This is a genomic window from Marinobacterium lacunae, assembly GCF_000705555.1.
Lineage (GTDB): Bacteria > Pseudomonadota > Gammaproteobacteria > Pseudomonadales > Balneatricaceae > Marinobacterium_D > Marinobacterium_D lacunae.
Map to the genome: position 1 here is coordinate 53,897 of NZ_JMQN01000015.1, position 57,671 is coordinate 111,567.

Below are 57,671 nucleotides of genomic sequence, written 5' to 3' on the forward strand. Positions count from 1 at the left end.
ACTGCGTTACTGGCTCGCCGCCGGCGGTATCCACCCCGGCTACTATGCTCCGGAAAAGGGCGATACCAGCGGTCAGCTGCAGGCCGATGCGCTTCTCTCGGTGACCCCGCCGCCGCAGATGCCGGCGACCATGGAAGCTGGCACCATCTACGGTTACTGCGTGGGTGAGCCGTGGAACCAGCAGGCCGTATTCAAGGGCATCGGTGTACCGGTGATCACCGACTACGAGATCTGGAAGGACAACCCCGAGAAGGTGTTCGGTGTCTCCAAAGAGTGGGCCGAGAAGTACCCCAACACTCACATTCGCGTGGTCAAGGCGATGATCCGCGCCGCGAAGTGGTTGGATGAGAACAACAACGCCAACCGTAAGGAAGCCGTGGATATCCTCTCCCGCCCGGCCTATGTCGGTGCCGATGCCGATGTCATCGCCAACTCCATGACCGGTACCTTCGAATATGAAAAGGGCGACAAGCGTGATGTGCCCGATTTCAATGTGTTCTTCCGTCACAACGCGACCTACCCCTACTACTCCGATGCGATCTGGTATCTGACCCAGATGCGTCGCTGGGGCCAGATTGCCGAGCAGAAGCCGGATAGCTGGTACATGGATGTGGCCAAGAAGGTTTACCGCCCGGATATCTACGCAACGGCTGCCAAGGAGCTGATCGCCGACGGGCTGATGGATGCAGCGGACTTCCCGGATTTCGCCACCGAAGATGGCTTCAAGGCTCCGCAGACCCAGTTCATCGACGGTATTACCTACGATGGCAAGAAGCCCAACGAGTATCTGGAAAAGTTCAATATCGGCCTGAAAGGCGCCGACAAGATCTGATCCTCCCCTGGCCTCTCGACTGAGGGGCCATCCATCTGGAGGAAGGAGAATTAACGATGAGTAGCATTCGCATGACCCTGGCCGGCGTATCCAGCATTGCCGGCGTCAAAAGCAACGATACCCTGAGTAGCTGGTTCAAGCGCACCGCCCGTGCCCTGGGTTTGCCGCTGCTCGGACTCCTGGTGTTCCTGATGATCTGGCAGGCGGGCGCCAAACAGATACATACCTCGCTGGGCGAGTTTCCGGGGCCTAGCCAGGTGTATCAGCAGACGCTGTCGCTGATTGCCGATCACGCCGCTGAGCGTAACCGCGAGGCGGAGTTCTACGAGCGGCAGGAGACGCGCAATGCTGAGCGTATCGCCAAGGATCCGAGCTATGAGGCTAAGATCCGCGAGTACACCGGTAAGCCGACGTTCTTTGACCAGATCGGCACCAGCTTGGTTACCGTGCTGGCCGGATTCGTCATTGCCGGACTGATCGCGATTCCGCTGGGGATCTGTATCGGTCTCAATGGGGCTTTGTACTCGGCGTTGAACCCGGTGATCCAGCTGTTCAAGCCGGTGTCGCCGCTGGCTTGGCTGCCGCTGGTGACTATGGTGGTCAGCGCCGTGTATGTCACGCCCGATCCCATGTTTGCCAAGTCGTTCCTGACCTCGCTGTTCACCGTATCGCTGTGCTGCCTGTGGCCGACGCTGATCAACACGGCGGTAGGCGTTTCAGCTGTTAGCCCCGACCTGCAGAACGTGAGCAAGGTACTGCGCCTGAGTTGGGGCACCCATGTAGTCAAGATCGTGCTGCCCTCGTCCGTGCCGATGATCTTTACCGGCCTCAGACTGTCGCTGGGTATCGCCTGGATGGTACTGATCGCCGCCGAGATGCTGGCGCAGAACCCGGGACTGGGCAAGTTCGTCTGGGACGAGTTCCAGAACGGAAGCTCCGACTCGCTCGGGCGCATCATGGTTGCGGTGCTGGTGATCGGTCTGATCGGCTTTTTGCTGGATCGCGTCATGCTGTTGCTGCAGCGCGCGTTCTCCTGGGACAAAAACGCCATAACCCGTTAACAAGGAGAGACTCTCATGTCTAAACATCTTGAACTGACCGGTGTCTCCATCGAATTTCCAACACCGAAAGGGCCCTTCAAGGCGCTGGATAATGTCAATCTGAAGATCGAAAAGGGCGAGTTCGTCTCTCTGATCGGCCACTCAGGCTGCGGCAAGTCCACCGTACTCAACATCGTCGCAGGCCTTCACAAGGCCACCACAGGTGGTGTGGTGCTGGAGGGTAAAGAGGTGGATGAGCCCGGCCCCGAGCGTGCAGTGGTGTTCCAGAATCACTCCCTGCTGCCCTGGCTCAGTGCATACGAGAACGTCGAACTGGCGGTGAAGCAGGTGTTCAAGGGGCAGAAGAGCAGGGCTGAGATGAAAAGCTGGATTGAGCACAACCTCGAGCTGGTGCACATGACTCATGCCATGCACAAACGTCCGGATGAGATATCCGGCGGCATGAAACAGCGCGTCGGCATCGCCCGCGCGTTGGCGATGGAACCCAAAGTGTTGTTGATGGATGAACCCTTTGGTGCGCTGGATGCGCTGACCCGCGCCCATCTGCAGGATTCATTGATGGATATCCAGAAGGACCTGAACAACACGGTGATCATGATCACCCACGATGTGGATGAGGCGGTACTGCTCTCCGACCGTATTGTGATGATGACCAACGGCCCGGCTGCTACGGTGGGTGAGATTCTGAAGGTCGAACTGCCCCGGCCGCGAGACCGTATCGCACTGGCGGATGACCCGCAGTACAACCACTACCGTCACGAGGTGCTGAGCTTCCTCTACGAGAAGCAGCGCAAGGTGGAAGATATCGGCCAGCACCGCAACGTCAAAAAGGTGCAGGCGGCCGGTAACGAATCCCCAAAGAAACGAGCCCACGGGTGAGCCAATGACAAAGCAGGCTGATCTGGTCATCGTGGGCAATGGTATGGCCGCTAACCGGCTACTGCAGGACCTGGCGCGCCAGCCGGTAAAACCGACCTCCATACTGGTGATCGGCGAAGAGCCGCGGCGGGCGTACAACCGTGTCCTGCTCTCGCCCTTGCTGTCAGGCGAAATGCAGCCGGTGGATGTGGAGCTGCAGGATGCGCGGTGGTATCGCGAGCAGGGTATAGAGCTGATCTGTGCTGATCCGGTCGAACAGGTCGATCTTGAGCACCAGGTGTTGAAGACTCGGGCTGGAGTGCAGGTGCACTATCGACAGTTGGTGTTTGCCACAGGCTCACGCTCGAATATGCCGCCACTGCCGGGCATTGATCTCAAAGGGGTTATGGGGTTTCGGACCTGGGAGGATGTCGAGCGGATGCAGACTCGCGCCGCCGAGGGTGGGCGTGCGGTGGTTGTCGGTGGAGGCCTGTTGGGTCTGGAAGCCGCCGAAGGGCTGCGAAAGCTTGGGATGCATACCACCGTTCTCCAGCGCGGTGATCGGTTGCTCAATCTGCAACTGGATAACACTGCCTCGGTGCTGTTGCAGCAAGAGCTGGAGGGTCGTGGACTGCATATCCTGACCGGTGCCCGGATCGAATCGATCGAGGGGTGTGAAGGGCGGGTAACCGCTGTCATGTTGCAGAACGGTAAGCGCCTGCCGGCGGATCTGGTCGTGGTTGCGATCGGTGTGACGCCAGAGGTGAGGCTGGCGCGCGAGGCCGGACTTAATTGCAACCGGGCGATCGAGGTTGATACGCATATGCACACCTCGCATTCGGGGGTGTATGCGCTTGGCGAGTGTTGTGAGTTCGAGCGTAATACTTACGGTCTTGTTGCACCGATCTGGCGTCAGGCCGAAGTCCTCGCGGGTGTACTCTGTGGTCAGGATCGCACCTATGCAGAGGAGCCGGTGGCCACACAGCTCAAAGTCAGTGGCATCGCATTGTTCTCCTGCGGTGAGATCGATGCGCAGGATACTCAGCCGCTAGAGTATCTGGACCTCCAGCACGGTGAGTACCGCAAGTTGTGGCTCAGGAATGGCGCGTTGGTAGGAGCGGTGCTGTATGGCGATACCCGTTTCGGACCTTGGTATTTCGAGCAGTTACGTGCGAAAACCGATCTGGGTGCATTGAGAGGAGAGCTTCTGTTCGGCCCGACGCCTACACAGCAGGTTGCCTGAGCACGAATTTCCGGCAGCAAGATGGGATGGTCTCGGGAGAGAGACTAAAAAAGCAAGGGGACGCGGAATCGCCGTAAGAGCGGGCCGAACAAGATCCTCACGTCGGAAAAGCCGGAGTGTGAACTCCGGCTTTTTTTCGCCTCGGCGTTCTGGGTATTGCTTTAATGGGTGAGTTTTATTCAACATTCATGCGAGAAAGGATCGTTTGAAGGCGCTCCGGCAACCCACTATTCTGTGCCTGTACAACGAACTCAGGACAGAAGGTGAACATTATGAATGAAGAAAATCTTACTCTGGTCGAAATCGCCCGTCGCAATGGCTGTGAAGATCCCGTGACTCTGGCCAAGATCGAACGTGCTGAATACGTCTCTGAACTTATCCATGGTCTGTTCAGCTGGATTGCACGCACGGCTTCTCATGTAGCACACGACGCTAGCGCCCTGTTCGCCCGCCACGCGCACTGAACAGGGGCTGCCCCGGACGACGTATTAATCCCCTGGGCTGGGGATAACTATAAGAAAGCCCGTCTTCCTCCTCGATCATCCGCTGTAATATCCAGACCGATCCCCCGATACCGTATCGCTGAATCGGCTGCTCCGTTTTCGGTTTTCTCCGTTATTACTGTTCGGCCTCCAGCAACGGCTCGTAACGCTTATCGGTCAGTGTCCTCATGAAGGCGACCAGTGCATCCACTCGACGGTTATCCAAAGCCGGTGTCGAGGTGAGCTCTTTCTCCGACAGGTTTCGGTCCACTTCCGGTTTTCCCCAGGGATTTCCCGTTTCCGGGTTGATCGCCCGTGCCGGATTGCGGCTGTTGTAGTGATCGTAGAACAGTACCACCGTGCGCAGATCCTTGAAGACGCCGTTGTGCATGTAGGGCCCCGTTACAGCCACATTGCGCAGCGTCGGCACCTTGAACTTGCCCTCATGTTCAGCACCTTCAACACGGCTGTTGGCGGCCAGGCCCAGATCGATACCGCGCTTCAACTCAGGGTTGGCCGGTACGCCGATGTTGCGGTAGCTGTAATCGGTAAATGTTTCGCGCTTGTCGATCGGTGAGCGCTTTAACTGGTGGCACTGATTGCAGTTGGTGAACTGCTGGGAGAAGAATAGGGTACGACCGAGCTCCTCCTGCGGCGTCATGGTGTATTCGCCGCGCAGGTAGCGGTCGTATTTGGAGTCGAAGGGCGAGAACAGTGCCGTTTGCTCGAAGGCTGCAATACTCTCCGCCATCGCGCGGTAGCCGCGTTCCGGGTCCTGCAACACCTTATCATCAAACAAGCTGCTGAAACTGCTGCGGTAGAACGGATTCTCGGCAAGACGCGAGATCACAAGCGCCTTGCTGGTCATACCCATCTCGGCCGGGTTGAGCGGTGGCCCCATCGCCTGATCGGCCAGCGTCGAGGCGCGACCATCGTGGAACTGCCCGCCCTTATAGCTGCCATCTTCGGCACGGTGAAATTCAGGCGCCAGTGCGGCGTAACTGGCCGTCGGGGCATTGCGTCCGCCATGTGAGTGACCGTCGTCGCCCAAGGAATCAGCCGTTCCCTTGGGATCGGTGAAGGCGTGGGCCGGGTCGTGGCAGCTGGAGCAGGATTGGGTGCGGTTCAGCGACAGCGCCGGGTCGAAAAACAGGCGCTGGCCGAGCTCGGCAAGAGTGTCGGCTGGCCGCGCGTCAGACGTTTGAGTGCTGGTTTGGCAACCGCTGATCAGAATGGCAGCCAAACCCGACAGTACGAAGTAGGGGAGGTGACGATTGCGCTTCATAAATGCCCTCTGACGTCAGGTTGCTGGCGATGCGTGCTCATGCCTCACCGTGAATAACCATGGAATTGCTAATGATACATATTATCAGTTGCATTTGAAGATGGGTGTGGCTGTTACTTGGCCTGGATCAATGAACGCTGTGCGACGGGGTAAAAATAAAGACGCCTCTGGCCAGAGCTCAGAGGCGGTGCAAGAGGGAATGCAATCTGTTGATCAGGCGGCTTCTTCGGAGTCGGCTACCGACTCCCTGATCAGATAGTCGAAGGCACCTAGAGACGCCGTTGCGCCTGCACCCATGGCAATAATGATCTGCTTGAACGGCACCGTGGTTACATCGCCTGCGGCGAATACGCCGGGCAGCGATGTTTCACCGCGGGCTCCGATCTCGATCTCGCCGAATCGGGTCAGCTCCAGATCGCCCTTGAGCCATTCGCTGTTTGGCACCAGCCCTATCTGGACAAAGATGCCGGCCAGTGTCAGTTCATGCGATTCGCCCGTGGCGCGGTCGGTATAGGTCAGACCGGTCACGCGCTGGCCGTCGCCTTTTACTTCGGTGGTTGCGGCCTGCTTGATGATGCGGATGTTCGGCATCGACTGCGCCTTACGTACCAGTACGTCATCGGCCCGCAGGGTATCGCCGAACTCAAGCACCGTGACATCCTTCACAATACCGGCCAGATCGATCGCCGCTTCAATACCGGAGTTGCCGCCCCCGATTACCGCGACGCTCTTGCCCTTGAACAGAGGGCCATCGCAATGCGGGCAGTATGCCACGCCTTTGCCGCGATACGCCTTTTCACCGGGTACATTCATCTCCCTCCAGCGAGCGCCGGTGGCGATGACTACGGCGCGGCTTTTCAATGTGGCACCGCTCGCCAGGTCGATCTCGACCAAACGGTCACGGCGCAGCTTGCTCGCCTTCTGTTCGGTGATGATATCCACATCGTAGTCGCGCACATGCTCTTCAAGGCCTGCGACCAGCTTCGGACCTTCCGTCGCTTTCACCGAAATGAAGTTTTCAATGCCGACGGTATCCATCACCTGACCGCCGAAGCGTTCTGCAACGATACCGGTGCGGATCCCTTTGCGGGCCGCGTAAATCGCCGCTGCAGCACCGGCCGGGCCACCACCGACAACCAGCAGGTCATAGGGCGCCTTGTCGTCCAGTTCGGCTGCTTTGCGCTCGGCTGCACCGGAGTCGACCTTGTTGAGAATCTCTGCCAGTGTCATGCGGCCCTGACCGAACGGCTCACCGTTCAGATACACGCTGGGTACGGCCATCACGTTGCGCTCACTGACCTCGGACTGGAACAGGGCACCGTCGATCATGGTGTGGCTTATATTCGGATTCAGCGTCGCCATCAGGTTCAGTGCCTGCACCACATCCGGACAGTTCTGACATGACAGCGAGATGTAGGTTTCGAAGCGCAGCGGCTTGTCGAGCGCCTTGATCTGTTCGATCTGCTCCTGCGCCACTTTTGGCGGGTAACCACCATTTTGTAACAGCGCCAGCACCAGCGAGGTGAACTCGTGTCCCATCGGGATTCCGGCGAAATGGACACGCGGTTCAACACTGGCAGGGCTCACAGCCATGCTTGGTGTGCGTGCGGCAGCATCGCTGTCGATCAGTGAAATTTTGTCGGACAGGGCGGTGATCTCCTGCGCGAGTGTGCGCAGTTCACGTCCCTTTTCCGTGTCGTCTGCAGACAGGGTTATCTCAATCGGAGTAACCAGCGCCTGCAGATAGGTGTTCAGTTGCTGTTTCAGGTTTGTATCCAACATGAGCCTGTCCTGCTTCCATAGCTGAGTTCTGTAAGGGCCGCACCCCGGTGCGTGGGGGCGGCCATCTGTGCTTACGCGTGTCGACTTAGATCTTGCCAACCAGATCCAGAGACGGCGCCAGAGTCGCTTCGCCCTCTTTCCACTTCGCCGGGCAGACTTCGCCCGGATGGCTGGCAACGTACTGGGCTGCTTTCAGTTTGCGCACCAGGCTGTCCGCTTCGCGGCCGATACCTTCGGCAGTGACTTCCGCAGCCTGAATGATGCCCTCCGGATCGACGATGAAGGTTGCACGGTCGGCAAGGCCCTGACCTTCACGCAGCACGTCGAAGTTGGTGGTGATGGTCCAGTTCGGATCGCCGATCATGGTGTACTTGATCTTGGCGATGGTCTCGGACGCGTCGTGCCAGGCCTTGTGTACGAAGTGGGTATCGGTGGATACGGAGTACACCTCGACGCCCAGCTTCTGCAGCTCTTCGTAATGATCCGCCAGATCGCCGAGTTCGGTCGGGCAGACAAAGGTGAAGTCGGCAGGGTAGAAGAAGAACACAGACCACTTGCCTTTCAGGTCAGCGTCGGACATTTCGATGAACTCGCCGTTTTTGAAGGCGTTTGCTTTGAAGGGTTTGATCGGGGTGTTGATTGCTTGAGCCATTGTCTTTCTCCTGTGAGCGTGTGTGTTTCGACAGGATCTAGAGTAGGCAGCTGAGTGTTATATTAAAAATTGATTGTATCTAGTGCTCTAATAGCTATTGGCAATGATCCATGCATGAAGACTTAAAGATGCGATGGAGGCGGGAGCGAAAACAGAAACGGCAACCGATAGGGTTGCCGTTTGATGCCGATCGTTAAGTGGACGATCAGTCGAATATGCCGAAGGTGATCCGGTCAAACCAGGAGCGTTCCGTCTCTTCAGCCTGCTCTTTCTCTTCCTGGGCTTTGCGGGCGCCGGGTGTTGAGGTGGGGCGTGCCGGAACCGCGGGGGCTTCGGCTTCGCCGAACAGACCGAACGTGGCCGTGTTCAGCAGGGTGGAGCGCGGCTCCTTGAAGGTGCCGATCTGGTAATCGGGGAAGTTGAGCTCAAGTACCTTGTAGGCGTTCTCGGCCAGTTCAGTCATGCCAAGCTCGGTATAGGCCTCTCCCATGATCGCCAGTGCGTCGGGCACGGCCGGCGTTTCCTGAAAATTCTCCACCACGTAGCGACCACGGTTTGCCGCGGCCACCCAGGCCTGGCGCTTCATGTAGTAGGAGGCAACATGGATTTCATGGGTCGCCAGGCGGTTTTTCAGGTACTGCATGCGCTTCTGTGCATCCGGCGCATATTCGCTTTCGGGGTAGCGGTTGACCAGCGTCGAGAAGCTATCGAAGGAATCCCGCGCGGCACCCGGATCGCGCTGGGTTTCGTCCAGCGGCAGATAGCGGGTCAGGAATGACCGATCCTGCTCGAACGCCGTCAGACCCTTCATGTAATAGGCGTAGTCGATGTTCTCGTGGTTGGGATGCAAACGGATGAAACGGTCGGCCGCCGCGGAAGCGGACTCCGGCTCGTAGGTCCTGAAGTAGGCGTAGATAAGCTCTAGCTGTGCCTGCTCCGAGTATTGACCGAACGGGTAGCGGGCTTCGAGTAGTTGCAGCTTTTCGACCGCCAGATCGTAGTTGTCCTGATCCATGGCACTGAGTGCTTCTTCGTACAGTTGCTGCTCGGGTACGTCCGGGGCCAACTTGTCGCCCCCCCACCAGGAGCAGGCTGAAAGCAGTGTAACGAGCACCAGAGCGGCACTTGCTTTTACGAATCGCATGTTGATCAATCCTGATGCAAAGGGCCTCGCTCGGCGAAGCGGGCCGGATTCGGGTATAATCGGCTGATAAATAGCGCCTTATTTAAACACAACCCGAACCCAACCAAAACATCCGACCGGATGAGTAGTGAGTAGATGTCAGATCAAGTGGAGTTACAGGCCGAAGTGCCGAGCGAAATGTATGGACTCAGGCTGGACCAGGCTGTCGCGCAGCTGTTTCCCGAGTATTCACGCTCGCGCCTGCAGGGCTGGATCAAGGACGGCGCGCTGACCGTCGACGGTGAAGTGCGCCGCCCCCGTGACAAGCTGGCCGGGGGCGAGGTCATCCGCGTCGCGGCTGAGTTGGCGATGATTGAGGCGCACAGCGCTGAGGATATTCCGCTCGACATCATTTATGAGGACGATCATATCCTCGTGCTGAACAAACCGGCAGGACTGGTGGTTCACCCGGCAGCGGGGCATGCCGATGGCACCCTGCTCAATGCACTGCTGCACCATTGTCCGACAATCGCTCAGGTGCCGCGCGCCGGTATCGTGCACCGACTTGACCGCGATACCACAGGGTTGATGGTGGTGGCCAAGACCATTCCCGCGCAAACCGATCTGGTAGCCCAGCTGCAGGAGCGAAGTATGGGGCGGGAGTACGAGGCGGTGGTACACGGCGTGATGACCGGCGGTGGTTGTGTGGATGAGCCGATGGGGCGCCATCCGCGTCATCGCCAGAAAATGGCGGTGGTCGGAGTTGGCAAGGAGGCGGTGACGCACTACCGCGTGCTGGAAAAATTCAGATCTCATACACATATCCGGCTGAAGCTTGAAACCGGACGCACTCACCAGATACGTGTGCACATGGCACATATCAACTACCCGTTGGTCGGTGATCCGCTCTATGGCGGGCGCTTTAGACTGCCCAGGGGATGCAGTAACGCCATGCGCGAAGTGTTGCGTGGTTTTCAGCGTCAGGCGCTGCACGCAAAACGCCTTGAACTCTGGCATCCGGAAACCGGCGAGGCGATGGCGTGGGAGATCGACCTGCCCGAGGATTTCCAGCAGCTGCTATCGGTGTTAAAAAAGGACGCTGAGAACTACGACTACGAGCTATGAAACTGATCAGAGCCGACTGGCAAGCGCCTGCCCACATCCATGCATTGACCACAACCCGACTCGACGGGGTCAGCCGGGCGCCGTTTGACGGTCTTAATCTGGGCCTGCATGTGGGGGATGATGCCGCCGCAGTGGAGGAAAACCGTGCCCTGTTGACGCGGGCGCTGGGTTTGAAACAGCCGCCGCAGTGGCTCTCGCAGGTGCATGGCGTGCGCGTGGTTAAAGCGCAGAGCGATGCGCAGGTGCGTGAAGCGGACGGTTGCTGGAGCGACCGTCCGGGCGTTGCCTGCACCGTGATGACGGCTGATTGTCTGCCGGTACTGTTTACCGATCGCGCCGGTACGCGCGTCGCGGCGGCCCATGCAGGCTGGCGCGGCCTGGCCTCCGGTGTGCTGGAGGCAACGCTGCTGCACTTTGATGAACCTGAGCAGGTGCTGGTGTGGCTCGGGCCTGCCATTGGCCCACTGGCCTTCGAGGTTGGAGGCGAGGTACGTGAGCAGTTTGTCAGGGCATTGCCTGCCAGCGAGACCGCTTTTGTCCACAGCCCTACCGCTGCCGGAAAATGGCTGGCCGACCTTTATTCCCTGGCACGGCTGCGGCTGGATGCGGCCGGTGTAACCAGTGTCAGTGGTGGCGACTACTGCACGTTCACTGAATCGGAATACTTTTACTCCTACCGCCGCGACGGACAAACTGGAAGGATGGCCTCGATTATCTGGATCGAGGCCTGAGCTTAAACCGCTCAAGCCCTGACACCGGCTTTTAGGCTTAGCCTTTTATCACCAGCACCGGCGTTGTTGAACGCCCCACCACCTTGGTGGCCACCGACCCCAGCACGCTGCGCTCCAAGCGTGAACGTTTGTGGCTGGCCATCACGATCAGGTCGGCCTTTAAGCGCTTGGCTTCGCTGAGGATCAGGTCGGCAGGCTTACCTTCTTTGACCTCTAGCGTGCAGTCTTCAGGATCGATCGGCAGCTTTTGCTCGACGAACGCCTTCAACTGCTGATGCACCTCCTTGATCGCCTTGTCGAAGGTGCCGGGCGGGAAATAGGAGCCTACCAGCGGCATTTGATAGCCCGCCACCACCGTCAGCAGTATGAGTTTGCCCTTGGGAGCCAGCACTTCAAGCGCATGCCTGACCACCTCGTCGCAAAATCCCTCTTCGGCCAGATCCACCGGCACAAGAATCGTCTTGTACATAGAGCCTTCTCCTACAATAGCGCCTGTCAGGCGGTCGCTGTTTCGGTGTTTGAACGTCGGCGTTGCAGCCAACCGACAAAGGCCAGCAACAGCATTGCCGGAATGAACACCAGCTCCTTGGGCGGTCGGTCCGCCTTGGCCTGAATACCGGTAATCTCCCAGCCGAAATCGACACCCGATTTCTCGGCGGCACTGCCGAATACGACCAGATCGACGATGCGTTTATCGCCATCAGGGCTCAACATCAGTCCGAGCGACTCAAGTCGCGCGGTGGCATCGCCCGAGTCGTCATCCAGTTGCAGCTGAATCGTCTTGCTCACTTCATCGCCTTCGATAGTCATGCCTATGAAGTTCAGGCGAATGAAATCGCCCGCCTTGAGCTTCTCGACTTCGGTATCGATCTGCGCTGCCGGCAACACGACGGAGGGCGGGTAGACCATATCCCACCAGTAACCGGGTCTGAACAGGCTGAATGCGATCAGCAACAGGGCCGCTGTCTCCCACAACCGGCTTTTGACTAGCCAGTACCCCTGGGTGGCGGCTGAAAACACCAAAATTGCCACGATGGCGCTGGCCACAGTGACAATCAGGTCGAAGACGCCGGTCAGGCCGATCAGCAGCAGCTGGGTGTTGAAGATGAACATGAACGGCAGGATCGCTGTACGGATGTCATAGGTAAAACCTTGGATACCGGTCTTGATCGGATCGGCGCGCGCTATCGCGGCGGCGGCAAAGGCCGCCAGCCCCACCGGAGGTGTGTCATCGGCGAGTATGCCGAAATAGAACACGAACAGGTGTACGGCGATCAACGGCACGATCAGGCCATTGGCAGCACCGAGCGAGACGATCACCGGCGCCATCAGGGTCGATACCACGATGTAGTTCGCCGTGGTCGGCAGTCCCATGCCGAGAATGATGCAGATCACGGCGGTGAAGATCAGGATCAGAATCAGGTTGCCGCCCGAGATGAACTCAACGAACTCCGTCATCATCTGGCCGAGACCTGTCAGTGTGACGGTGCCGACGATGATCCCGGCCGCGGCTGTTGCGATACCGATGCCCACCATATTACGCGCACCCGAGATCAGACCGTCGATAAAGTCGTCCCAGCAGACCTTGAACTGTCCTGCCCAGTCGCGGTCTCCACGGAACCAGGCTTTTAGCGGTCGGTGAGTTAGCACCACGGCGATCAGGAAAACGACAGAGTAGAAGGCCGATTGTTGCGGCGAGTACTGTTTTACAGCCAGCGCCCAGAGCAACACGATGATCGGCAGGCCGAAATAGAGCCCTGAGAACAGGGTCGGGCGTGGCTCGGGCAGATGGTCGAGTTCGATACTGGAATCGTCCTCTATAAGATCCGGGTAACTGGCTGATAGCTTGATCAGTGCGAAATAGCCGGCAATAACGGCAAGAATCATGATCAGGTAGCCGGTATCCCCCAGTGTCGACTCGAGAAAGGTCGAGCCGTAATACACGATGGCTGCCAGCACCAACATGATGAGTGTGGTTGTCATCCAGGAGAGCATGCGTTGCGCGGTGGTCGGTTTGTGCAGGCGCTCTATACCCTTCATGCCAAGTTTGATCGCCTCAAGGTGCACGATATACACCAGTGCGATGTAGGAGATCAGCGAGGGCAGAATGGCGTGCTTGATCACCTCGATATAGGGAATGCCGACATACTCAACCATCAGGAACGCGGCGGCCCCCATGATAGGAGGGGTCAACTGGCCGTTGGTGGAGGCTGCCACCTCGACAGCCCCGGCCTTGGTGCCCGGAAAACCGACCCGTTTCATCAGCGGGATGGTGAAGGTACCGGTGGTGACCACGTTGGCGATCGATGAACCGGAGATAATACCGCTGAGGCCTGATGCGACCACGGCTGCCTTGGCAGGACCACCGCGCATGTGACCGAGCAGGGAAAAAGAGACCTTGATCAGGTAATTGCCCGCCCCGGCTTTATCGAGCAGGGCACCGAGCAACACAAATAGAAATACGAAGGCGGTGGAAACTCCGAGCGCGACACCGAATACCCCCTCGGTGGTCAGCCACTGGTGCGAGGCAACTTTGTTCAGGCTCGCGCCTTTGTGGGCGATGACATCCGGCATGTACTGCCCGCCGAAGGTAAAGGCGAGAAATACGATGGCCACGATGGTCAGCGGTGGCCCTAGTGCGCGACGGGTGGCTTCCAGCAGGGTCAGCATGCCAATAACCGCGATTACCACATCGGTGGTGGTGGGCGCACCCATGCGCGTGGCCAGATCGTTGCGAAACACCAGCAGGTATAGACAGGCGACTGAAGCACCCAGTGCGAACAGCGCATCGATCGGGCTGATTGATGTATGACTTGAGTGCCGGGTGGCAGGGAACAGGCAAAAGGCGAGGAAGCTGGCAAAGGCTAGATGGATGAACTTGGCCTGGTCTTCGTTCAGGGTGCCGAAGTCGAAAATGAAGGGAAGGGGGGAGGCATACCAGAGCTGAAACAGCGACCAGGCGATCAATAGACCGATTACCAGCTTACCCATGGCGCCCGAGAGCTGGCGACTGCCGGTTTCGGAGCTCAGAAACTCCTCTGCCGCCTTGCTATCGGATGCCGGATCCTGAGTACTTTCCGTCGTCATGCGCATCTCCTTCGCAAAGTAGGAGAGAGTGCAGAGCCTAAACCCTGCACCCTCCAGCTAGGGATTGTGAGGCGATCTGCTTACATCAGTCCCGCTTCCTTGTAGTACTTGAGAGCGCCCTCATGCAGCGGCGCGGAGAGACCTTCGCTGATCATCTCCTCTTTCTTCAGAGTGGCGAAAGCTGGGTGCAACTTGGTGAAGGTGTCGAAGTTCTCGAATACCGCCTTGACGACGTGATAGACCAGATTGGCATCAACGTTGGCAGATGTGACGAAGGTGGCGCCGACACCGAAGGTTTTCACATCCTCATCGCTACCGCGGTACATGCCGCCGGGAATGGTGGCGATACGGTAGTAAGGATTCTCGTTGACCAACATATCCACAACGGGACCGGCCACTTCCACGATGACGCTGTCGCAGGAGGTGGTGGCTTCTTTGATCGAGCCACTGGGGTGGCCCACGGTGTAGATCATGGCGTCGATTTTGTTATCGCACAGCGCCTTGGACTGCTCGGCGGCTTTCAGCTCTGAGGCCAGTGCGAAATCGTCCATGGTCCAGCCCTTGGCGGCGAGTAGCACCTCGACCGTACTGCGCTGGCCGGAGCCTGGGTTACCGACGTTTACGCGCTTGCCCTTGAGGTCATCGAAGGTCTTGATACCGGCACCGGCCCGCGCGACTACGGTAAAGGGCTCAGGATGGATCGAGAAGACCGAACGCAGATCCTCATAGGGCCCGAAATCGGCGAACTCCTCTTTGCCGTGGTAGGCGTTGTACTGTACGTCCGACTGCGCGACACCCATGTCGAGTTCGCCGGCCCGAATGGTGTTGATGTTGTAGCCGGAGCCACCGGTACTCTCGACCGAGCAGCGGATGCCGTGATCCTTGCGGTCCTTATTGACCAGTCGGCAGATTGCGCCACCTGTCGGGTAGTAGACGCCGGTGACGCCGCCGGTCCCGATGGTGATGAAATCCTGGGCCTGAGTGGAGGGGGCCAAGCCTAGCAGCGCAGCGAAACCTGCGCCCATCAGGGCTGATTTGATTTTCTTCATATTGCTCTCCTTACACTCCTTCGTGGGACTGAATATGAATCTCAGTCTAGTTCATGGTTCTGGGATTGCAGTGAAATGGAAAACCTGACTGTTGGAACCCGGTACTGCAAAGGGCAGGAATGTCTCTAGCCTGCGTCTGGGTACTCCTCGATAACCGCTGCAATGGCGGTATCTAGCGCTTCGGCGAGCTTGTCTGTCAGTTCGTCGAGTTGAGACTCGGTAATAATGAACGGTGGTGCCAGCAGGATATGGTGCCCCCTGTGGCCGTCGATGGTGCCGGCCATGGGATAGCACATCAGGCCGAGTGCCATGGCGGCACTCTTGATCCGGCTGTCCAGCTTCGATCGGGGATCGAAGGGGCGTTTGGTTTCACGGTCGAACACCAGCTCCAGTGCCTGAAACAGTCCGCGCCCGCGAATGTCACCGACATGGGGGTGTTCAGCAAAACGTGCCTTAAGGCGTGACATCAGCGCCTCACCCATCGGATTGACCCGTGCCAGAATCTGTTCCTGCTCCAGCGCATCGAGTACGGCAAGCGATCCGGCCATGGCCGTGGCGTGCGCCATGTAGGTGTGGCCGTGCTGGAAGAAGCCGGAGCCGTCGGCGATGGTGTCGTACAGTGTGTCCGAGGCGATCATGGCGCCTATCGGCTGGTAGCCTGCCCCCAAGCCCTTGGCGACGGTGACGATATCGGCATGAATCCCCTCCTGTTCGTGCGCGAACAGTGTGCCGGTGCGGCCCATGCCGCACATCACCTCGTCGAGAATCAGCAGTACGCCATAGCGGTCGCAGATCTCGCGTATCCGTGTGTAGTAGCCTTCAACGGCAGTCAATGCCCCTGCCGTGGCGCCCACTACAGGTTCCGCGACAAAAGCGATGACGGTTTCCGGGCCTACAGTGAGCAGGCTCTGTTCAAGCTCATTAGCGACACGCTGGCCATAGTCGAACAGTGTTTCATCCGGCCGGCGGTCGCGGTAGGCGTAACAGGGCGCAATGTGTTCCGCCGGTGTCAGAAGTGGGGCGAAGGGCGCTCGCCGCCAAGCGTTTCCGCCGACGGCCAGAGCCCCAAGCGTGTTGCCGTGGTAACTCTGACGTCGGGCGATAAAGCGCACGCGCTGGTGTTCGCCACGTTCGACAAAGTACTGGCGGGCCAACTTCAGCGCGGCCTCCACCGCTTCGGAGCCGCCGCTTAAAAAGTAGACATGGTTAAGATCGCCCGGTGCCCGGTCGGTCAGCCGGGTGGCCAGTGTTTCGGCGACGTCGGTGGTAAAGAAGCTGCTGTGGGCATAGGCCAGCTGATCGATCTGCCGGTGAAGCGCCGCGCGCACGCCGGCATGGCTGTGGCCAAGGCAGGAGACCGCGGCGCCGCCGCTGGCATCAAGGTACGCTTTTCCGTTTTGATCGTAGATGTAGACCCCGTCGCCACGTACGGCGGTGCGCAGGGGGGTATGGCAATGGCGGTGAAATACCTGGCTCACATGTTACCTTCAGGGGCTGGTTGAATCTGCACTGCATTAAAGGTGGCTTACCGGAGGCCAACAAACGATATATTCTCTAGGGGTATGAGAAAAACTCATAGGGGGTAGGGTATGCCCGCTTCATTACCGCCACTGAACGCGCTGCGCACCTTCGAGGTGGCGGCCAGGCATCTGAGTTTCTCCAAGGCCGCGCAGGAGCTCTGTGTGACTCAGGGGGCGGTCAGCAAGCAGGTACAGTTGCTCGAGCAGTATCTGGAGCTGCCGCTGTTTGACCGTCTTCATTCGGGGCTGGTGCTGACCGACGCCGGTCGCCAGTATCTGCCTGCAATCTCCCAAGCACTGGAGACGATCCAGAGCGCCACCGCGAGTCTCCAGCAGAGCATGCACGCCAGCGATACGCTGACACTGAATCTGACACCTTCGTTCAGCAATCTTTGGCTCATTCCGAGGCTCGATCAGTTACGTCGGGATATGCCGGAGCTGAAGCTGGCAATGGTGACCGGTGACGGGGCGTTCCAGTTTCAGGGCGCACAGGCGGACATGGCGATACGCTGTTTGCCCTTATCACTCAGTCATGAACACTCCACGCTGTTAAAAGAGGAGGTGCTGTTGCCGGTGGTTAACCCTGACCTGCTCAGACAACGGCCCATCGACTCACCGGAAGATCTGCTGGCGCACCCGCTGATCCGCCATATCACCCGGCCGCAGCTCTGGCGGCAGTTTTTGCAGCGCATGGTGGGCGGTGAGCCGACAGCTCCGCGTTACAGTCACGGCTTCGAGCATTTCTACATGTCGCTTGAGGCTGCACGTTGCGCTCAAGGCGTGGCACTGGTGCCGGATTTCATGGCTTCGCAGGCGCTGGCCCGCGGTGAGCTGGTCAATCCCCTGGGCCTCGCCTACCGCAGCGGCTACGGTTTCTATTTTCTGGTGCCGCCCTACCGTGCGCGCTCGGTGGGGGTACAGCGCTTTCATGCCTGGTTGGCCTTGCAGCTGGCCTAGCGATCTAGCTCTGTGCGCCGCTGGCAGCCTGAATCGCTGTGAGCGCTATCGTGAACACGATATCTTCGACCAGCGCACCGCGCGAGAGGTCGTTTACCGGTTTACGCATGCCTTGGAGCATCGGACCGATACTGATCACATCGGCACTGCGCTGTACCGCCTTGTAGGTGGTGTTGCCGGTGTTCAGATCCGGGAAGATGAATACCGTTGCGCGTCCGGCCACCGGGCTGTCCGGTGCCTTGCTGCGTGCCACGCTTTCCATGATGGCGGCATCGTATTGCAACGGGCCGTCGATCAGCAGGTCGGGGCGCTTGTGTTGCGCAAGGGCGGTTGCCTGACGCACCTTGTCCACATCCGCCCCCTGTCCTGACTGCCCGGTGCTGTAGCTGATCATCGCGACCCGGGGCTCGATACCAAAGGCTGTGGCCGAGTCTGCGCTCTGAATGGCGATGTCGGCCAGCTCTTGCGCGCTTGGGTCAGGGTTGATGGCACAGTCGCCATATACCAGTACCTGATCCGGCAGCAGCATGAAGAACACCGATGAGACCAGCTGGCACTGGGGGGCGGTACGTATCAGCTGCAGGGCCGGACGTATGGTGTTGGCTGTGGTATGCACAGCGCCGCTGACCAGTCCGTCTACCTCATCGAGCTCCAGCATCAGCGTGCCGAGCATGACATTATCCTGCAGCTCGTCCAGCGCCTTGAGCTCGTTCATGCCCTTGTGAGCGCGCAGCTCGACCAGCCGGGATACGTAGCGTGAGCGGATCTCGTCCGGGTCAAGAATCGATACCCCCTCACCCAGATTAACGCCAAGGTTATTGGCGATGCGTTCCACCTCAGACGGATTGCCGAGCAGGGTACAGTGGGCGATGCCACGCTCGGCGCAGATCGCGGCAGCGCGTATGGTGCGCGGCTCGTTGCCCTCGGGGAGCACGATAGTGCGCGCCGCTTCGCGTGCACGGGTGATCAGCTGGTAGCGAAACGCCGCCGGTGACAGGTGCACCTTGCCGCTGTAACTGCACAGGGAGGCCAGCCAGTCGCTGTCCAGATGGGCCGCAGTAAACTCTTTGACGTGATTGATACGCTCCTGATCATCCACTGGAATCTCCAGTGAGTAGCGGGGGATGTTCAGTGCGGTCTGCCAACTGTCGGTATCGACCCCTACGATCGGCAGCCCCGAGCGCAGGGCGCTGGCGCAGAGTTTCATCAGTTCGGGCGATGGGACATAGCCGCCGGTGAGAACCAGTCCTGCCAGCGCGACGCCATTACTGGCCGCAAGGCAGGCCGCCAGTACGATATCCTCTCGATCGCCCGGGGTGATGATCAGCGTACCGGGTTTCAGGTGCTCCGCCGCATGCGGAAGGGTCTGGGCGCAGAGGGTGATACTGCTGACACGGCGGCTGGTAATTTCGCCGCCGAACAGCACGCGGGCACCGAGGTATTCGATCAGGTCACTCAGGCGCGGCGCAACCATCTCGCCGTCCCAGGGGATGCCGCCCAGCAGCCGGAAACCGTCGTTGAACATGCTTGCCTGATCACGAATCTGTTCGAGGCTCAGGCTGTGAGTCAGCGCCTGGTCACCGGTCAGATCCGGGCGCGGGTTACCTTCGCGATCAAGCGGTGCGTCAAGCTTGTTCATGATGCAGCCAAGCACTCGCGGGTCGCTCACGCCGCCGTAGAAGCGCGCGACAATGTCGATGTGGTCCTCGATGGCATCGACGCTGTCATGCCCGGGGGCCGCGACAAGGACAACGTCGGCATCCAGCGCACGCGCAACCTCGCGGTTCAACGTGTTGGCATAGGGCTGGGTCATGGTGGCGACCAGGCCCTCAATCACCACGACATCCGGTGAATCGGTGCAGCTGTCCTGAAAGCGCTCGATGATCAGCTCCAGCAATTGATCCAGTCGGCCGGTGCTGACCAGATGCTCGGCTTCGCGCATCGGCACGGGTTCGGCGATGCTGGCGCCAGAGCCGGTACGCAGGATCGCCACGCTGCGATCGGTATCGTCGCCGTTGCGGGTCTGGGCGATGGGCTTGAAAAAGCCCACCCGTATACCCTGTTGCTCAAGGGCATGAACCAGACCCAGTACGGTGGTGGTCAGTCCGCTGCCGAGACCGGCCGGGGCAATCATGATGCTGTGTGGCATGGAGGATCCTTGCTCGATGCGGTTTGTGCATTGCACAAACTATACGATGCCGATATGAAGGATGCGAGTCGTGCTTATTTGGATTTTAGCGTCAGATCGGCACAGTAGTCCGCTGCCTCGGTCTCGGGCGTGAACAGTATCAGGTCAGTAGTGGGCAGATTGCCGAAGGTGGCGGGGTGATAGTCCTCGGGGGATTGGCTCTGTTCGAGCGCCTGCATCAACAGACTGACGCGGGGAGTGGTGCCCAACCAGCGCGGCACACCAAGATCGCTGCGTGCGTGGATGGTGCCGGTGAGCAACACGCCAGTGAGCCCCGGCTGTGTATGGGTGCGCAGCACCGATGCAATCTGCTGATCGCGTGCCAGCTGGATCTGTTGCATCGGTTGTAACCGGTCTTTCGGCATCTGGCCGCAGTGGCTGTCGAACAGCAGGTCGAGCATGAACGCGGTATGCGCAGGCTCCAGCACGTCGACCGTTTCCTTTCCGCGGTAGATCGTTTTGATGCGCTCCCGGGCGATATCGGCGCCCAATACCTTGGGGCTCCAGTGAAAGGCCGTACGCACAGGTTCGGCGTAAAGCGACCAGGGCCAGCCTTCGGACCAATCCAGTTGCTCTGCGGTGATCTCCGATGCGCCTTGAGCCTGGGCTTTATCAAAAGCCGGCTGCTGTTGGAGCGTAGCCATCTCGAGCGCGACGGCGCCAAGTTGCTTGCGTGTGCCCATCTCACGGATGATCAGGGCTTCAAGGCGATGATGGTCGGCGTTATCGTGTTGCTCGCCCAGTAGCAGCCAGCCGCCTTTGGGCAGCCAATGTTGGTAGAACTCCGACCAGTCTACGAAGCGCTGCTCTGCTGTTGACCAGAGTTTGCCAACCAGCGGGTGGGCGTTGTCCTTAGCGGCGCCGGCCGATAGCGGCACGATCACCAACAGTAGAGTGATGAATGCACGCCGCATTGTTTTAATGTCCGGGCGTGCTGGATTTTACGTCCAGATAGTCGCGCTGAATCACGGTTTCCAGTGCATTGGCCGCTGTGACCAGCTCTTCGAAGGTTTCGCGGCAGCGACGAAGATGGTTGATCTGGTCCTGGCTCGGTACCGAATTCGAGCTGACATTGGCGATGTCCAGCAGCTCGCGCACGTACGCGGCACGGGCGTGGGCGACCATGGTTAGCAGTGGCTTGAGGTCAGCCAGCGCCAGTTCCGGGAACTGGGGGTTGATGATCTCGCGATTGATCTCGCGGCGATGCTTTTCCAGCTCCAGCAGCAGACGATTGTTGCTGATCGGCATTATTGCTCTCCTTGAACCGGTGATCCGATACCCCCAGATTAGACCGAAATGGCCCAAAAGCGGTAGTGAATCAGCAGCTTGTGGCGGGTTTGGATGACGCCTAGAGGGCTAGATGGCATACTCGCGGCATGCAGAAACCGATCGTGTGAACGGGACGCCCACAAGGATGCCTGAATGAGTGTAGAGACCACTGTGGAAAACGGTACCGAGAAGCTTTCCCTGCGGGATTTCACCGAGAAAGCCTATCTCGACTATTCGATGTACGTGATTCTGGACCGTGCCTTGCCGCATATCGGCGACGGCATGAAGCCGGTTCAAAGGCGCATCGTCTATGCGATGTCCGAGCTTGGGCTCAAGGCGACGGCCAAGTACAAAAAATCAGCACGTACCGTCGGTGACGTGCTGGGTAAGTTCCACCCCCATGGTGATTCCGCCTGTTACGAAGCGATGGTGCTGATGGCACAGCCGTTCAGCTACCGCTACCCGCTGGTGGACGGGCAGGGTAACTGGGGCTCACCGGACGACCCGAAATCCTTTGCGGCGATGCGTTATACCGAATCGCGTCTGTCGCGCTATGCCGAAGTTCTGTTGAGCGAGCTGGGGCAGGGCACCGTCAGTTGGGTGCCCAACTTCGACGGCACGTTGGACGAGCCGGAAGTACTGCCAGCACGACTGCCCAACGTGCTGCTCAACGGCGGTACCGGCATCGCCGTCGGTATGGCAACCGATATTCCGCCGCATAACCTGCGCGAAGTGGCGGCGGCCTGCGTGCACCTGCTGGAAAACCCCAGTGCCGATGTGGCGCAGCTCAGCACCTTTGTGCCGGGGCCTGACTTCCCCACCGAAGCGGAGATCATCACCTCGCGTGACGATCTGCAAAAGCTGTATCTGACCGGCCGAGGCTCGGTCAAAGCACGTGCCGTGTACAGCCGCGAAGATGGCGAGATCGTGATCACTGCGCTGCCCTATCAGGTGTCCGGTGCCCGCGTACTGGAGCAGATCGCCGCGCAAATGCAGCAGAAGAAACTGCCGATGGTATCGGATCTGCGCGATGAGTCGGATCACGAGAACCCGACCCGTCTGGTGATCGTGCCGCGCTCCAACCGCATCGATATCGAGCAGTTGATGGCACACCTGTTTGCCAGTACCGATCTCGAGCGCAGCTACCGCGTGAACCTGAACATGATCGGTATCGATGGCCGTCCCCAGGTGAAGGATCTGCGACAGATTCTCACCGAGTGGCTGAGCTGGCGTACCGAGGTGGTGCGTCGGCGTTTGCAGCACCGCCTGAAAAAGGTGATCGACCGCCTGCATATCCTCGAAGGCTTGATGGTCGCCTACCTCAATATCGATGAGGTGATCGCGATCATCCGTCATGAGGAGGAGCCCAAGCAGGAGCTGATGAGCCGTTTCGGTCTCACCGACATTCAGGCTGATGCAATTCTCGATCTCAAACTGCGCCATTTGGCCCGTCTTGAGGAGATGAAGATTCGCGGTGAGCAGGATGAACTCAGTGCAGAGCGCAAGGCGCTTGAAGAGACGCTGGGTTCCGACGAGCTGATGCGCAACCTGATTCGCGAAGAGATCGAAGCCACAGCCGAAGAGTTTGGCGATGAGCGACGCTCGCCGCTGGTCGAGCGTGAAGAGGCGCAGGCGTTCAGCGAGAAGGACCTGCTCAGTGCCGACCCGGTTACAGTGGTCATCTCCAAACAGGACTGGATACGTGCCGCCAAGGGACATGATATTGATGCCGAAGGGCTCAGCTACAAGGCCGGTGACGGCTTCAAGCTTGCCTGCAAGGGACGGATGAATCAGCCCACGATACTGGTCGACAGCACAGGGCGCAGCTATACGCTGGATACGCATACCTTGCCCTCGGCGCGTGGTCAGGGGGAGCCGGTCACCGGCAAGTTGACCCTGCCCAAGGGAGCAGTCATCGAGGGGATGACGGCCGGCCGCGAAGCGGATCAGGTATTGATGGCATCGGATGCCGGTTATGGTTTTGTGACCCGTATCGAAGATCTGACCTCCAAAACGAAGAACGGCAAGGCGGTGCTGACATTGCCGAAAGCGGCGCGGGTATTACCGCCTGTTCGGGTCAGTGACCCCGAAAGCGATCTGCTGGCCGCGATCAGCTCAAGCGGGCGGTTGCTGATCTTCCCGGTATCCGAGCTGCCTCAGCTTGGTCGTGGCAAGGGCAACAAGATCATTAACATCCCGTCATCGGCGGCGGCCTCTCGCGAGGAGCTGATGGTTGCGCTGCAGACCTTTGCACCGGGCGATACGCTGGTGGTGCATGCCGGTCGTCAGCACCTGAAACTCAAGGGCACCGATCTGGAGCACTACCGTGGTGAGCGTGGTCGACGGGGCAACAAGCTGCCGCGCGGCTTCCAGCGCGTTGACGGTATGGATGTGATTGCGGCCGACAAGGCCGAGGATCAGGGTCCGGAGTGATCGGTCGGAGCAGGCGGCGGATCAGCCGTTTGCCTGCTCCCGGCTCTGCAGTTTCGCCAACAGGTGGCGTGCCTGTTTTTCCAGCAGTTCCTGATAGGATTTGGCGATGCGGATCAGCAGCACCTTATCCTCATCTTCACGGCGGATATCCGCCCCTTCCAGCAGAGTGGCTTTCAGGTCCGGCGCTTCGGTCAACGCGGTATGCGTGATCAGCTCGTTACTCTCGGTGGTACGGGTCAGGAAGCGCGCTTCCTCGAGCATACGCTCAAGCTTTTGATAATGTCCGCGCACCAGAGCCAGATGCAGGTTGATGACCGGCTTGAACTGGCGGATCCGTTGTTGGTTGTAATGGCGGTAGAGATTGGTGAAGAGCATGGATGCACAGAGCGCATTGATGCCGTGGCCGTCGCTCTCTTTGGGTGTGTCAAAGAACAGCTTCAGGTCGCCCTCGGGTGTTGGTTCCACCCGGCCGCTATAGATGTGGGCCACCGAGTTGGCCAGCGTGCGGTACGGCTTCATCAGCTGTACCCGCTCATCCTCTTCGAGATTTTCGGAGTGGGCACTGCTGGCGTCGATCAGGAACAGATATCCGGCTTCATCCGACCCCAGCATCAGCTCCAGCTCATGCTCAAGGGTGTAAAGGCCGAGCTGCTCCTCCTGACTGCCAAGCGGCGTCACGATCGACAGGCGTGGGCGTGATGTGTCGCGACTGCTGGCGGTGGTCGGTTCCTGGTCGGTATCGTCGAACTCGACCTGATCGGTATCGTCCATATCCGGCGCAATCGCTTCATCGCTGTCTGGATCGCGGCTGGGAGATGGCGTGAACGGCGGCATGCGCTCCTGATCGCGTGAGGGTTTCAGCAGTTCGACCAGTTCCCGGTTGTCGTCGCGACCGGAGGGGGCTTCTGATGACGGTTCTTCATTCCGCTCAGCCGGGGCTTCCTGAGAGGTCGGCCAGTGCGAATTGGGGGCCTGCTCATCGGCATCGAGCGACATGGGGGACTTAAGCCAGGTGTCGACCTGAGGCGCCAGTTCGTGATGCGCAGTATCCTCATCCTCATCTTCGACAGCTTCAGGTGTGTATGCATCGCGCTCGAACGCCGTGTCGTCGGGCTGCTCGATCTCCTCTGCCTCCAACGCAGGGGGGGCATCGAACGGCTCAGCCTCATCGACGCTGTCCTCCAGCGTCGGCAGCTCATACTCCTCTTCGCGGACCTGAATCTGTTCGGTGTCCTCGTCATCTTCGTCGTCGAAGCGGGGCAGGGCGTCGGGGTCTTCGGCGTCTTCGGCGTCAAAATCCGGTACAGGGGCCGCCACAGACTCTGTTTTTGCGGACTCGGCAAAGCCTGGCGATACACCAGAGGCAACGGTCTTGAAATCCTCCGTAACCGCCTCGGGCTCGGGCTTGGGACGCAGGCGCAGCCAAAGCGTCAGCAGACAGGCGACAATCGACAGCAGTGCCAGCAGCCCGGCTTCGAGCAGTTGGTTTTTAAGCAGTGTCCAGCCGTAGTCGGCATTCACCCAGACCGAGAGCTCTCCGAGGGTTTCCTCTCCGCGAACCAGCTCGAGTTTATGCTCGAGCCCCCTTTGGGTGCCCGCTACGGCAACCGGTATCTTGTGGGTGTCGGTCAGGTGAAGTCCGTTCACCCGGGGCTGGGCGTTGAGTTCGTTAAACAGGTAGTTAAGGCTGATCCGGTCGTCGGCCAGCATCAAAGGCTGAATCAGAATTGCGGTGCTGCGGGCCAGAGACTGTCCATAGTGACGGGCATCCTGCTCGGCGCTGGCGCGGGCGCCATACAGCAGTATGCCGGTGCTGACGGCAAGACACAGTAGCAGCACCGCTGCGATAGGCAGCAGCTGGCGCAGGGTTCCGGATTGTGCGGCGCTTGATCTGGGGCGATCCATCTACATTTGAACTCGGTCGTTACGGCGGCCGGAAAGATTCATAATCGGGCGATAATAACAGGTAGACAGAGGCTGTCACAGCCTGATGCAGTACACAATGACCGATGCCCGCTGTAGCGCTATAATGGCCGGTCTAATCGCACCGACCCGGAATGCTTTGGGATGAATGTAGCTGAGTATATGTCTGAATTGGGGCAGCGCGCGCGCGCTGCCTCCCGCCTGATGGCACGTGCCGATACGGGGCGCAAGAATGCGGCCCTGGATGCAATGGCGCGCGTGCTCGATGCCAGCCGGGATACGCTGGCGGCTGCCAACCGCAAGGATCTGGAGCGCGGCCGTGCCAACGGTCTGGACGCTGCCATGCTGGATCGACTCGAACTGACGCCAGCGCGTATCGATACCATGATCGAAGGGTTGCGTCAGGTAGCGGGTCTGCCGGATCCGATCGGCGGTATCACCGACATGAACTACCGTCCATCCGGCATTCAGATCGGCAAGATGCGCGTGCCGCTGGGCGTTATCGGTATCATCTACGAGTCGCGTCCGAACGTGACGGTCGAGGCGGCCAGCCTGTGCCTGAAGTCCGGGAATGCCACGATTTTGCGTGGCGGCTCCGAGGCGATCGAATCCAATCATGCGATTGCTGCGTGTATTGCCAAGGGCTTGAAGGAAGCGGGACTGCCGGAAGATGCGGTTCAGGTGGTTGAAACCACGGATCGCGAAGCGGTCGGCGCGCTGATTACCATGCCGGAGTACGTGGATGTGATCGTGCCCCGCGGCGGTAAGGGGCTGATCGAGCGTATTTCCCGTGATGCCCGTGTGCCGGTGATCAAGCATCTGGATGGTATCTGCCACGTCTATATCGACGATCAGGCAGACAAGAGCAAGGCGCTCAATATCGCCATCAATGCCAAGACCCATCGCTATGGCACCTGCAACACCATGGAAACACTGTTGGTGAACCGGGCGATAGCAGCTGAAGTGTTGCCGGAGCTTGCAGAGCAGTATTCCGAGCTCGGTGTAGAGTTGCGTGGCTGTGCGCAGACCCGAGAGGTTCTGCCGCAGGTGCTTGAGGCTACCGATGAGGACTGGGCCACCGAATATCTGGCGCCAATTCTGGCGATCAAGGTGGTGGAGGATATGGCCGAGGCGATCGAGCATATCAACCACTGGGGTTCGCACCACACCGACGCCATCGTGACCGAGAACTACACCAAGGCACGCGCGTTCCTGCGTGAAGTGGATTCCAGCTCGGTGATGGTTAACGCCTCGACCCGTTTTGCCGACGGCTTCGAGTACGGACTGGGTGCCGAGATCGGTATCTCGACCGACAAGATACACGCTCGCGGGCCTGTGGGCCTCGAGGGGCTGACGTCGCAGAAGTACGTCGTACTCGGTGACGGCCAGGTTCGGCAGTGAGTGATGCCTGACACCGAACCTTTCGTCTTCATGGGCGGGACGTTTGATCCCGTTCATAACGGACATCTACGCACAGCGTTGGAGATTCAGCAGTGGCTGGATCTTCCGCAGCTGTGCCTGATCCCGTCGAAGATGCCGGTGCATCGCGATGAGCCCGGGTGTACCTCGGAGCAGCGTCTTGCCATGGTGCAGATCGCCGTTGCCGACGAACCACGGCTGTGTGCCGATGACCGAGAGATCCTCTCGGACAAACCCTCCTACTCGCTGTTGACGCTTGAGTCGTTGCGTGAGGAACTTGGGCCGCAGAGATCACTCTGTATGGTGATGGGTATGGATGCCTATCTCGGGTTGCCGAACTGGCACCGCTGGGAGCGTTTTCTCGATCTGTGCCACATTATCGTGGTGACGCGGCCGGGCTACAGCTTTCAGGACGATACGCAGATGCGCAATTTTTCAGATCGGCATGCCGCGCAGTCGGCAGAAACGCTTCGGCAGATGCCAGCGGGCCGTGTGCTGCTGCATGAATTGACCCCCTTGGGCATATCGGCGACTCAGATACGTCGCCTGATAGCGAAGGGAGACTCTCCACGTTATCTGATGCCGGATGCCGTGTGGGACTATATACAAACCAATAGGCTTTATGGCTTTTAACAAAGGTACTGAAAACCCGATGCAGACCGATCAGTTGATCAACCTGGTACAGAACGCGCTCGACGACATGAAAGCGCGTGATGTGGTAATGCTGGATGTGACCGGCAAATCAAGCGTAACCGATTATATGCTGGTGGCCAGCGGAACCTCTAAGCGGCACGTGATGTCCGTTGCACAGGAAGTGGTCGACAAGGTCAAGGAAGCCGGCCTGCGCCCTGTGGGCATTGAAGGCGAAGGCGTTGGCGACTGGGTGCTTGTGGATCTGGGCGATGTGATCGTGCATGTCATGATGCCCGACGCGCGCACTTTCTACGATATCGAGCGTCTATGGTCATTCGATACTGAAAGCGAAGCGGCTGCGGACTGAATATGCGTATCCGCCTGATTGCTGTTGGCGGCAAGATGCCGGGCTGGGTTACCGAGGGGTACGAAGAGTACGCCCGGCGACTGCCCGGCGACTTTCGTTTGGAGCTGGTCGAACTGGCGTTGGGTCATCGCGGCAAGGGTGCCGATACAGCCCGGGCGATCCGCAGCGAGGGCGATGCCATGCTGGCGGCGATTCCGAAAGGTGATCGCGTGATCGCGTTGACAGTCGATGGCCGGCCCTGGTCGACCGAAAAGCTGGCGGAGCAGGCGGAAGAGTGGCGCATGTCCGGTCATAACCTGTCGCTGCTGGTGGGCGGGCCTGACGGTCTGGATCCCCGCTGTGTGGCGGCGGCCGATCAAAAGTGGTCGTTATCGGCGCTGACCTTGCCACACCCGTTGGTGCGAATTCTGCTCGCTGAACAGCTCTATCGGGCATGGACCCTGCTTCAGGGCCACCCCTATCACAAGTAATCCATCGCGATGACACGCCCTGAGCGCTTAAAAGATTATTCCCAGGAAAGCATAACGTTCACCAATCGTGCAGTTATCGCCATGCTTATTGTGGTGGTGATGATGGCTGTTCTGGTGGGGCGTATCTATTTCCTGCAGGTGATCGAGCATGACCGCTACGCCGCGATCTCCGAGAACAATCGCGTGCAGTTGCAGCCGGTTGCGCCCCGCCGAGGGCTGATCTATGACCGCAATGGGGTGCTGTTGGCCGATAACCGGCCCAACTTCAGCCTGACCCTGCTCAAGGAGGAGGTGCGGGATATCGACGCGACGATCGCCCGTATCGGCCAGATCATCGATCTGGAGCCCAGTGATATCGAGCGCTTTCACCGCCGGTTGAATCAGCGCCGCCGTCCCTTCTCGTCGGTGCCGTTGAAGTTCAGTTTGACGGAGGACGAGATCGCGAAGATCTCGGTCAACTATCATCGTCTGCCGGGTGTGCAGGTCGAAGCCGATCTGGTGCGTTATTACCCGCAAGGCTCTTCCCTTGTGCATGCGCTTGGTTATGTCGGGCGTATCAATGAGCGCGAGTTGCAGACGCTGGATCCGGAAAACTATGCCGCCACCCATTACGTCGGCAAGCTCGGGGTGGAGAAGTTTTACGAACCGATGCTGCATGGCAAGGTTGGATTTCAGAAAGTGGAGACCAATGCACGCGGGCGTGTATTGAGGGTGCTGGAGAGTCAGGATCCGGTGCCGGGTGTCGATATTCAGCTCAGCCTGGATATCAAACTGCAGAAGTTCTCCGAGTCTCTGATTGCGGGCCGGCGTGCAGCTATCGTCGCCATAGAGCCCAAGACCGGCGCTATTCTGGCACTGGTCAGTACGCCGGGCTACGACCCCAACAAGTTTGTCACCGGAATATCGAGCAAGGATTACGGGGAGCTCCGGGATTCGCCCGATCTGCCACTGTATAACCGCGCTATCCGCGGCCGTTACCCACCGGGCTCGACGCTGAAACCGTTCACCGCACTGGCGGCCATCGACAGCGGCTCTGTGCCGCTCTCCCACAAGGTATGGGATCCAGGCTTCTATCAGCTGAGCAAGGGCGGGCGTAAATACCGAGACTGGAAACGCTGGGGACACGGTTGGGTGGATCTGGACCATGCACTGGCAGAGTCCTGTGACGTCTGGTTCTACGACGCCGGTTACAAAACCGGTATCGATCATATGTCCGACTATCTGGGCCGGTTCGGTTTTGGTCAGGTGACCAGTCTTGATCTGCCCGAAGCGGACAGGGCCAACCTGCCCAGCAAGGAGTGGAAACGGGCTCGTTACAAGCAGCCCTGGTATCCCGGCGATTCGCTTAACCTGTCGATCGGCCAGGGCTACATGCTGGCGACACCTTTGCAACTGGCGACCGCCACGGCGGTGTTGGCCAACAGGGGCAAGTGGGTCCGCCCACGCATGATCGAGGGTGTTATTGGTGATGACGGCAAACTGACAATGCCTGAGCTGGACGGGGTGGAGCCACTTCCTGAAGATGTGAAGCTGGATCATCCGAACTATTGGGATCCGGTTATTCAGGGCATGGTCCACGTTGTGCAAAGCAGTTATGGTACCGCGCGCCGAGCCGCCGAGGGTGTGCCCTACACCATGGCCGGGAAGACCGGTACGGCACAGGTCGTGGGGATCGCACAGGATGCCCGTTATGACTCCGAAGCACTGGATGAGCGACATCGCGACCACGCACTGTTCGTGACCTTCGCACCGGTGGAAGACCCCAAAATCGCGGTCGCCGTTGTGGTCGAAAACGGTGAGGGCGGTTCGCATACGGCGGCACCGGTTGCGCGCGAGGTGCTCGATGCCTGGCTGCTGGGCGATTACGACAATGCTCTGGAGAATAAGTAATGAGTCAGCGGGACTTTCAGCGCACGCTGTCTGACAGTTCGACCCATCTGAGCCGGCCAACCGGACTGTGGAGCTATACCCATCTTGATGCCTGGCTTTTGCTGCTGTTACTTGCACTGTGCGGCTTCGGTCTTTTCGTGCTCTACAGCGCCTCTGGGCGGGATGTGGGGTATGTGGAGCGCCAGGCGGTACGTATGGCGGCCGGCTTTTTCGTCATGATTGTGCTGGCACAGCTGCGCCCGCGCACCTTTGATCGCCTGGGGCCCTGGGCCTATGCCGCAGGTACTGGTTTGCTGGTCGCTGTGTTGCTGTTCGGGGTGGGCGCCAAAGGGGCGCAGCGCTGGATTGAGTTCGGCGGTTTTCGTTTCCAGCCCGCCGAAATCATGAAGCTGGTGCTGCCGATCACGGTGGCGGGTTTCCTTGCACGCAAGGCCTTGCCGCCGAGCTTTATGCGCCTGGGACTGGCGCTGGCCATCATCGGCGTACCGACCGTTTTGATTATGAAACAGCCCGATCTCGGTACCTCATTGCTGATCGCCGCGTCTGGGGTGTTTGTGATCCTGCTCTCCGGCGTCTATTGGCGCTGGATCTTCCTGGCCGGAGGGCTGTGCGCAGCGGCGCTGCCGGGACTGTGGATGGTCATGAAAGATTATCAGCGTCAGCGAGTACTTACTTTTCTTGACCCGGAGAGTGATCCACTCGGATCGGGCTGGAACATCATTCAATCGAAGACCGCCATCGGCTCAGGGGGATTGGCGGGCAAGGGTTGGCTGCACGGTACCCAGTCACAGCTGGATTTCCTGCCGGAATCCCATACCGATTTCATCATCGCGGTGATCGGTGAGGAACTTGGCATGACGGGGGTGATCGTACTCTTATCGCTCTACCTGCTGATCATCGGTCGCGGCATGGTGATCGCGACGCAGGCTCAGGACAGCTTCTCGCGATTATTGGCCGGCAGTGTGACACTGACCTTCTTTGTCTACGTATTCGTCAATATCGGCATGGTCAGCGGTTTGTTGCCGGTCGTCGGCGTACCACTGCCGATGGTCAGTTACGGCGGAACCTCCATCGTGACACTGATGTGCGGGTTTGGCATTCTGATGTCGATCCACACCCATCGACAGATGTTGATACGGTGACACTGCGTTCCAGCGGCAGGCATAATCGACCCCCGTCGGGGGATACAATCAGGAGTTGCAAGATGCGAAACCCAATAGGCGCACGGATAGCTGTGAGCGCCACGCTGTTAGGTATCATGGCTGCCGGTCAGGGCAGCGCAGTCGCAGGGCAGGGTTATGCCGATCGGCCGGAAGCTCAGCCTCTGTATGAAAAGCTGGAAAGTCAGGGTTTCGAACATGAGTACCTGCGTGCGGTGCTTGATGACGCCAAGCAGCAGGAGTCGATACTCAAGGCGATGTCCCGCCCGGCTGAAAAGCGCCTGACCTGGGGTGAGTATCGCAAGATCTTCGTAGAGCCCAAGCGTATCAGTCAGGGCTTGGAGTTCTGGAAGGAACATGCCGATACTCTGGCCCGAGCCGAGGCCCAGTACGGCGTACCTGCGGAGATTATCGTATCGATTATCGGCGTTGAAACCCGCTACGGCCGGATCATGGGTAACTACCGTGTACTCGATGCGCTGGCCACGCTGGGCTTTGATTACCCCAAGCGGGGCGAGTTTTTCCTTGGTCAGCTAGAGCAGTATCTGCTGATGACGAGAGAAGAGGGCATTGAGCCGGGCACCCTGAAAGGCTCCTATGCCGGCGCCATGGGTTACGGTCAGTTTATCCCGTCCAGCTTCCGTCATTTTGCCGTCGACTTCGATGGCGATGGCAAGCGCAACATCTGGGGCAATCCTGTGGATGCGATCGGCAGTGTCGCACACTATTTCAGCGAACACGGTTGGCAGCCGGGAGAACCGGTGCGCTCCAATGTGGTGATGGATAAGCCTGCACAGGATGAGTGGATCAATGCAGATCTAAAGCCAGAGGTGACGCTGGCGCAGTGGGCTGAGCGTGGCATTCACACCCAGCGGGGTCTGGATCAGGATCAGACAGCGACGCTGATGCGACTGGAGATGGAAGATGGCGACCACTACTGGTTCGGTCTGCATAACTTCTACGTCATTACGCGATATAACCATAGCCGGCTGTACGCCTCGGCCGTGTACGAGCTGAGTCAGGCGATTCGCGAAGCGCGCGGAAACGACTGAAAGGGGACATTGATCGGATGAATTACCTGCGAGCGATGTTGTTATTGGTCGGCCTTTCTCTGCTGGTCAGTGGTTGTTCATCGGTAGGTGAGAAGGAGGAGAATGCCGGTCGTTATTCGATGAAGCATGATCGCTACCCCTCCACTCCGGTCGACGTATCCAGCGTGCCCGATGCGGTGCCTCGGATTGAGCCGAAAAGCCGTGGCGGCAACAAGAGCCCCTACCGTGTGTTGGGCCAGAACTACTATGTTCTGGGCTCTGCAAGCGGCTATCGTGAGCGTGGTGTCGCGTCGTGGTATGGGGAGAAGTTTCATGGCCATTTGACCTCTAATGGCGAAACCTACGACATGTACAAGATGTCAGCGGCACACAAAACCCTGCCGTTGCCGACCTTTGCCCGGATCACCAATCTGGATAATGGCCGTCAGGTGATTGTCCGGGTTAACGACAGGGGGCCTTTCCACGACGATCGCCTGATCGATCTCTCCTACGCGGCGGCGGCACGGCTGGATATGCTTGGCCATGGAACCGCGCGGGTCGAGGTTGAAGCGATCGATCCTGCCTCCTGGGGCAGCGGGACGGTGCTGGCAGCGGCCGAGCAGGGTTCGGGGGCGATGCATAACGCGCCTGCACAGAGCAACGGTGATATGGATGCCACCGGGCGCTTCCTGCAGGTGGGCGCCTACTCATCCAACAGCACCGCGCAGCGGGTCCAAAACCAGCTGGTGGCCTATGCCAACGGTGCACCGGTTATGGTGCATGAGGTCGAGCGCGATGGACGTCAGCTCTACCGCGTGTTGATCGGGCCGCTTGAGGGCAGTGCCGCGGAGCTGATATCGCAGGTTCAGGCCGCGGGCCATCCGGCGCCAATCTTGATAGACTATCCCTGATCTGACTCAGGTGGGGAACGTTTACGCTTTCCGCCTGTCCACCTGTCGACGCTTTCAACTACCCGATGATGACCACCATGCTGCAGAGACTCTACCGCACACCCTTTTATCTATTCTCGCTCATTGCACTGACCCTGCTGACGCTGAAGGTACAGGCGGCCGATATTATTCCTGCGCCCCCGCAGATTGCGGCTTCCGCGTATCTGGTGATGGATGCCGATAGCGGTGAAATTCTTCTGGCTAAAGATGCGGACCAGCGCTTTGCGCCGGCCAGTCTGACCAAGATGATGACCAGCTATATCGTCGAGTACGAAATCTCCCAAGGCAATGTATCCGAGGATGATCTGGTACCGGTCAGCGAGAAGGCCTGGCGTACCCCGGGCTCTCGTATGTTTATCCGTGAAGGTACCCAGGTGAAACTTGGTGATCTGCTTCACGGTGTGGTGATCCAGTCGGGTAACGATGCTTCTGTTGCACTGGCGGAATATATCGCAGGTGGCGAGCGGGCATTTGCCGATCTGATGAATCAGCATGCGTCAAAACTGGGTCTGACCAACACCCATTTCGAGAACGCGACCGGTCTGCCGCATGAAAACCATTACTCATCGCCGCACGATCTTGCACTGATCGGCCGTGCCCTGATCAAGCGTTTCCCGGAACACTACGCGATCTATTCGCAGAAGTACTTCACCTACAACAAGATCCGTCAGCCCAACCGCAACCGTCTGCTATGGCGTGACGACAGCGTTGACGGTATCAAGACCGGTCATACTGACGAGGCAGGTTACTGCCTGGTGGCCTCTGCCAAACGTGACGGCATGCGGCTGATTTCGGTGGTGCTGGGCACCTCCAGCGAAGAGGCGCGTGCGCAGGAATCCCAGAAACTGCTGGCTTATGCTTTCCGTTTCTACCGCACCCATCAGCTTTACAAGGCAGAGCAGGTGTTGAACCAGACCCGTATTTGGGGTGGTGCTAGCGATAATATCCGTCTGGGCCTGGATCAGGACCTGGCGGTGACCATTCCGCGCGGTCAGGTGGAGCAGCTTGAAGCTAATCTTGACCTGCCGGGAGTGATCAAGGCACCGGTTGCACGTGGCCAACAGCTGGGCCGGGTGGTCGTCACCCTGAACGGAAACGAGGTCAAGGCGGTGCCGCTGGTAGCACTGGACGATGTGCCTGAAGGCAGCTTCTTCAAGAAGATCTGGGACGAGATCCTGCTGTTCTTTACCAGCCTGTTCAACTAGGCAAGCTCGGCACTACAATACTCCCAGACTATTCTGGGAGTGGAGTTTGCAGGCATGGCTGAGGGTATCGTCTACCTCAATGGCGAATTTGTCCCCGCCAGTGAAGCGAAAGTCTCGGTGTTCGACCGGGGCTTTTTGTTTGGAGACAGTGTCTACGAAGTCATCCCCTTTTACCGCGGGGTGGGGTTTCGTCTTGAGCAACACCTTAAACGTCTGCGACATAGCCTGTCGGCGCTGAGAATTCCCCTTGAGAAGGAGTGGCAGGGGGTGCTTGATGAGTTGGTCAGGCGCAATGGTGGCGGCAATGTTTCGGTTTACCTGCAGATTACACGCGGCAATGCCGGACGTCGTACCCCCGTCTATGACGAACACATGACGCCGACGGTGTTTGCCTGCTGCAGCCCGATACGCGATATCTACGCGGCGGGAGCTGATAACATCGCGGGTATTCGTGTCATTGTCACGACTGATCTGCGGTGGCACCGCTGCGACATAAAAGCCAATGGTTTGCTACCCAATATTCTGGTGTTGCAGCAGGCGCGCGAAGCCGGTGCCGATGAGGCATTGATGATCAGGGACGGTGTGTTGACGGAGGGGGGATCCTCCAACCTGTTTATGGTCAGTAACGGGGTGATCTACACCCCCAGACTCAGTTCGGAGATTTTAGGCGGTACGACACGTGAACTTGTTCTTGAGTTGGCGCGTGAAGCCGGTATTCCGTTGCAGGAAGCCGATCTGAGTTATGAACAGTTGCTCGGCGCGGACGAGGTGTGGATATCCAGTTCGACGCGAGCCGTACTGCCGGTGTTGGAAGTGGACGGACAGCAAATCGGGGAGGGTGGCAAAGGGCCTCTCTGGTTAAGGATGTACGAGCTGTTCCGCCAGTTTCACCAACGGTTGATGAGTGGAGAAGAGTTATGAGTGATACACCAGAAGCCCCCAAGATTGAGTTTCCCTGTGAAAACTATCCGATCAAGGTGGTGGGCCATAATGAAGACGATTTCCGGGGTTTCGTCATCGAAACCGTGCAGATCCATGCCCCGGACCTGGATATCACCACGGTTACCGTGAACGAGAGCCGGACCGGCAAATACCTGTCGGTGCGTCTGCAGATTACAGCGACCGGCGAAGATCAACTGATTCGGCTGCATGAAGATCTGAAAGCCTCGGGTCGCGTGCAGACGGTGCTTTGATGCCGGTGGCCGATCAGGTTATAGCACGGGTGCTGGGCCTTCAGCCCTATGAGCCCACTTGGCGGCGGATGCAGACGCTGACCGCTGAGCGTGGACCCGATACGCTGGATGAGATCTGGCTGCTTGAGCATGAGCCAGTGTTCACGCAAGGGCAGGCGGGTAAAGCGGAACATCTGCTTAATCCCGGCGATATCCCGGTCATTCAGGCTGACCGTGGCGGTCAGGTCACCTACCATGGCCCCGGTCAGCTGCTTGCTTACCTGATGGTCGATCTGCGACGCCGTAAACTGGGTGTCCGCGATATGGTCAACCTGATGGAGGCGACGGTGGTCAGGGTTCTGGCCGATTTCGATATCCAGGCTTACCCCAAGCCAGATGCTCCGGGGGTCTATGTTGATGAAGCCAAGATATGCTCATTGGGGCTGAGGGTGCGTCGAGGCTGCTCTTTTCACGGCCTTGCGCTTAATCTGAACATGGATCTGGCGCCATTTCTGCGCATCAATCCTTGTGGCTACTCCGGTTTGCAGATGACCCAACTGAGCATGTTGCGGCCCGATGCAGATATTGAGAGCGTACCCGAGCGACTGCTGAATTACTTGATCGAACAGATCGGGTATACTTCTGTGTCACGAACAACCAGTTGGAACGATTAGTCTTATGGCAGACTCCCGCGAAAAAAGCACCCATCGCGTCGAGCAGGGCGTCAAACTCCGTGGCGCCGAAAAAGTTGCACGTATTCCGGTCAAGGTGATCCCTACCGAGAAGGACGAGATGCCGCGCAAGCCGGACTGGCTGCGTGTCCGGATGGGTTCCAACACGGAAGTAAAACGGATCAAGGCCAAGTTGCGCGAACATAAACTGGCGTCGGTGTGTGAAGAGGCCAGCTGCCCCAATCTGGGCGAATGCTTCAGCCACGGCACCGCCACGTTCATGATCATGGGCGATATCTGTACCCGCCGCTGCCCGTTCTGTGATGTGGCGCATGGCCGCCCCAACGAACTGGCCAAAGACGAGCCGCGAGAACTCGCTGAAGCGATCGCCGACATGGGGTTGCGCTATGTGGTAATCACCTCTGTCGACCGTGATGACCTGCGTGACGGTGGCGCCCAGCACTTCGCCGACTGTATCCGCGAAACCCGTGAACGGTGTTCAAGCATCCAGATCGAGACATTGGTACCGGATTTCCGTGGCCGTATGGATATCGCGCTGGAAATTCTGGAACAGACCCCGCCAGATGTGTTCAACCACAACCTGGAAACAGTGCCGCGTCTATACAAGCAGGTGCGTCCCGGTGCGGATTACGCCTGGTCACTGGAGCTGCTAAAACGCTACAAGGCGCTGCAGCCCAATGTGCGCACCAAGTCTGGCTTGATGGTCGGCGTTGGCGAGAGTAACGACGAGATCGTAGAAGTGCTCAAGGATCTGCGTGCCCACAATGTGGATATGGTCACCATCGGTCAATATCTGCAGCCAAGCCGCAGTCATCTGCCGGTGGACCGTTTTGTCACGCCCGATGAGTTTAAGGAGTTTGAGCGCGTTGCGCACGAGCTCGGTTTTACTCATGTGGCCAGTGGTCCGCTGGTGCGCTCTTCCTACCACGCCGATCTTCAGGCGAAGGGGGAGAAGGTAGGCTAAGTACCTTGGCTGACCTGAAACAAGAAACGCGTCTATAGGGCGCGTTTTTTTATGTGCGCTGTTGCCAGCATATAGCTCGGTACCCTAATCTTTATATTAGTAATATCTAATTAAATGATTAAGGATAGGTCATGGCGATGAAATCGATCTCGGTTACTGCATATCTGGGCACTGCTTATACCATCGAAGCGGATATTCGGGGGCATCGGGCAATCATCGATCAACCGCAGGCGGGTGGCGGCAGTGATCTGGGGCCCAGTCCGCTGGAGCTTTTTCTGTTTTCGCTGGCCGGGTGCATAGGTTCAATTGCGCGTATCGCGGCGACACAGCAGCGCATCGCGTTACGTGGCATGCGTATATCGGTGGAGGGCGATCTGAACCCCGCGGGCCTTTTGGGCAAACCAAGCGAGGATCGCGTGGGCTTCCAGACGATAACAATCGCTGCTGAAATCGATGCTGACCTATCGGACGACGCGAAATTGAAATTTCTGGATGAAGTCTGCGCCCGCTGTCCGCTGCACGACAACATCCACTATGAAACTGCGCTCCGACACTCAATGCTTGAGGCCGACTGCACCGTTTAAGGGTTAAGGGGGGCAGGAGCCCCCTGTTGCCTGTTCTTCGTTTTTCCTTTCTCGACACCTGAATGTCATTGGATGCTGTCAGCATTCGACAGGATTTGTGTTCAAGTCGCCGTTTGCGTGGTTCCCATCATGCGACAACTATGCTGCAATGCAGCATCTGTCTGGACACATATTCGACCCTGCACGACAGCGTGCGCATGGAAGGAGTGAATCGAATGAGCCTGAGCATGAGTTTGGAAGGAAAACGCGGTTTGATTCTGGGAATCGCGAACCGGCACAGTATCGCCTACGGTTGTGCCAAAGTGATGGCCGAGTTGGGTGCGACGCTGTGCATAACCTACCTCAATGAAAAGGCGAAGCCCTTTGTCGAGCCGCTGGCGGAGGAGCTCGGTGCCGAGTTGTTGCTACCTTGCGATGTATCCGTAGAGGGTGAGCTGGAATCGGTTTTTCATGAGATGGAAAAGCGCTGGGGCACCGTCGATTTCGCCGTTCACTCCATCGCCTGGTCGCCGCTGGATGAGCTGCACGGAAGACTTGTTGACAGCAGCGCCGAGGGGTTCTGCAAGGCGATGGATATCTCCTGCCACTCATTTGTCCGTATGGCGCACCAGGCGCAGCGTCTGATGCCGGATGGCGGCACTCTGCTGACCATGAGCTATGAGGGGGCCGAAAAGGTGGTCGATCACTACAACCTGATGGGGCCGATCAAGGCGGCACTCGACAGCTGTGCGCGCTATCTGGCCTCCGAGTTGGGTGAACAGCAGATTCGGGTGCACTCGATCTCGCCGGGACCGATGCCGACACGTGCCGCATCCGGTATAGATCATTTCGACGAACTGATGGAAGACGCAACCAGTAAGTCACCGCTACGCCGTTTAGGCACGCCGGAAGAGGTGGGCACGCTCGCGGCGTTTCTGGTCAGCGACATGGCGCGCACCCAAACCGGCAACCGCATTTTCGTTGATGCAGGCCGCCATCTGATCGGCTGATCAAAAGCGCGAGGGGCTATAGCCCCTCGAGCTCTAGTCCGGGGCGACCGATCAGGTAGCCCTGGGCGTAATCGATACCGGCATCGCGCACCAACTCAAGTACCTCCTCGGTTTCGACAAACTCAGCCACTGTCTGAACGTTCAGCTCCTTGGCCAGCTTGGTGATGCTGGTGACAAATGCCATGTCGCGCTTGTCATGGGCCATGTTGGCGATGAACTCGCCCTCGATCTTGACGAAGTCGATCGGCAGATACTTCAGGTAGTGGAACGAGGAGAAGCCTGAACCGAAGTCGTCGATCGCCAGCTGATAGCCCTGATCTTTCAGGCTCTGCACAAACTTCTCCAGCAACGACATGTTCTTCACCGTGTCGCGCTCGGTAATCTCGAACACGATCCGCGAAGGCTCGATCTCGTACTGATTCACCAGAGAGCGGATCTTGAGCAGGAAGTCGGCCACCAGCACCGAGCGTGGCGACAGGTTGATGAATATCAGGCCGTCATAGCCGGTGCGGCGTACCCGATCGAACGCTTTTTCGGTTACGATATAGTCGATGATGTGAATCCGCCCCATGGATTCGGCAATCTCGATGAACTCAGCGGCGCTCATCAGCTGATTGTCCGGCAATTGGATGCGGCTGAGTACTTCCACTGCACGGCGACCGCCACTGAGCGGGCAGATCGGCTGGAATGCTGGCAGAATGCTGCGCTCCTCAATCGCCTTGTTGACCAGCAGGCTCTTCTCGTTCATGTCGCGGAAGATATCTGCCAGATCCTTGTCGTGCGGCAGAGCGATGCGGTCCTTGCCCATCGATTTGGCGCGGTACATCAGGTTATCCACAAACATGAACAGATCCTTGCGGTTGTCCGCATGGTCCGGGTAGATCCCCACGCCGATGGAGCAGGTGGCGCGGGTGGTGGCCTCGTTATCCAGCTTGAGGCGGTAGTTCTGCACTGTGTGCAGCAAGCGTTCTGCCAGCTCGCCGGCCTGTTCAAGCGTTGCCTCGGGCAGAACGACAACGAATTCGTCGCCGCCGTATCGGGCCAGCACGGTGCCGGTTTCCAACTGTTGCTGCATCTCTTCGGAGAGACCGGTCAGCAGGCGGTCACCACAGGCGTGGCCGTAGCCGTCATTGATCGCCTTGAAGTTGTCCAGATCGATCAACAGCATGGCTGTCTTATAGCCATGGCGAGTGCTGCGATCGAGTTCATAGTCGAGCAGCTCCCAGAACATACGCTGGTTGTACAGGTTGGTTAGCGGGTCGCGGGTGGCGTAATACTCCAGATCCCGGGTGTACTTGTAGATCGCTTTGACCGAGCCAACGACATTGAGCAGCGTCGACAGGATGCTTTCGATCACCAGCAGTTTGGTCTGGTCGCGCACGGTGTCGGCCTGTACACCGATACCGACGATGCCGCCGATCTTCGGCGTCTCCACCAGCAGGGATTTGACCTGCAGATCGATCTCCTGCTCGCTGAGATTCAGGCTGCCGCCGCTGTTGGCAATGTTATGCCGAATCTTGAATTCGCCGTGACCAAAGAGGTGGGAGTGCTCGCGCAGACGTTGTACGACCGAGCGCTCCATCATGGTACGGCTCTGGTCGGTGGGCGTGCTGAGCCAGAATATCTCCAGATCGAACAGCTCTTCATCCACCTTGAAGATGGAAAACATGGTGTAGATCTGGATCACCTGATTGATGTCGAGCATCAGGGCGTTGACGTACTCTCGCCAGTCACGCACCACTTCAGAGGTGATGACACATTTCTCGAGCAGGCGTATCTCGAACTCCAGCAGGTCCTTGTCCACCGCGATGGAGCGGAGTTTGCTCGCCAGATTCGAAACCTGGGCGAAGATCGAGTTCAGCTCCTTGAACCCGAACTGACGCCCCTGGCGGTTAAGACCTGTCAGGTCCTGTAGCGACTCAACCTGACTGATGCTCTCGGTGAGATGGTCGAGTGACTGGTTGACGCTGCGGGTGATGGTTCTGACTGACCAGAACGCGAGTAGCAGCGGCAGTGGGGCTAGCCCCAACATATACAGCAGCAAAGTCTGGTTGGCGGATGAGATCTGTGGCGCCAGATTTTGTCGCACCTCGATCAGCCCGAGGGTGTCGCCGATATTGGCGTTGGTGTGGCAGGCGGTGCACACCGCTCGGGCCTGAAGCGGGTAAAGGGTACGCAGGTGGTCGTTTTTCATCATCTCGATGATCTGACCGGAGTTGAGCGCATTCTCCATGGCCGCATCGAATGGCGGCTGATTGATAGGCCCGAACTTCTCCATCACGATCGGTCCGCGCAGCACCGACACGCTTAGGCTCTCTTCTGAGGCGTTATGCTCCAGCTGACTCATGAACTGCTCCAGCTGGCTGCGTGTCCAACCCTGGCTCATGATCTGGTACATGGAGTTAAAAGTGGTTTCCGCCACGGTGCGCGCAACCAGTTTTCCGCTGTCGCGTACGCTCGACTGGTAGGCCTGGCTGGCCATCAGCAAAATAAGACCAAAGCCGAGCGCCGAGAACAGCAGCGTGCGTTGAACGAGATAGCGTCGAATTGTCGGCGATTGGCTCATCGGTCCTTCCTGGGGTGTTGGGCTTGTTATTGTGCAGTGTTACCGGCCGGGAAGAGGGCCAGGATAACTGAGGGATCATACCTGTAGCAGTGATTTAAAGACTCTGATATCAGACAGTTATTTGATGTCGATCAAGCCCGAAGGGGTATTCGCATCGAATCGGTGCTCAGCAGCGGAATATGGGTGGATTGCTTGCCCAGCAGACCGGCGCTGATGCAGACTTCCCAATCCGGCTTTTGATACCCTTTTTGCCGCTTTTCGTGAGGGAGTATGTTCGAGCAGCACTCCGGTCTGGCGATCATCCACGCTAACCGCCTAGAAACCCTGCGTGATCTGTTGGTGCACTGGATGCGTGGGCATCCGCTGGCGCCGCTCGAAGAGGAGCAGATCCTGGTGCAGAGCAACGGTATCGCGCAGTGGCTCAGACTGGCCCTGGCGATACCGCCCGAGCAGGGTGGCTGCGGCATCGCCGCCGGCATGAGCCTTGATCTGCCCTCGGCTTTCCTGTGGCGCGCTTATCGGGCGGTATTGGGCAGCGATCAGGTGCCCCGTCATTCACCCTACGACAAGCCGCGCCTGCGATGGCGACTGATGCGTCTGTTGCCGACTTTGCTGGTGCGGCCCGAGTTTGCCTCGCTTGCCCAGTATCTCGATGCCGATCCCGGTGAGCGCAAGCGTTTCCAGCTGGCCGAGCATCTGGCGGACCTGTTCGATCAGTATCAGGTCTATCGAGCCGACTGGCTGGAAGACTGGGCGCAGGGCGTGGATCAACTGAGAGCCGCCGAAGGTGAGGTGCGGCCACTGAATGATGATCAGCGCTGGCAGGCGTTGCTCTGGCGCGCGATACGAGATGATCTTGATGATAACCGCGAGTCCTCACGTGCCGATCTTCATCAGCGTTTTATCGACGCCTGTGGCGCGCTCAAGCGTCGACCGGCGGGTTTGCCGCCGCGTGTCATGGTGTTCGGCATATCGGCTCTGCCCCAGCAGATGATCGAAGCATTATCGGCCCTGTCCGGACAGATGCAGGTGATGGTTGCCGTACTCAACCCCTGTCGTTACTACTGGGCCGATATCGTAGAGGGGCGTGAACTGCTGCGTGCGCAACGCCGCCGACAGCAGCCTAAGTTGGGCATGCCGGAAACACTGACCGACGATCAGCTGCATCTGCATGCGCCGCCGCTTCTGGCCGCCTGGGGCAAACAGGGGCGTGACTACATCCGCTTGCTGGATAAGTTCGATGACAGCGCGCGCTATCGTCACTGGTTCCGCGATAGCCGCATTGATCTATTTGACGATCCGGTCGCCGAAATTGAGTCGTTGTCACTGCTTGAGCAGCTACAGCAGGATATTCTGGAGCTGAACCCGCCCGTACAGGAGAAGCGCCTGTGCGAGGCTGAAGATCATTCCATTGTTTTCCACATCGGCCACAGCCCCCAGCGAGAGGTGGAGATCCTGCAGGATCAGCTACTGCACCGCCTGCAGCAGGAGCCGACGCTTAAGCCGCGCGATATCATCGTCATGGTGCCCGATATCGCTACCTACCAACCACACATAGAAGCGGTGTTCGGCCGACTGGACAGGGACGACCCGCGCTATATCCCGTTCAGTCTGGCCGATCAGTCTGCACGTGGTCAGGCGCCACTGCTGGTGGCATTGGAGCAGTTGCTGAGACTGCCGGAGTCGCGTCTGGGCGTCAGCGAACTGCTGGATCTGCTTGAAGTTCCCGCGGTGCTTGCGCGCTATCAGCTCAACGCCGACGATCTGCCGACCCTGCAGCGCTGGATCGAGGGTGCCGGTATCCGCTGGGGGCTGGATGGTGAACACCGGGCCGGGCTTGAGCTGCCCGAGGGGCTGGAACAGAACGCCTGGCTGTTCGGCATGAGGCGCATGCTGCTTGGCTACGCCGTTGGTAAGGGAGATGCCTTTGCCGATATCGAACCCTACGATGAGGTGGCAGGGCTGGAAGCGGCACTGGCCGGTCAGTTGGCGCTGTTGCTCGATGATCTGCGCGCACTGCTACAGCGGCTGCGTGCGCCCCAGGGGGCCGAACAGTGGCGGGAGTGCCTGACCTGGTTGCTGGATACCTTTCTGGCACCGGCCAGTGATGCGGATCTGGTGCTGATGGAACGACTCAATGACGAACTGCAGCAGTGGACCGAGGCCTGCATCGAAGCGCGTATGGAGGGACCGTTGCCGTTGACGGTCGCCCGCGAGGCCTGGCTTGGCAACATCGACCAAGGCGGGCTTTCGGCCCGTTTCATGGCCGGTCGGTTGACCTTCTCCACCCTGATGCCGATGCGGGCGATCCCCTTCCGTCAGGTGTTTTTGCTGGGCATGAATGACGGCGATTATCCACGACTGAAACCGGCGCAGGACTTTGATCTGATGTCGCGTCAGTATCGTCCCGGCGACCGCTCCCGTCGCGAAGATGACCGATACCTGTTTCTTGAAGCGCTGCTGTCCGCCCGTGATGCACTCTATATCAGCTGGGTCGGGCGCAGTATCCGCGACAACCAGCACCAACCGCCGTCGGTGCTGGTTGCCCAGCTGCGTGATCATATCGCCCAGGGCTGGCGCCATGCCGCCGGGGAGGACGTGCTCGCCTGTCTCACCGTTGAGCATCCGCTGCAGCCTTTCAGCGACCGTTACTTCGACCCTGACCCTGGTGCCGATGCCCGCTTGTTCACCTATTCCTGGGAGTGGCGCAAGGTACACCATGCCGAACTGCGCTCCAGCGAGAGCGAGCTTGTGCATGAGCGGCCGGAAGGTGCCCTGACATTGACGCGCCTGACACGCTTTCTGCGTGCCCCCGTAAGCAGCTTTTTCGCCGAGCGGCTCAAGGTGTATCTGGAGTTGCCGGAAGCCGCCCGGCGCGAGCATGAGCCGTTCGCGTTTGATCGTCTTGAGCAGTTCCAGCTGGGGCAGGAGTTGATCGAATCCGCGCTCAAACGCGGATCACATCAGCAGGGTATTGCCGAGACACTACAATCCTGGCAACGCGGCGGGCGGCTGCCGTTGGGTGAGTATGCGCAACTGGCGCTGGATCCCATCCTCAGTGGTGTCCATTCCACCCTGCGCCATCTCGAGCCCCTGGCCGACTGGCAGCCGAAACGGGAGGCGCTGGAGATTGCCCTGCAACTGCCGGTATCGGGTGAGCCTGTGCTGTTGGAAGATTGGCTCACCGGTGTTTACGAGCTGGACGGGTGCTATCGACTTATTCGCACCTCGCCCCAGGCGGTAGCGGATCGCAAAGGGCCCCGCTGGCATCGCTTGTTAAGACTGTGGATCGAACATCTGGCCGGATGCGCAGAGGGCTATGCCCTGACCAGCACACTGGTTGGGCCGGATACCAGCGTACAGCTGGATCCGTTATCGTCTGCTGACGCCACCGACGCCCTCATCACGCTGGCCGAGTACTGGTTGAAGGCGTATCAGTCGCCACCGCCGCTGGCCTGTCGTGCAGGCCTTGCGCTGGTCACAGAGGAGCCGGAGCGGGCGCTCGGCAAGGCGCGGGAGGCCTATGTGGGCAGCATGAACTTCAGTGGCGAGGTCGAGCTTGATGCGGCACTGGCGCGCGCCTGGCCTGAGTTTGACGCCCTCTATGAACAGGGGCTGCAAACCTGGGCTGAAGCGCTGTACGAACCGCTGGTCAGGCACGCACATCTGCTGCGCACTGTATCGGAGGAGGCTGCATCATGAGTCAGATTCAGCCGCTGGACAGTCTGCGCTTTCCCCTCCATGGCCGTCGCCTGATCGAGGCCAGTGCCGGTACCGGCAAGACTTACACCATCGCTGCACTCTACCTGCGTCTGGTGCTGGGGCATGGCGGCGACAACGCCTATGTGCGTCCCCTGCTGCCGCCGGAAATTCTTGTGGTGACCTTCACCAACGCGGCCACCCGCGAACTGCGCGAACGCATACGGGACCGTCTGGCGGAGGCCGCGCAGGTGTTCCGCGGGTTGGAGCCTGCGAAGGATCATTTCCTCAGCGCACTACTCGATGAGCCGGAATACAGTGACGAAGGCGCGCGTGCGGGTGCGGCCTACCAGCTGGATCGGGCGGCCCAGTGGATGGATGAGGCGGCGATCTACACGATACATGGCTGGAGCCAGCGGATGCTGACCCAGCACGCCTTCGACAGTGGCAGCCTGTTCGACCAGCAGCTTGATAACGAAGATGACGAGCTGCTGAAAGAGGCGGTACAGGATTACTGGCGTACCTTCTGTTATCCACTGCCACGCGCAGCGGCACGGGCCCTTGGCGAGCTGGCCAGAGATCCCGCCCAGCTTGAGTCAGTGCTGCAACCCATGCTACGTGCGGGCAACGCCCGGCTTTGCATTGCTGGAGCGCCATTGCCGCAGGCGATATCCCCAACCGACTTTGCGGATGAGCTGGTGCAGTGGCAGCAACGCTGTGATGCTCTGCAGCAGGAAGCGCGTAGCCTGTGGCTGAACGGTGTCGAGGCGATCGAGCTCAAGCTGCATGAAGCGGTGGCGCAGGGTGTGCTCAGCAAGGCCAGCTTCAAGCCCGATAACCTGCCACAGTGGCTTAAGGAGCTGCGAGTCTGGGCAGAAGGCGATGAGGGCGACAGCAAGCTGTTGGGGCGCTTTACACGTGCCAACCTTCGCGCGCGTACCAACAAGAAGTTCCAGTTCGAGGGCACGCCCGACCACCCCGCGTTTGAGGCGCTTGAAGCCTACATCGATTTCATCGATAGCGCACCGGACATGAACCCGGTCCGCCTGCACGCCGCTCATTGGGTGGCATCCCGTTTCGAGCAGGGCAAGCGACGGGCGGCGCGGCTGGGCTTTGATGACCTGCTTGTCCGTCTCGACGAGGCGCTGCACAGCGCCTCGGGCACACGTCTGGCGCAGCAGATTGTCGAGCAGTACCCAGTGGCGCTGATCGACGAATTTCAGGACACCGACCCCGTTCAGTACCGCAGTTTCCACCGCATCTATGCCAGCGGGCACGAGATACCCTCGGCGCTGTTGATGATCGGTGACCCCAAGCAGGCGATCTATGCCTTCCGAGGGGCGGATATCCACACCTACCTGCAGGCGCGCCGCGACAGCGCCGGCGCCCTCTATACGCTGGGGACCAACTACCGCTCCAGTACGGCGATGGTCGAAGCGGTTAACCGGCTGTTTCAGAGTTCAGAGTCTCGCGATGAGCAGGGCGCATTTCAGTTTGCTCGTGACGGTGAGAATCCACTGCCGTTTCATCCGGTGAGTGCCAATGGTCGCAAGGAGCGACTCGAGATCCTTGGCGATACCCCGGCAGCCCTGTCCGGATGGTGTGTCGATGAGGCGCTGGCCCAAACGAAAGAGGGGTTCAGGTCGGCCGTGGCGGAATCGACGGCCAGCGAAATATGCCGCTTGCTGTCGCTGGCCCGTACTCAGAAGGCGGGCTTCCGCCAGGTCGATGGCGCATTTGAACCGCTCAAGCCTGGTGATATCGCTATCCTGGTACGCACCGGCAGCGAAGCTCAGCGGGTCCGTCAGGCACTGGATAGGCGCGGCGTGCCCAGCGTGTATCTGTCGGATCGAGAGTCGGTATTCGATACCCTCGAAGCGCAGGACCTGTGGCGCTGGCTGCGTGCCTGCGCCGAGCCCGAGCAGCCTCGATTGGTACATGCGGCCCTGGCCACGGCGACGCTGGATCTGGGGCTCGCGGATCTGGATCGGCTCAACCGGGACGAGAGTGTCTGGGAGGTGCAGGTGGAGCTGTTCCGTACGCTGCGCGATGCCTGGCAGCGTCAGGGTGTGCTGGCGATGCTACGCCGTCTGCTTGATGCGTTTGAACTGCCTGCGAGATTGCTGCAGCGAGCAGGCGGTGAGCGGGCGCTTACCAACATTCTTCATCTGGCCGAGATGCTGCAAGCGGCCAGTGTGCAGCTCGACGGTGAGCTGGCGCTGATCCGTTATCTCTCCGAGCAGTTGGCCGGCAGTGGCGGTGACAGTGATGAACGGGTGTTGCGTCTGGAGAGCGATGCCGACCGTGTACAGGTGATCACCATTCACAAATCCAAGGGGTTGGAGTATCCGCTTGTCTTCCTGCCCTTCATCAGCGACTGCCGTACCGTAAGCGGTCGAGCCGGCAGCTATCTCTACCATGACGACAGGGGCGAAACCCTTATCGAACTCGACGCCTCGGACAAGGATGCCTGTGCCCGTGCCGACCGTGAACGCCTGCAAGAGGATCTGCGACTGCTCTATGTCGCGCTGACCCGTCCGGTGCATGCCTGCTGGATAGCGCTGGCGCCGCTCAAGGCGGTGGGTAAAAGCGCGCTCGGACAGTTGCTGGGCATCGCCGAGTCGACACCCGATGCGCTACAGGGCGCTTTTACCAGCCTGTGCGATACGACGGCACTTGGCATTGCGGCCCTGCCGGCGGTTACCCATGAGGTGCTGCCGGAGGTCTCGGGGGCAAACCGGTTACGAGAGGCGGAATCGTTCAGTCGGGCATTCGAGTCCCGGCCCTGGTGGATCGCCAGCTATTCGGCATTGTGTCGCCTTAAGGGGCGGGAGGAGGCGGCTGCACCGCAGGACGGTGCCGATACCGCCCGCGATGAAACCCTGCTTGAAGGGCGAGATGAAGCGGCGGTTGCCGCAGCTGAGGTTCTGGGTAACCCCGATATCCACAGGTTCTGGAAAGGTCCGGCGGCCGGTACCTTCCTGCATGGCATGCTTGAATGGGCCGCGGACGAGGGTTTCTCGGAGGTGGCCTGCAGTGCCGAGCTTAGGGCCGAGTTTTTGGAGCCGCGCTGTCAGCGGCGTGACTGGCAACCCTGGCGCAGTGTGCTGGATGACTGGCTGGTGCGGCTGCTGAGTACGCCTTTGCCGGTCGAAAACGGCGAGCTGCGGCTGTGCGACCTTAAAGTGTACAAGGCGGAGATGGAGTTCTGGTTCAGTTCAGCGCCGGTACGGATCGCCGAACTGGACGCGTTGGCCACCCGCCAGCTGCTACCGGGTGAGAATCGGCCCGAGCTTGAGGATGGACAACTCAACGGCATGCTGAAAGGGTTCATCGACCTGATTTTCGAACATCAAGGGCGTTATTGGGTGGCGGACTACAAATCGAACTGGCTGGGGCCGAACAGTCAAAGTTATACACAGCAGGCGATGAGCGAGGCGATTCTGCATAAGCGATATGACATGCAGTATCTGCTCTACACCCTGGCGCTGCACCGGCTGTTGAAGGCGCGTATTCCCGACTATGCCGATGACCCGGTAACCGGTTATGAGCAGTATGTGGGCGGCGCGCTGTATCTGTTTTTGCGCGGTATCGATGAGCCCGAGCACCGTGGCGCGTTCGTCGATCGTCCGCCGGTCGAGTTGATCCTGGCGTTGGACGCCCTGTTCAGTGGTCAGGGTGGGGAGAGTGATCATGGCTGAGCAGCATGACTTCTTTGCGACTGCCGAGCATCGCCCCCTGAGTGGCGAGCGGCTCTGGCAGGTGCTTGAACACTGGCAGCGTCAGGGATGGATAAGAGCGCTGGATCTGGCGCTGGTGAGGATGCTGGCCCAGCTGACGGATGATGCCGAACCCGAGCTTTTGCTGGCTGCGGCGATGGCCAGCCATCAGCTCGGGCGTGGGCATATCTGTCTGGATCTGGAGGCGACACTGGCTGACCCGGATGCCGCCCTGTCGCTGCCGCCTGAAGGGGCGTTCGGCGAGCAGCTGCCGGACAAGCCCAGTGAGCTGCTGGGCAACCTGACTCTGTCACAGTGGCTCGAACGCATAGCGTCCAGTGCGCTGGTGGCGTCGGGGCCGGGATCCGCACCGCTGGTGCTGGAGCCTGGTGCACCGGCGCGGTTGTACCTGCGTCGACAGTGGGTGTATGAGGTCGAGGTTGCAGAGGCTCTGGGGGAGCGATTGGCAACGAATCCGGTCGAATCATTGGGTGCGGGCACCATCGAGCGGCTTGATCGGCTCTTTACGGCACCGGCTGTGGATACTATCGATTGGCAGCGACTGGCCTGTGCGCTGGCAAGTGTGAACCGCTTTTCGATCATCACCGGAGGCCCGGGCACCGGCAAGACAACTACCGTGGTCAGGCTGTTGGCCCTGTTGCAGAGTCAGGCGCTCAGTGATGGCCGTGCCTTGCGCATCCGGCTGGCCGCCCCCACGGGCAAGGCCGCCGCGCGTCTGACCGAGTCGATCAGCCGTGCTGTATCCTCGCTGCCCGACGGGATGGGGGAGGCGATTCCCACCGAGGTGACGACGCTGCATCGGCTGCTTGGATCGCGTCCCGACAGTCGCCACTTCCGGCACAATGCGGACAATCCGCTGCATGCGGATCTCGTGGTGATTGACGAAGCGTCGATGATTGATCTGGAGATGATGCATTCGCTGCTTAAGGCGCTGCCGCCCTCGGCCCGGCTGATACTGCTGGGCGACAAAGATCAGTTGGCCTCGGTGGAGGCCGGGGCTGTGCTGGGTGATCTCTGTCTGGACGCAGAACAGGGTGGGTACTCGGCGGCGACGCTCAGCGGGGTGAGTAAGGCCGGTGCAGGCGATCTGGCGCTCTGGCAAGCGCAGTGGGGCGTGAGCGGCGATCAGCCCCTGGCACAGCATATTGTCATGCTCAGGCATAGCCACCGCTTTGGTGAGCACAGCGGTATCGGGCATCTGGCGCGGGGCGTTAATCGTGGCGATATCAAACAGGTCGAGCAGGCGTTTTCCTCCTACGATGCATCACTGGCGCTGCTTGAGCCGCGCACCGATCAGGCGCCTGCACTGCGCGAACTGGTATTGAGCGGCGGTCGTTTGGGGCGGGAACACGGCGCCGAGGGCTACAGCGGCTACCTCCGGCAACTGGAGGCCACGCGGCCTGATTCAGGCAATTTTCGTGACGATATCTGGCAGAGTTGGGCGACAGGACTACTCGAGGCCTTTACTCGTTTTCGTGTTCTGTGCGCGCTGCGCAAGGGCCCCTGGGGGGTAGAGGGGCTCAATCAGCGCATTGAGCAGGTGCTGTCTGAAGCCGGGTTATTGAAGGCGGATCAGCTTTGGTATGAAGGGCGTCCGGTGATGTTGACCCGCAACGACTACGCGCTGGGGTTGATGAACGGTGATATCGGGCTCTGCCTCAGAGTGCCCCAAGACGAGGGTGGCGAGGCGCTGAGGGTGGTGTTTCCGCTGGCCGATGGCAGCCTGAAATGGGTGCTGCCCAGCCGCTTGCAGAGTACCGAGACGGTGTTTGCCATGACGGTGCACAAGTCCCAGGGCTCGGAGTTCGCCCACACCACGCTGGTGTTGCCGCCGGGGCCCAATCCGGTACTGACGCGGGAGCTGATCTACACCGGGATTACCCGTGCCAGCGACTGGTTTACGCTGGTGATGCCCGCCCGTGCTCGTTTGTACGAGGCGATTGGCACACGTGTGCACAGGGCCAGCGCCCTGCGCTCACGTATACTGGCCTCAGCGCAGCAGTAGCAGTGGCACCTGCGTGTGCTTGATCAGGTTTGTGGTGGTGCTGCCAACCAACATCTGGCGGATGCGGGAGTGCCCGTAAGCCCCCATGACCAGCAGTTCGGCTCCGCGTTTGTCGATTTCGCTGAGCAGCGTCTCTTCCACGTCACCGGCGAGTATTTCGGCGTTCAACTCGAAACCCGCCTGCTGCAACTGCTCGCTGGCGTGTTTGAGCTCCATTTTCACGTCATGGGTGGAGGGGCCGATGATCAGCAGATCGCAGGGGATGCCGCGCAATAGCGGGCTGCGGGTCACCATCTCCACCGCCTTGCGTGCCGTTGGGCTGCCGTCGTAGGCGATCATGAAACGCTGAGGTGTCTTGAACTCGCCCGGCAACAGCAGCATGGGGCGATGCAGGGCGCGGATGACCGCTTCCACCTGGTGTCCCAGGCTTTGGCCCGCGCCACCACGGCCGAATACCAGCAGGCGGGTGTCCACCTCGAGCTCGTTCAGGGTTTCGACCAGATCGCCGTGGCGCTGCTGGACCAGAGGTTCGGCGATGCCGTCTTCAACGGCGCGTTCGCGGGCGGCTTCCAGCATCAGCCGACCCTGTTCACGGGCCAGCTTTCCACGCTGTTCATCCAGCGTGGCGAGCTCTTCCAGCAACGCCTCGCGTGAGCCAAGACCGATGGAGCCGGTCAGGTTGGTTTCGGTGGGATACTGGCTCTTGTCCAGCACGTGGAGCAGTTTCAGAGGGGCTTCCAGTCGCAGGCTGGCCCAGCTTGCCGCATCGCAGATGGCGGCGGCGCTTTCGCCGATGCCGTCGATGCAGGCGATGACCTGATTCATGGGCGTTCCTTCTTCCGGTCATCTCGAAAAGGTACGGGGCGCTCACCTATACCTTTCGAGATAACGCACTGTCGTCGTTATTACACTCAGTGTTATCAGTGACCCATCAACTGGTCAACCGCTTCCGGTTTGTCGTGCACGGCAAATCGGTCGACGATCGTGGCGCTGGCTTCGTTCAGGCCGATCACCTCGACCTCGGTGCCTTCGCGGCGGAACTTGAGCACCACCTTGTCCAGAGCCGACACGGCGGTAATGTCCCAGAAGTGGGCCTGGCTCAGGTCGATGCTGACACGCTCCACATCTTCCTTGAAATCGAAGGCCGCCGTGAACTTCTCGGAGGAGCTGAAAAACACCTGACCGACCACTCGATAGCGACGCAGGTTGCCGCCGTCGACCAGTTCGTCGTCGATATACAGGTACTGACCGATTTTGTTGGCAAAGAACAGAGCGGCCAACAAAACGCCGGCAAACACGCCCAAGGCCAGATTGTGCGTGGCGACGACGATTGCAACGGTGACGAGCATCACCAGATTGGTCGATAGCGGGTGTTTTTTGAGATTGATGATCGACTCCCAGCTAAAGGTGCCGATGGAGACCATGATCATCACGGCCACCAGTGCCGCCATTGGAATCTGCGATACCCACTCGTCGAGGAACACCACCAGGATCAGCAGCACAACACCGGCAATCAGCGTCGATATGCGGGTACGGCCGCCGGATTTAACGTTGATGACCGACTGGCCGATCATGGCGCATCCGGCCATGCCGCCGAACAGTCCTGCGACAATATTGGCCAGGCCCTGACCTTTGCACTCGCGGTTCTTGTCGCTCGGCGTATCGGTCAGGTCATCGACGATGGTGGCGGTCATCAGCGACTCGAGTAAGCCGACCACCGCCAGCGGTACCGAGTAGGGCAGAATGATCCACAGGGTCTCCAGATTCAGCGGTACATCGGGCCAGAGGAAGATCGGCAACGCGTCGGGCAGCTCACCCATGTCACCAACGGTGTGGATATCGAGCCCAAGGGTAATCGACACCGCGGTCAGCAGCAGAATGCAGACCAGAGGCGACGGGATCAGTGCGCCCAGTCGCGGTATGTAGGGGAAGAGATAGATGATACCAAGGCCCGCCGCGGTCATGGCGTAGACATGCCAGGTGACGTCGATCAGTTCCGGCAATTGGGCCATGAAGATCAGGATGGCGAGCGCATTGACGAATCCGGTCACCACCGAGCGTGACACAAAGCGCATTAACGATCCGAGCTTGAGAAAGCCTGCCAGTATCTGGATAACGCCGGTGAGCAGTGTTGCCGCCAGCAGATATTCAAGGCCGTGCTCTTTTACCAGCGTGACCATCAGCAGCGCCATGGCGCCGGTAGCGGCCGATATCATCCCCGGCCGACCACCAAAAAAGGCGGTGACCACGGCGATGCAGAAGGAGGCATACAGGCCGACCTTGGGATCGACGCCGGCGATGATCGAGAAGGCGATCGCCTCGGGGATCAGGGCCAGCGCGACAACCAGTCCTGCGAGAACATCGCCGCGCAGGTTTTGAAGGGACCATCCGTATTTTAGGGTTGAGATCATGGGTGTCCTGACTTTTCGTTCAAACGGAAACACACCGACAGCCGGTTTTGGGCATCGGTAGGATGCATTCATGCCAAGGCTTGAGCCGGGCATAGAAGGTCAGCGTCGGGCGGAAGCAGCGGTGGGTGGGGAGATAGGCGATCAACCTGATCTAGCCTCGCGGGGATTGGCTGAAACCTGTTTTTATCTTCGCTGTAGACGTCGATGACGCTGATTAAAAAAGCAGCGGGCGATGTTACCACAGCCGTGCGGGGCCTTGAACCGGATGCTACCGATGGTAAGATTAGAATAATCTATATTAGATATATCGAATATTTTGGTTGGCTGGCTTATTATGGGCGGTGATGTGCCAAGAAGAGGACAACCAACATGATAATAACAAGACGCGGCGGAGCGTTTGCCGTGTTGCTGCTCGCATCCGGCCTGCTTCAAGCAGCCGGGAATGCCGACCGGGGAGCAACGATTGTGATGCAGGGTGAGGGTCAGGGCGGTGCGCCTTGCCTGGCGTGCCACGGTAACGACGGCGCCGGTAATGATGGGGCGGGTTTTCCCCGTCTGGCGGGTCTGAACGCCGGGTACCTGGCCGCGCAGCTACGGGATTACCGTGAGGGTCGGCGCACCAACGTCATCATGGCACCGAATGCGGCGCATTTGAGCGACCAGCAGATTGAAGATGTGGCCGCTTATTATGCGATGCAGAACGTTGTAGCGAAGCCGGCTGAGCAGCCTGCGGATCTGCTTGCGCAGGGTGAGAAGCTGGTCAAGCAGGGCGATTGGGATAACTACATCGTGCCCTGTGAAACCTGCCATGGGCCGGGCGCTCAGGGTGTTGGTGCCACCTTTCCGGGACTTTCAGGGCAGCATCCCTCCTATCTGCGTCAGCAGTTAGAGGCCTGGAAAAACGGTACCCGTACAAATGATCCCAACCAACTAATGCTGGCGATCGCCGCGCGGCTGAGTGATGAGCAGATCCAGGCCGTATCCGCCTATCTATCTCAACTACCGACATCGGGGGGGAAACCATGAAACCACGCTTTTATGCCGTGGCGCTGCTGAGCGCTGCCTCCCTGCCGGTAATGTCCGCGCCTAGTGTTCCGGTCGAACTGCCCGAGTACAAAGAGGGCCAGTACGTGCATCAGGCGCCGACGCTGGATGATCTGATGAACGATCAGGCACTTAATCCCAAGCTGCGCGAGGTGATTCTCAAGGGGCGTGATCTGTTCATGAATACCCAACAGAAGCGCGGTGAGTATGTGTTCAACGATATGAACTGCAAAAGCTGCCATATGGGTGAGGGACGAATGAACTGGTCTGGACCTGTCTGGCCGGCTGCAACCACCTTGCCTGACTTCCGCGGTAAGAACCAGCATGTGAACTCGCTGGAGGAGCGTATAGCGGGCTGTTTCTCGTTCTCCATGAACGGCCAACCACCCGAGTACGGCAGCGATGACATGTTGGCGCTGGTGGCATACCACCAATGGTTGGCGAAGGGGGCTAAGGTCTACGAGACCAACATAGGGGGGCGAGGTTTTAGTTCTCTGGGGCGTGAGCCCGAGCAAGGGGCTGATTACGACCGTGGGGCGCAGGTCTACGCAGATAATTGTGCCGTCTGTCACGGCGATGATGGGCAGGGTCAGCACAAGGACGGCAAGGTGGTGTTCCCGCCGCTCTGGGGCGATCACTCCTATAACTGGGGAGCCGGCATGGCCCGTGTTTTCACGGCGGCCTCGTTCATCAAGAACAACATGCCGTTGGGCAAGCCCGGTTCACTGACGGATCAGCAAGCCTGGGATGTGGCACTGTTCGTCAACAGTCACGAGCGGCCTCAGGATCCTCGATACACCGGAGACGCCAAAGAAACCCGTGAGAAGTACAGTAACTTCCATAAATGGACGCGCTACGGGACTGAATTCAACGGCCAGATTCTTGGCCAGCATGACAACACCGGCGATAAGCCTTTCCTTAAACCGGACGTTTTGCGCCCGCGCACCTTCGAGTGACACTCAAGGCCGCCCATCGGGGCGGCCTTGCTCGGTCATGTGGTTATACCCGCTCTCTCCACTCGCTATAATGACTATATAGACGCGGCAGACAGTTTGTTTGTCGCCGCCGTATAGTGCCCAACGTAACCAAGAGTGACCACATGAGTGCCCCCCTGACCTACCTACTGATAGCGGTCGGCCTGATCGTTATCCTGATGTTGAGCCTGGTGATACGTCGACAGTTGCGTGCACAGAAACAGGTGCGTGAGCAGCATCAGCAACAGCAGGAAAAACTGGAGCGTGATGCCCGTGAGCACCGCCAATACCTGGTCGACAGCGTACGCATTATTGCATCGGCGGTTTTGCACGACGAAAAGATGACCATGACCGAGGGCTGCATCAGGCTCAAGGTGCTGTTGGACAACCTGGCCCCGCATCTGCACCAGCATGAGCAGTTTGCCGTCATTAATCGGGTATTCGAAGCCACCTCCCACATCCCTTTCCTCGGAGAGTGGCGTGCGTTGAGCCGCTCGCAAAAGCGTCAATATGAGCAGGAGATGGCTAAGATCGAGGAGGAGCAGGGATCGCGGGTGCGTGATGCCATGCACGCGTTGCAGCAGTATCCGCTTGAGCAGTTGCAGTAATGCTCGAGTTTATACCGGTCTTTGTTTTTACGCTGATCCTGCTTGTCTTGTTGGTGGTGTTCATGCGCTTTGGCCGTCTTCCCACCTATCGTCCTAGTCGTGACGAAGTTCGAGCGCTGCTCGCCGGTGTGCTTGAGCGCACCACATCCGTTGAAGCCTGGGAGCTGTTTCTGGGCTTGCCGATCAGCCATGATCCTGAACTTGAGGCGATACGCAGGCGCTGCCTGGCGATACACGAGGGGTTGGACGGCGAGCGGGCTGCTGGCACCGGCTTGGACGGCTATCTCTACGATCGGGCAGGGCGGGCGCGTATCGCCGAGGTGCTTGAACAACTGGATGAACTGATCCGTACATCGCCCATCACGAAGGAGTTTTGAGTTGCTACTCCAGACTGTCCTGCTGGGCGATGCGGCACAAGCGGGAACAGGCCAGCCAGAGCTCCCGCATGCTGCCTTCGCGGGCGGCCTGATACAGCTCGGCTGTGGCAGCTTCCAGTATTGGCATTTCGTACAGTCCGGCCATGCCGATCAGTTGATGTGCGTGGCTGCGAATCCTGTCCCTGTCCCGCTGCCAGAGTGCCTGCATGATCACATCCGATAGTCGGCGTACCTCCTGTTGCAACTGCTCGGGTGTCGCAAGCGTTTCCACCGATGCCTCGAGTTGAGCGCCAATAGGTGAGGCGTCGATTGTCTGCCCCGTTATCGCCTCGCACTGCTGCAGCAGGGTGCGCACCAACTCCGGCACGTTGATTGGCTTGAGCAGAAGATCGTTAATGCCGGCATCGAACAGCGCCCGGTGTTCGTGTGGTACGACGTTGGCGGTCAGTGCAACGATCGGCAATTTGGGTAGCCGCTCTCGGACTGCGCGGGTCGCCTGAATGCCATCCATTCCTGGCATATGCACGTCCATCAGTATCAGATCCGGGGTCTGGTGCGCCACATGGTCCAGCACCTCCTGACCGGATGCGACGCAACTGACCTGCGCTCCAACCCCCTCGAGCAGTCTGCGGACCAGCAGACTGTTGAATTCGTTATCCTCTGCGACCAATACCTTGAGCGGATAGGGCAGTTGCGCGGTGCTCAGGTCTTGCTCGGCGACAGGCTGTGAGGCAGGTGTCGGCAAGCCCAGCGCTTTGAACAGTTCGTTGGGGCGAGGAGGCTTTGCCATTAGTGAGAGCTGGCCAACATGCAGGCGCAGGGGTTTACGGCCCGGTATCAACAGGATCAGGGGCGCCTGAGTCTGGGCGCGCACCCTATCGCAGAGCGCTTGAACGCTCCGGCTGCTGGTGTCCTTGGGGCTCACCGACAGCAGTATCGTGCACCTGGGGTCCTGAGTGGTCAGTGCGCTCAGTTCTTCGATGTGCCGTATTAACTGAATCGGATAGGGCAGTATGCGCAACTGGCGCAGAAGAGTCGCCCGGTTGTTGAAGTGGGGCTCGAACAGCATCAGTTGGTGATCGGACTCCAGTTCGAGGCACGAGGCCTTCTCGCTGCATTCT

47 protein-coding genes (2 of these 47 running past the window's edge) are annotated in these 57,671 nt (G+C 59.3%); 31 read left to right on the forward strand and 16 right to left on the reverse strand.

Annotated features, from left to right (window positions below):
* The 5 genes from ADIMK_RS04930 to ADIMK_RS04950 all read left to right on the forward strand — a co-directional run.
* Positions 1-832, forward strand: partial view of a CmpA/NrtA family ABC transporter substrate-binding protein gene (locus ADIMK_RS04930; RefSeq protein WP_036184505.1) — the 3' portion only. 560 nt of this gene lie to the left of the window's left edge; the window shows 832 of its 1,392 coding nt (coding positions 561-1,392); the start codon falls outside the window, past its left edge; the stop codon is at positions 830-832.
* 56 nt (positions 833-888) lie between these two features.
* On the forward strand, positions 889-1,893 hold the full coding sequence (locus ADIMK_RS04935) for an ABC transporter permease (RefSeq protein WP_051692481.1): 1,005 nt from the start codon (positions 889-891) through the stop codon (positions 1,891-1,893).
* A gap of 15 nt (positions 1,894-1,908) precedes the next feature.
* Positions 1,909-2,772 carry an ABC transporter ATP-binding protein gene (locus tag ADIMK_RS04940; protein ID WP_036184507.1) on the forward strand — a complete coding sequence of 288 codons (864 nt, stop codon included), beginning with the start codon at positions 1,909-1,911 and terminating at the stop codon, positions 2,770-2,772.
* A 4-nt stretch (positions 2,773-2,776) separates the two neighbouring features.
* Positions 2,777-3,994 (forward strand): NAD(P)/FAD-dependent oxidoreductase, encoded by a 1,218-nt coding sequence (locus ADIMK_RS04945; protein ID WP_081849669.1) that lies wholly within the window; start codon positions 2,777-2,779, stop codon positions 3,992-3,994.
* Positions 3,995-4,266: 272 nt separating this feature from the next.
* Positions 4,267-4,458, forward strand: coding sequence for a hypothetical protein (locus ADIMK_RS04950; protein ID WP_036184510.1), 192 nt, complete (start codon positions 4,267-4,269; stop codon positions 4,456-4,458).
* A 154-nt stretch (positions 4,459-4,612) separates the two neighbouring features.
* Here ADIMK_RS04950 and ADIMK_RS04955 read toward each other — a convergent pair whose 3' ends face one another.
* The 4 genes from ADIMK_RS04955 to ADIMK_RS04970 all read right to left on the reverse strand — a co-directional run bounded on the left by ADIMK_RS04955 (position 4,613) and on the right by ADIMK_RS04970 (position 9,339).
* Positions 4,613-5,761, reverse strand: coding sequence for a cytochrome-c peroxidase (locus ADIMK_RS04955; RefSeq protein ID WP_036184512.1), 1,149 nt, complete (start codon positions 5,759-5,761; stop codon positions 4,613-4,615).
* A 213-nt stretch (positions 5,762-5,974) separates the two neighbouring features.
* Positions 5,975-7,543, reverse strand: coding sequence for an alkyl hydroperoxide reductase subunit F (ahpF, locus tag ADIMK_RS04960; protein WP_036184528.1), 1,569 nt, complete (start codon positions 7,541-7,543; stop codon positions 5,975-5,977).
* A gap of 85 nt (positions 7,544-7,628) precedes the next feature.
* A complete protein-coding gene (gene ahpC / locus ADIMK_RS04965) occupies positions 7,629-8,195 on the reverse strand; it encodes an alkyl hydroperoxide reductase subunit C (RefSeq protein ID WP_036184531.1) in 567 nt (188 codons plus the stop codon).
* 205 nt (positions 8,196-8,400) lie between these two features.
* Complete coding sequence (locus ADIMK_RS04970; RefSeq protein ID WP_036184533.1) at positions 8,401-9,339, reverse strand: outer membrane protein assembly factor BamD; 939 nt, start codon at positions 9,337-9,339, stop codon at positions 8,401-8,403.
* A 135-nt stretch (positions 9,340-9,474) separates the two neighbouring features.
* Between ADIMK_RS04970 and rluD the strand changes: the two genes are divergently transcribed.
* Both rluD and pgeF read left to right on the forward strand, forming a co-directional pair.
* A complete protein-coding gene (gene rluD, locus ADIMK_RS04975; RefSeq protein ID WP_036184535.1) occupies positions 9,475-10,443 on the forward strand; it encodes a 23S rRNA pseudouridine(1911/1915/1917) synthase RluD in 969 nt (322 codons plus the stop codon).
* Entirely contained in the window at positions 10,440-11,174 is a 735-nt protein-coding gene (pgeF, locus tag ADIMK_RS04980; protein ID WP_036184537.1) for a peptidoglycan editing factor PgeF, read from the forward strand. Before rluD ends, pgeF begins: the two co-directional genes overlap by 4 nt.
* 37 nt (positions 11,175-11,211) lie before the next feature.
* On the opposite strand, the gene ADIMK_RS04985 is transcribed toward pgeF, so the two are convergent.
* From ADIMK_RS04985 to ADIMK_RS05000, 4 genes are all read right to left on the reverse strand, one after another.
* A complete protein-coding gene (locus ADIMK_RS04985; RefSeq protein WP_036184539.1) occupies positions 11,212-11,643 on the reverse strand; it encodes a universal stress protein in 432 nt (143 codons plus the stop codon).
* 26 nt (positions 11,644-11,669) lie between these two features.
* A complete protein-coding gene (locus tag ADIMK_RS04990) occupies positions 11,670-14,261 on the reverse strand; it encodes a TRAP transporter permease (RefSeq protein ID WP_036184540.1) in 2,592 nt (863 codons plus the stop codon).
* A gap of 80 nt (positions 14,262-14,341) precedes the next feature.
* Positions 14,342-15,310 carry a TAXI family TRAP transporter solute-binding subunit gene (locus ADIMK_RS04995; RefSeq protein WP_036184542.1) on the reverse strand — a complete coding sequence of 323 codons (969 nt, stop codon included), beginning with the start codon at positions 15,308-15,310 and terminating at the stop codon, positions 14,342-14,344.
* A 125-nt stretch (positions 15,311-15,435) separates the two neighbouring features.
* Positions 15,436-16,788, reverse strand: a complete 1,353-nt coding sequence (locus ADIMK_RS05000; RefSeq protein ID WP_036184544.1) for an aspartate aminotransferase family protein — start codon at positions 16,786-16,788, stop codon at positions 15,436-15,438.
* Between the two features lie 111 nt (positions 16,789-16,899).
* On the opposite strand from ADIMK_RS05000, the gene ADIMK_RS05005 reads away from it, so the two are divergent.
* Positions 16,900-17,787 (forward strand): LysR substrate-binding domain-containing protein, encoded by an 888-nt coding sequence (locus ADIMK_RS05005; protein ID WP_036184546.1) that lies wholly within the window; start codon positions 16,900-16,902, stop codon positions 17,785-17,787.
* 4 nt (positions 17,788-17,791) lie between these two features.
* On the opposite strand, the gene pta is transcribed toward ADIMK_RS05005, so the two are convergent.
* The 3 genes from pta to ADIMK_RS05020 all read right to left on the reverse strand — a co-directional run bounded on the left by pta (position 17,792) and on the right by ADIMK_RS05020 (position 21,223).
* Entirely contained in the window at positions 17,792-19,936 is a 2,145-nt protein-coding gene (gene pta, locus ADIMK_RS05010; RefSeq protein WP_036184547.1) for a phosphate acetyltransferase, read from the reverse strand.
* Between the two features lie 74 nt (positions 19,937-20,010).
* On the reverse strand, positions 20,011-20,889 hold the full coding sequence (locus ADIMK_RS05015; RefSeq protein ID WP_036184548.1) for a ChaN family lipoprotein: 879 nt from the start codon (positions 20,887-20,889) through the stop codon (positions 20,011-20,013).
* A 4-nt stretch (positions 20,890-20,893) separates the two neighbouring features.
* Positions 20,894-21,223, reverse strand: a complete 330-nt coding sequence (locus tag ADIMK_RS05020; protein ID WP_036184549.1) for a hypothetical protein — start codon at positions 21,221-21,223, stop codon at positions 20,894-20,896.
* Positions 21,224-21,397: 174 nt separating this feature from the next.
* Between ADIMK_RS05020 and parC the strand changes: the two genes are divergently transcribed.
* Entirely contained in the window at positions 21,398-23,677 is a 2,280-nt protein-coding gene (parC, locus tag ADIMK_RS05025) for a DNA topoisomerase IV subunit A (protein ID WP_036184551.1), read from the forward strand.
* A gap of 21 nt (positions 23,678-23,698) precedes the next feature.
* On the opposite strand, the gene ADIMK_RS21230 is transcribed toward parC, so the two are convergent.
* Positions 23,699-25,582 carry a prolipoprotein diacylglyceryl transferase gene (locus tag ADIMK_RS21230; protein ID WP_051692483.1) on the reverse strand — a complete coding sequence of 628 codons (1,884 nt, stop codon included), beginning with the start codon at positions 25,580-25,582 and terminating at the stop codon, positions 23,699-23,701.
* 162 nt (positions 25,583-25,744) lie between these two features.
* Between ADIMK_RS21230 and ADIMK_RS05035 the strand changes: the two genes are divergently transcribed.
* The 15 genes from ADIMK_RS05035 to fabI all read left to right on the forward strand — a co-directional run bounded on the left by ADIMK_RS05035 (position 25,745) and on the right by fabI (position 39,126).
* The gene (locus ADIMK_RS05035) at positions 25,745-27,001 is read left to right on the forward strand and encodes a glutamate-5-semialdehyde dehydrogenase (RefSeq protein ID WP_036184553.1); all 1,257 of its coding nucleotides are present in this window, start codon (positions 25,745-25,747) and stop codon (positions 26,999-27,001) included.
* A gap of 3 nt (positions 27,002-27,004) precedes the next feature.
* A complete protein-coding gene (nadD, locus tag ADIMK_RS05040; protein ID WP_036185232.1) occupies positions 27,005-27,652 on the forward strand; it encodes a nicotinate-nucleotide adenylyltransferase in 648 nt (215 codons plus the stop codon).
* Positions 27,653-27,671: 19 nt separating this feature from the next.
* Positions 27,672-28,019, forward strand: a complete 348-nt coding sequence (rsfS, locus tag ADIMK_RS05045; RefSeq protein WP_036185234.1) for a ribosome silencing factor — start codon at positions 27,672-27,674, stop codon at positions 28,017-28,019.
* A 2-nt stretch (positions 28,020-28,021) separates the two neighbouring features.
* Positions 28,022-28,489 (forward strand): 23S rRNA (pseudouridine(1915)-N(3))-methyltransferase RlmH, encoded by a 468-nt coding sequence (gene rlmH, locus ADIMK_RS05050; RefSeq protein WP_036184555.1) that lies wholly within the window; start codon positions 28,022-28,024, stop codon positions 28,487-28,489.
* Between the two features lie 9 nt (positions 28,490-28,498).
* The gene (gene mrdA, locus ADIMK_RS05055) at positions 28,499-30,379 is read left to right on the forward strand and encodes a penicillin-binding protein 2 (RefSeq protein WP_036184557.1); all 1,881 of its coding nucleotides are present in this window, start codon (positions 28,499-28,501) and stop codon (positions 30,377-30,379) included.
* A complete protein-coding gene (gene rodA, locus ADIMK_RS05060; protein WP_036184559.1) occupies positions 30,379-31,521 on the forward strand; it encodes a rod shape-determining protein RodA in 1,143 nt (380 codons plus the stop codon). Before mrdA ends, rodA begins: the two co-directional genes overlap by 1 nt.
* A 62-nt stretch (positions 31,522-31,583) precedes the next feature.
* Positions 31,584-32,591 (forward strand): lytic murein transglycosylase B, encoded by a 1,008-nt coding sequence (mltB, locus tag ADIMK_RS05065; protein ID WP_036184561.1) that lies wholly within the window; start codon positions 31,584-31,586, stop codon positions 32,589-32,591.
* A 17-nt stretch (positions 32,592-32,608) separates the two neighbouring features.
* Positions 32,609-33,481 (forward strand): septal ring lytic transglycosylase RlpA family protein, encoded by an 873-nt coding sequence (locus ADIMK_RS05070; RefSeq protein ID WP_036184563.1) that lies wholly within the window; start codon positions 32,609-32,611, stop codon positions 33,479-33,481.
* Positions 33,482-33,558: 77 nt separating this feature from the next.
* A complete protein-coding gene (locus tag ADIMK_RS05075) occupies positions 33,559-34,725 on the forward strand; it encodes a D-alanyl-D-alanine carboxypeptidase family protein (RefSeq protein WP_156042805.1) in 1,167 nt (388 codons plus the stop codon).
* 54 nt (positions 34,726-34,779) lie between these two features.
* Positions 34,780-35,646: a D-amino acid aminotransferase gene (locus tag ADIMK_RS05080; protein WP_036184564.1), complete on the forward strand. Its 867-nt coding sequence runs from the start codon at positions 34,780-34,782 to the stop codon at positions 35,644-35,646.
* Positions 35,643-35,918: a YbeD family protein gene (locus ADIMK_RS05085; protein ID WP_036184565.1), complete on the forward strand. Its 276-nt coding sequence runs from the start codon at positions 35,643-35,645 to the stop codon at positions 35,916-35,918. The genes ADIMK_RS05080 and ADIMK_RS05085 overlap by 4 nt, the downstream gene beginning before the upstream one ends.
* Complete coding sequence (gene lipB / locus ADIMK_RS05090; protein WP_036184567.1) at positions 35,918-36,571, forward strand: lipoyl(octanoyl) transferase LipB; 654 nt, start codon at positions 35,918-35,920, stop codon at positions 36,569-36,571. Before ADIMK_RS05085 ends, lipB begins: the two co-directional genes overlap by 1 nt.
* Before the next feature lie 4 nt (positions 36,572-36,575).
* The gene (gene lipA / locus ADIMK_RS05095; protein WP_036184569.1) at positions 36,576-37,553 is read left to right on the forward strand and encodes a lipoyl synthase; all 978 of its coding nucleotides are present in this window, start codon (positions 36,576-36,578) and stop codon (positions 37,551-37,553) included.
* Between the two features lie 131 nt (positions 37,554-37,684).
* On the forward strand, positions 37,685-38,137 hold the full coding sequence (locus ADIMK_RS05100; protein ID WP_036184571.1) for an OsmC family protein: 453 nt from the start codon (positions 37,685-37,687) through the stop codon (positions 38,135-38,137).
* Positions 38,138-38,352: 215 nt separating this feature from the next.
* Positions 38,353-39,126 (forward strand): enoyl-ACP reductase FabI, encoded by a 774-nt coding sequence (gene fabI / locus ADIMK_RS05105; protein WP_051692485.1) that lies wholly within the window; start codon positions 38,353-38,355, stop codon positions 39,124-39,126.
* A 16-nt stretch (positions 39,127-39,142) separates the two neighbouring features.
* On the opposite strand, the gene ADIMK_RS05110 is transcribed toward fabI, so the two are convergent.
* Positions 39,143-41,692 (reverse strand): putative bifunctional diguanylate cyclase/phosphodiesterase, encoded by a 2,550-nt coding sequence (locus ADIMK_RS05110; protein WP_036184572.1) that lies wholly within the window; start codon positions 41,690-41,692, stop codon positions 39,143-39,145.
* 270 nt (positions 41,693-41,962) lie between these two features.
* Between ADIMK_RS05110 and recC the strand changes: the two genes are divergently transcribed.
* The 3 genes from recC to recD are packed head-to-tail and all read left to right on the forward strand — an operon-like array spanning position 41,963 to position 51,136.
* Positions 41,963-45,394 carry an exodeoxyribonuclease V subunit gamma gene (recC, locus tag ADIMK_RS05115; protein WP_036184573.1) on the forward strand — a complete coding sequence of 1,144 codons (3,432 nt, stop codon included), beginning with the start codon at positions 41,963-41,965 and terminating at the stop codon, positions 45,392-45,394.
* Positions 45,391-49,092 carry an exodeoxyribonuclease V subunit beta gene (gene recB / locus ADIMK_RS05120; protein ID WP_036184574.1) on the forward strand — a complete coding sequence of 1,234 codons (3,702 nt, stop codon included), beginning with the start codon at positions 45,391-45,393 and terminating at the stop codon, positions 49,090-49,092. Before recC ends, recB begins: the two co-directional genes overlap by 4 nt.
* Complete coding sequence (recD, locus tag ADIMK_RS05125) at positions 49,085-51,136, forward strand: exodeoxyribonuclease V subunit alpha (RefSeq protein ID WP_036184575.1); 2,052 nt, start codon at positions 49,085-49,087, stop codon at positions 51,134-51,136. The genes recB and recD overlap by 8 nt, the downstream gene beginning before the upstream one ends.
* Here recD and ADIMK_RS05130 read toward each other — a convergent pair.
* Both ADIMK_RS05130 and ADIMK_RS05135 read right to left on the reverse strand, forming a co-directional pair.
* Entirely contained in the window at positions 51,122-51,961 is an 840-nt protein-coding gene (locus ADIMK_RS05130) for a universal stress protein (RefSeq protein ID WP_036184576.1), read from the reverse strand. The two genes, recD and ADIMK_RS05130, sit on opposite strands and share 15 nt — an antisense overlap.
* 95 nt (positions 51,962-52,056) lie before the next feature.
* On the reverse strand, positions 52,057-53,547 hold the full coding sequence (locus ADIMK_RS05135; protein ID WP_036184577.1) for a SulP family inorganic anion transporter: 1,491 nt from the start codon (positions 53,545-53,547) through the stop codon (positions 52,057-52,059).
* A 369-nt stretch (positions 53,548-53,916) separates the two neighbouring features.
* Here ADIMK_RS05135 and ADIMK_RS05140 point away from each other — a divergent pair, with 369 nt between their 5' ends.
* From ADIMK_RS05140 to ADIMK_RS05155, 4 genes are all read left to right on the forward strand, one after another.
* Complete coding sequence (locus ADIMK_RS05140) at positions 53,917-54,573, forward strand: c-type cytochrome (RefSeq protein WP_036184582.1); 657 nt, start codon at positions 53,917-53,919, stop codon at positions 54,571-54,573.
* A complete protein-coding gene (locus ADIMK_RS05145) occupies positions 54,570-55,547 on the forward strand; it encodes a c-type cytochrome (RefSeq protein ID WP_036184584.1) in 978 nt (325 codons plus the stop codon). Before ADIMK_RS05140 ends, ADIMK_RS05145 begins: the two co-directional genes overlap by 4 nt.
* A 143-nt stretch (positions 55,548-55,690) precedes the next feature.
* Positions 55,691-56,173 carry a DUF2489 domain-containing protein gene (locus ADIMK_RS05150; protein ID WP_036184586.1) on the forward strand — a complete coding sequence of 161 codons (483 nt, stop codon included), beginning with the start codon at positions 55,691-55,693 and terminating at the stop codon, positions 56,171-56,173.
* Positions 56,173-56,550, forward strand: a complete 378-nt coding sequence (locus ADIMK_RS05155; RefSeq protein ID WP_036184587.1) for a hypothetical protein — start codon at positions 56,173-56,175, stop codon at positions 56,548-56,550. Before ADIMK_RS05150 ends, ADIMK_RS05155 begins: the two co-directional genes overlap by 1 nt.
* 4 nt (positions 56,551-56,554) lie before the next feature.
* Here ADIMK_RS05155 and ADIMK_RS05160 read toward each other — a convergent pair whose 3' ends face one another.
* Positions 56,555-57,671, reverse strand: the end of a protein-coding gene (locus ADIMK_RS05160; protein WP_036184588.1) for a hybrid sensor histidine kinase/response regulator. The gene runs 1,538 nt beyond the window's last position; only the last 1,117 of its 2,655 coding nucleotides appear in the window; its start codon lies off the right edge, out of view; its stop codon occupies positions 56,555-56,557.

Bases quoted from the DNA above. Each gene is read 5' to 3' on its own strand.
- ADIMK_RS04935 (WP_051692481.1), top strand. From the start codon at position 889: ATGAGTAGCATTCGCATGACCCTGGCCGGCGTATCCAGCATTGCCGGC.
- ADIMK_RS04940 (WP_036184507.1), top strand. From the start codon at position 1,909: ATGTCTAAACATCTTGAACTGACCGGTGTCTCCATCGAATTTCCAACA.
- ADIMK_RS04945 (WP_081849669.1), top strand. From the start codon at position 2,777: ATGACAAAGCAGGCTGATCTGGTCATCGTGGGCAATGGTATGGCCGCT.
- ADIMK_RS04950 (WP_036184510.1), top strand. From the start codon at position 4,267: ATGAATGAAGAAAATCTTACTCTGGTCGAAATCGCCCGTCGCAATGGC.
- ADIMK_RS04955 (WP_036184512.1), bottom strand. From the start codon at position 5,761: ATGAAGCGCAATCGTCACCTCCCCTACTTCGTACTGTCGGGTTTGGCT.
- ahpF (WP_036184528.1), bottom strand. From the start codon at position 7,543: ATGTTGGATACAAACCTGAAACAGCAACTGAACACCTATCTGCAGGCG.
- ahpC (WP_036184531.1), bottom strand. From the start codon at position 8,195: ATGGCTCAAGCAATCAACACCCCGATCAAACCCTTCAAAGCAAACGCC.
- ADIMK_RS04970 (WP_036184533.1), bottom strand. From the start codon at position 9,339: ATGCGATTCGTAAAAGCAAGTGCCGCTCTGGTGCTCGTTACACTGCTT.
- rluD (WP_036184535.1), top strand. From the start codon at position 9,475: ATGTCAGATCAAGTGGAGTTACAGGCCGAAGTGCCGAGCGAAATGTAT.
- pgeF (WP_036184537.1), top strand. From the start codon at position 10,440: ATGAAACTGATCAGAGCCGACTGGCAAGCGCCTGCCCACATCCATGCA.
- ADIMK_RS04985 (WP_036184539.1), bottom strand. From the start codon at position 11,643: ATGTACAAGACGATTCTTGTGCCGGTGGATCTGGCCGAAGAGGGATTT.
- ADIMK_RS04990 (WP_036184540.1), bottom strand. From the start codon at position 14,261: ATGACGACGGAAAGTACTCAGGATCCGGCATCCGATAGCAAGGCGGCA.
- ADIMK_RS04995 (WP_036184542.1), bottom strand. From the start codon at position 15,310: ATGAAGAAAATCAAATCAGCCCTGATGGGCGCAGGTTTCGCTGCGCTG.
- ADIMK_RS05005 (WP_036184546.1), top strand. From the start codon at position 16,900: ATGCCCGCTTCATTACCGCCACTGAACGCGCTGCGCACCTTCGAGGTG.
- pta (WP_036184547.1), bottom strand. From the start codon at position 19,936: ATGCCACACAGCATCATGATTGCCCCGGCCGGTCTCGGCAGCGGACTG.
- ADIMK_RS05015 (WP_036184548.1), bottom strand. From the start codon at position 20,889: ATGCGGCGTGCATTCATCACTCTACTGTTGGTGATCGTGCCGCTATCG.
- ADIMK_RS05020 (WP_036184549.1), bottom strand. From the start codon at position 21,223: ATGCCGATCAGCAACAATCGTCTGCTGCTGGAGCTGGAAAAGCATCGC.
- parC (WP_036184551.1), top strand. From the start codon at position 21,398: ATGAGTGTAGAGACCACTGTGGAAAACGGTACCGAGAAGCTTTCCCTG.
- ADIMK_RS21230 (WP_051692483.1), bottom strand. From the start codon at position 25,582: ATGGATCGCCCCAGATCAAGCGCCGCACAATCCGGAACCCTGCGCCAG.
- ADIMK_RS05035 (WP_036184553.1), top strand. From the start codon at position 25,745: ATGAATGTAGCTGAGTATATGTCTGAATTGGGGCAGCGCGCGCGCGCT.
- nadD (WP_036185232.1), top strand. From the start codon at position 27,005: ATGCCTGACACCGAACCTTTCGTCTTCATGGGCGGGACGTTTGATCCC.
- rsfS (WP_036185234.1), top strand. From the start codon at position 27,672: ATGCAGACCGATCAGTTGATCAACCTGGTACAGAACGCGCTCGACGAC.
- rlmH (WP_036184555.1), top strand. From the start codon at position 28,022: ATGCGTATCCGCCTGATTGCTGTTGGCGGCAAGATGCCGGGCTGGGTT.
- mrdA (WP_036184557.1), top strand. From the start codon at position 28,499: ATGACACGCCCTGAGCGCTTAAAAGATTATTCCCAGGAAAGCATAACG.
- rodA (WP_036184559.1), top strand. From the start codon at position 30,379: ATGAGTCAGCGGGACTTTCAGCGCACGCTGTCTGACAGTTCGACCCAT.
- mltB (WP_036184561.1), top strand. From the start codon at position 31,584: ATGCGAAACCCAATAGGCGCACGGATAGCTGTGAGCGCCACGCTGTTA.
- ADIMK_RS05070 (WP_036184563.1), top strand. From the start codon at position 32,609: ATGAATTACCTGCGAGCGATGTTGTTATTGGTCGGCCTTTCTCTGCTG.
- ADIMK_RS05075 (WP_156042805.1), top strand. From the start codon at position 33,559: ATGCTGCAGAGACTCTACCGCACACCCTTTTATCTATTCTCGCTCATT.
- ADIMK_RS05080 (WP_036184564.1), top strand. From the start codon at position 34,780: ATGGCTGAGGGTATCGTCTACCTCAATGGCGAATTTGTCCCCGCCAGT.
- ADIMK_RS05085 (WP_036184565.1), top strand. From the start codon at position 35,643: ATGAGTGATACACCAGAAGCCCCCAAGATTGAGTTTCCCTGTGAAAAC.
- lipB (WP_036184567.1), top strand. From the start codon at position 35,918: ATGCCGGTGGCCGATCAGGTTATAGCACGGGTGCTGGGCCTTCAGCCC.
- lipA (WP_036184569.1), top strand. From the start codon at position 36,576: ATGGCAGACTCCCGCGAAAAAAGCACCCATCGCGTCGAGCAGGGCGTC.
- ADIMK_RS05100 (WP_036184571.1), top strand. From the start codon at position 37,685: ATGGCGATGAAATCGATCTCGGTTACTGCATATCTGGGCACTGCTTAT.
- fabI (WP_051692485.1), top strand. From the start codon at position 38,353: ATGAGCCTGAGCATGAGTTTGGAAGGAAAACGCGGTTTGATTCTGGGA.
- ADIMK_RS05110 (WP_036184572.1), bottom strand. From the start codon at position 41,692: ATGAGCCAATCGCCGACAATTCGACGCTATCTCGTTCAACGCACGCTG.
- recC (WP_036184573.1), top strand. From the start codon at position 41,963: ATGTTCGAGCAGCACTCCGGTCTGGCGATCATCCACGCTAACCGCCTA.
- recB (WP_036184574.1), top strand. From the start codon at position 45,391: ATGAGTCAGATTCAGCCGCTGGACAGTCTGCGCTTTCCCCTCCATGGC.
- recD (WP_036184575.1), top strand. From the start codon at position 49,085: ATGGCTGAGCAGCATGACTTCTTTGCGACTGCCGAGCATCGCCCCCTG.
- ADIMK_RS05130 (WP_036184576.1), bottom strand. From the start codon at position 51,961: ATGAATCAGGTCATCGCCTGCATCGACGGCATCGGCGAAAGCGCCGCC.
- ADIMK_RS05135 (WP_036184577.1), bottom strand. From the start codon at position 53,547: ATGATCTCAACCCTAAAATACGGATGGTCCCTTCAAAACCTGCGCGGC.
- ADIMK_RS05140 (WP_036184582.1), top strand. From the start codon at position 53,917: ATGATAATAACAAGACGCGGCGGAGCGTTTGCCGTGTTGCTGCTCGCA.
- ADIMK_RS05145 (WP_036184584.1), top strand. From the start codon at position 54,570: ATGAAACCACGCTTTTATGCCGTGGCGCTGCTGAGCGCTGCCTCCCTG.
- ADIMK_RS05150 (WP_036184586.1), top strand. From the start codon at position 55,691: ATGAGTGCCCCCCTGACCTACCTACTGATAGCGGTCGGCCTGATCGTT.
- ADIMK_RS05155 (WP_036184587.1), top strand. From the start codon at position 56,173: ATGCTCGAGTTTATACCGGTCTTTGTTTTTACGCTGATCCTGCTTGTC.